The following is a 43,617-nucleotide window of genomic DNA, read 5'->3' on the forward strand; positions in this document are numbered from 1 at the left end:
TAAAGGGAGGTGTATCCGAGTGACAAAACTGGTGTCCTCTTTTCGACCCGATGATTTTTTTACAGCACAGCAACAAATCCGATTACAGGAACAAAAAGTGCAGTTTCATGAAGCCGTTGAAAGGAGCGAAGCCCTTTCTTTTATTCAACAGCAAGAATTGGAAAATTTAGTAGAAGCTGAGGCGCGAGGCGGCTATTTCTCGTTCTGCTAAAATTCTGTTCTTATTATAGGCAGCCTCAAAAATCTAAAAATCGAACTAACCCATCTCAAGAAATAACAATGGCAGAACTTACCATTCAAATTTCCGACGAACTAGCCAGCCGCTTAGAACCTCTGCGAGAGCGTCTTCCCCAATTGTTAGCACAACTGCTTGAAACCACAGACCGGGGCGCAGAAGTCCCAATTACAGACACAAGCTCTGTCTATGTGTAGCGGACTGCAAACATAAACGCTCCGACCTGCAAACAAAGAGCTTTCGGGACAGAATTATTTGCAAATAGAAAGATAACTTGAGCCAGAATTAAGTGCAACTGAGACAGAATTATTTGCAACCAGACAGCAAACATAAACTTGGGACAGAATTATTTGCAACTAGCAGTAAAGAAAATCTTCCTTTTCTTTCCCCTCAAAGCTTGTGTTTTAGCTAACCTAAATTCAAGCTTCTGTGGTTAAAAAACTCAGTAAATTAATCAAAGTTAGGAGATCATGGTAGTTGACGAGTTTCTTAACGCACTTAGTCGATCAATATGTTTATTGGCTATGCCCGTGTCTCGACGGATGACCAAAACCTAAATCTTCAAAGAGATGCTCTTTTAAGTGCAGGCTGTACCAAAATCTATGAAGATCGTTTAAGCGGAGTCAAGGTGGCAAGACCTGGCTTACAACAAGCCCTCTCGGTAGCCCGATCTGGGGATGTTTTAGTAATCTGGCGTTTAGATCGTTTGGGACGATCATTAAAAGACTTGATCCAAACAATGGAAACCCTAGAAGAACGAGGGATCGAGTTACACAGTCTAAGCGAATCAATTACTACAACCACTTCAGGGGGACGTTTGATCTTTCATCTGTTTGGGGCATTGGCAGAATTCGAGCGTAATCTCATCAAAGAGCGCACGAGTGCCGGCTTAAAAGCAGCCAGAGCTAGAGGGCGTAAAGGAGGCAGACCAAAAGCCCTAGAACCCAATAAACGGAAATTGGCGGTCAAACTTTATAAAGAAGGACAACATACCATTTCTGAGATTTGTCAGATGATGGGCATTTCTAAACCCACTCTCTACAGTTACGTAGCGGAGGCATCCCTAACCTAAGTGAAGCGTAAACAAATACCCCCTGAAGCTTTAGTCGTTTTAAAACAGCGTTTGGAGATGCTGCCACCTCGTTGTCACGAACGGCGGGTATTAATGGAGGAAACAGCCACTCTATACGGCATTTCAATCGACACTTTATACCGAGCATTACGTTTGTTATCTCGACCGAAGTCGGCACATCGGGCAGACCGAGGGAAACCCAGAAAACTTTCAACCCCAGAAATGGAGCATTATTGTGAGGTAATAGCAGCGTTTAAAATTCGTACCTCAAACAAAAAAGGCCGACATTTGTCGACAGCACGAGCAATCGAGTTACTTGAAGAATATGGACTCTTAACGCCTCAAGGATTTGTTCAACCCCCAAAAGGTCTATTAAATAAAAGCACTGTCAATTATTATTTAAAAGCATGGGGATATGAGCATCAGTATCTAATTCAACAGCCCCCCTGTGTTAGATTTCAAGCCGAATATAGTAACGATTGCTGGCAATTTGACCTGAGTCCCTCAGATTTAAAACACATTTCTCATCCATCATGGGTTGAGCCAGGTAGAGGAAATCCTCAGTTAATGATTTACAGTATTGTTGATGATCGTAGTGGAGTTTGTTATCAGGAATATCGCTGTGTCTATGGTGAAGATGTAGAAGCGGCTTTACGCTTTTTATTTAATGCTATGAGTGCTAAAGGAATCGAAGAATTTCCCTTTCAAGGCATTCCACAAATGCTCTACATGGATAATGGTCCAATCGCCAAAAGTCGAATTTTTCAAAATGTTATGGAGTGCTTAGGAATCTCTGTAAAAACTCATGTTCCCAATGGCAAAGATGGAAGGCGAATGACGGCTAGGGCAAAAGGAAAGGTAGAAAGACCTTTTCGTACCGTCAAAGAAGCTCACGAAACGCTCTATCATTTTCATCAACCGGAAACTGAGACTGAAGCTAATCAATGGTTAATAAAATATTTGTTACATTACAACAACCAGTTACATCGGGAAGGAAATCTTTCACGATTAGAAGACTGGATGCGCCATTTACCCGCTACAGGAATCCGTCAAATGTGTAGCTGGGAACGATTTTGTACTTTTGCTCGTGAACCCGAACGTCGAAAAGTCGATGGGTCGGCTAGAGTTTCAGTCGATGGAGTAGCTTATGAAGTCGAACCGTCCTTGGCGGGAGAAACCGTAACTTTGTGGTGGGGTTTATTTGATAATGAATTATATGTCGAAAAAGATGAACAACGTTTTGGTCCATTTCATCCTATTGATGGGCCAATCCCCTTACATCGTTACCGTAAATTTAAAACAAGTAAGCGTCAAGAACGAACTGAACGGATTGAAGCGTTAGCCAAGCAAATTGAGTTGCCTTTAGAAGCATTAAAAAAACATAGTTCCCTGACTCTAGTCAACTTTGAATCACCATTACCAACTTTAATTCCTTTTCAAGATCCAGACCCTTTTCAAGAATTTACTTACCCGACAATTTTGAGTGCCAAACGAGCAATTGCTGACTATTTAGGGCAACCTTTGGCTAAACTAGGAGATGAGCAAAAAGCTTTTATTGAAGGGCTTTTAGAGAAGACTTTGAACAAAAAGCAGATCACTGAGCAGGTACGGGCTTACTTTTATCCTCATCAAAAAGGAGAACCTCATGCTCATTGAAGTGATGGAACACTATAGCTTAGTACGAGAATTCCGTCGCGCTGGTTATTATGAAACAGTCCATCAACAACAGCTTTTTAAAGAGATTAAAGCGGCAATCGCTTCGGGGCGGTTGGTAGCACTGACAGGTGTCGTGGGTTGTGGCAAAACTGTTACTTTACGTAGATTACAAGCCGCATTGATTAAAGAAGGGAAAATTCTGGTTTCTAAATCTCTCTCAGTAGACAAAAATCGAGCGACTTTGACAACTTTAATTTCGGCTCTTTTTTACGATCTTAGTGCCGATAAAACTGTTAAAATTCCTTCTCAAGGAGAAAAAAGAGAACGAGAACTCCGAGAATTAATCCGTAAAGGCAAAAAACCGGTAGCTTTATTTGTCGATGAAGCCCATGATTTACATAGTAAAACTTTAACGGGACTGAAACGTTTAATTGAAGTCGTCGAAGATGGGGGAGGCATTCTCTCAGTAGTATTAGCTGGACATCCGAAGTTAAAAAATGATTTACGTCGTCCAACAATGGAAGAAATTGGCTATCGAGCGGCGGTTTTTTCTTTGGATGGTTTAATAGGCTCTCAACGGGAATATATCGAATGGTTAGTCAAAGTTTGTACACCAGAAAAAACACAATTACAAGATATTTTACTTCCAGAGGCGATTGATTTATTAGCATCTCGACTAAGAACTCCTCTACAAATCGAGCAGCATTTATCATTAGCTTTTGAGGAAGCTTATCAAATGGGAGAAAAAACCGTTTCTGTTGATATTATCGAGTCAGTTCTTTCAAAACAAATTGATGATTTAGAACCGACATTAACTCGACATGGTTACAACGTAAAAAGCTTGGCAGAACAGTTTAATACTAAGCCGGCTGAAATTCGTTCTTTATTCGGTGGACAACTTGATGCAGTGCGGGCACAGGAGTTACGCGAACAAATGTTAGCAGCCGGTTTACCCATTTAATTAATGACCGAGCGACGGGCACTTCCGTTACAGCAGTAGTTACTGTAGTAGCGACTTGGGCAAGATCTGAAGGCGGCCAATTTTTAGTTGTATTTAATTCTGGCTCAGATTTATGTTTGCTGTCTGGTTGCAGTTAATCTTGTCTCAGTTGCAGTTAATTCTGTCCCAACTCACTTTTTCAGTTGCAAATAATTCTGGCTCAGAAGACTCTTGTTTGCAGGTCGGAGCGTTTATGTTTGCAGTCCGCTACATCTATGCTGAAGTTTTGGACTTTCTTCTTCATAGTCCTACCAAAAATGAAATTATCGCCTTTAAAGTTTCCCCACAAGCTCAAGAACGTTTAAGAACATTACTGGAAAAAAACCGAGAATCTGCACTTACCCCCTTAGAAACGGCGGAGTTAGATACATATCAACAGCTAGAACATTTGATGATATTACTCAAAGCACACGCAGTCAACGCCATCAACTAAATGTCTTCAAATGAGTGCAGAACTCCGCTCTTTTGTGATTGAACGTGCCCAAGGTCAATGTGAATACTGCCTGATTCATCAAGATTTTTCCATCTATAGCCATGAAGTTGACCATATTATTGCCATTAAACATGGCGGTCAAACTACGCCCCTTAATCTTTGCCTCTCCTGCTTGTCTTGTAACCGTCACAAAGGCTCCGATTTGGCCACAATAGATCTCAACACTGGTGAAATTATTCCCTTATTTAACCCCCGTCGCCAAAAATGGACAGAACATTTCACTCTCAATAATCCCTATATTGACGGGCTTACTCCAATTGGCATTGCCACAGCGCGGTTATTAAAGTTCAACGCGCCCAACCGGCTCATTGAACGGCAAATTTTGCGCTTCGCAAGGACACTATCGTCTTTGATTTTATCTCATAAATTTTTTTTCCAATAACGTTATTGGAAACTTTAATCGGTTGCTGACTTTTTTCAGAACGCCCCTTTATTTTTCGTTCTCACGCGCTGGTAGAAATCCTCCATCACCTCAATAAAAGAAGTGTCTTTTTTCCAAAACGGCGGAAACTCACCTCCTTTTTTGACGACAATGGCGCTCACGCCTCCAGTGCTTGCTGAAGGGACGGTTTGGGGTAAGCGCTTTTCACCATGCCAAAAGTCTTTTGGTGAACATGGTAATGATGCCTTTACTTTTCTTGGTTGGGTATAGTAAGAATCTACAGCTTCAAGCTCAATTTCTTGTTCATTCATCGCATCGGAGAGAATTTTTCCTAGAGGAGTTTTTGCGAGTTCCTGTTGCAGTTGGGAGCGTGAAATTCCTCTCAGTTCAAATAGTAAAAAAGGATCTTGGTCTAATTCGGATGCTACTAAATAATAGACTCCGGCGATATGTTTACAGGGATTTTCCCAATCGGGACAAGAACAATTAGTTTTAAAGTCTTTACTACTGTAGGGAAGTAAATGCAGCTTATATTTAGAAAATGCTTCTTCAATGTTATCAGGGACTTCATTCATGAGCAGCTTAGAAACCCAGCTTGCCTTTGAGCCGATATAGCTCAGGGCTTTTGACCAATCCGTTGCAGAAATCGGCTTAATTTCAATGTTTATATTGTATAAAGGTTCTTTATAAACGCCGAAATAGGGATTGATTGACCCCCTCACTAAGGCTGTAATTTTCCCGTTTTCAATATAATATTCCTTGATTTTGCCATTTCGGGCATAGGAACGTCCCCGTCCCAACCTCGCTGTCTCTGTAAACTCTTCTAAGGCTTCGATGAATCGTTTTCCCCACCAAGTTTAACTAAATTCTGCCATGTTTTACCTCACAAAAATAATGTATCTTACCCTTAAGCCTCACGCATTCCTCTAATTTTATCCTTGAGCAGATTAATAACAACTTCGACCTCATTCCCTTCGCCTCGGTCAAGCTGTTCTAGTCCAACTGTTACTTTTTGGCGGGTTTCTTCTACCCATTGTTCATAGTGCTTATCTTGTTCTTCAAGCAGTCGAAAAGCTTCAATAATCACTTCATCAATGCTCTTATATTTACCGCTCTTTAACTTTTCTTGAATAAATTGTTCTTGTTCTGGCTTGAGTATGATGTCCATATCATCACCTTTTTCTAATTATTTTTTGGTGAGTTATTCGAGTTTACATAATGGCTTGTTTATTTAAAGCAATTAACTTTTTAAAACTCTCATTATCTAATTCCGTCAACCAAGATTCATCAGACCCAACAATAGAACTGGCCACCTTTTTTTTATCTTCAATCATCTGGTCAATTCGTTCTTCTAAAGTCCCTAAAGTGACGAATTTGTGGACGAAAACATTTTTCTGCTGACCAATCCGAAACGCCCGGTCTGTCGCTTGGTCTTCAACGGCGGGATTCCACCAACGGTCAAAATGAAAGACGTGATTGGCTTTTGTTAAGGTAATTCCCACCCCACCCGCTTTTAGGGAAAGAATAAACACTGACGGGTCGGTTTCTGGGTCTTGAAAAGAGGCAATCATCTGTTCGCGTTTATTTCGAGGAGTTCCACCGTGAAGATAATAAGTATTGTAGTGCCGAGTATGTTTAATATAGTGCTGTAACGCTTCGCCAATTTCCGTAAATTGGCTAAAAATTAACAGACTTTCCCCTTCGGCGATAACTTCCTCTACCATTTCACCGAGACGTTCTAATTTATGAGAGCGTTCTGGGGTAAACTCGCTATTATCCTGCAAAAATTGTCGAGGATGGTTACAAATTTGCTTGAGTTTCATTAAAGTGGATAAGATTAATCCCTTACGTTGGATTCCTTCTGTTTCTTCTATTTGTTCCATAACATCCTTCACCACCGCCTCATATAAGGAGGCTTGTTCAGCAGTTAAATTACAATACTGTTTGTGTTCAACTTTATCAGGTAAGTCTTTAATAATCTGTTTATCAGTCTTTACGCGGCGCAGGATGAAAGGTTGGACGAGTTTCTTTAAAACTGTAGCAGTAGACTGGCTATTGTCCTTTTGAATCGGTATTTCAAAAGATTTGCGAAATTGAGTTTCTTTTCCTAAATAACCTGGATTGAGAAAATTAAAAATTGACCATAAATCTAACAGTCTATTTTCTACGGGAGTTCCTGTTAAAGCAAGGCGATGACGAGACTGAAGTTTCAAAATCGCTTTAGTTTGTGCCGCTTTGGGATTTTTAATATTTTGTGCTTCATCAATGACGATTCGTTGCCAAGTAATACTCGTTAGCAGTTTTTCGTCTTTTCTGGCTAGAGTGTAAGAGGTAATCACAATATCGTGTGAAGCAAGTGCGGTTTTAAATTTTGCTTCATCAGTTAGCCGCTCTCCCCCATGATGCACCATCGTTTTTAAATGAGGCGCAAATTTTTCAATTTCTTTCTTCCAATTTCCCACAACAGAAGTCGGCGCAATCAACAGAGTGGGTAACACTTCTGCTGTAGAGTCTCTTTCTGTTATTAATCTGGCAATTACCTGTACCGTCTTTCCCAGTCCCATATCATCGGCCAGACACCCATTTAACCCAAGTTGTTCAAGATATTGAATCCAAGAGACTCCCCGTTTTTGATATTCTCGAAGAGTCCCTTGCAACTGCGTTGGATTTTCAATCTCCTCTAGTCGCGTCGGGTCCTTTAAGTTGGCCATCATGGCGGCTAAACTTTCATCCAATTCGACTTGAATGTCATCATTAACTTCACTGGCTTTTTGCATTAACTCCATCAGGGTTAGTTCTGGTTTCTCTTCGTGATGAGTTTTCCAGAACTCCAGCATAGCAACCATCTTTTTTTGGTCTAATTCTATCCACTGACCCCGAAATTTAACCAGGGGCGTTTTTGCCTTGACCAACTGTTGCCACTCTTTTTCCGTGACGGGGTGGTCGCCGATAGCGAGTTCGTATTGGTATTGAATAATGGTTTCTAGTTGAAAATAACCTTTGCCGGCTGAAGTTGGGGCAGATTTAGAAGGAGAAGCTTTGAGGCGAATTTTCGCTCGTTGACGGCCTTCCGGTGTCCACCATGCCGGAATAATAACTTTATAACCTGCATCTTCTAGAACCCAAGCACTCTCGGACAGAAAGGCAAAAGCTTCTTCTAAAGTTAAAGAGAAGCCGATAGGTTTATCGGTTTCTAACCCTTTCCAAATTAGGGGATAAATTCGGGCAGCATAGCCTAAATTTAACAGTAAATCTTTTTCAAAATCTTGACCAAATTGTTTTTTAATGGTTTGTTGAGTTTTTTGATTAAGATGCCAATAATCGTCTAATTCGAGTTTTAAGGAAGGGTCTTGTTTTAAAGAGACAAAAAAATTAATATGCCAATTATCCGGATAATTTTCTTCGGCTTCCATTAGTTGAAAACAGAGGTAAAAAGATGAATCTTTCTGAGCATAAAGAAGTTTTTGTTTCCAAGGAAGCCATTGGCGATATTCTTCTAAGGCGGTATGATCTTTCCAAGGTTGGTGGGAGGGAAGAAAATTAATGCAGCCGTCGAGAAGTTGACTTTCTGTTAGCTTTTTTTGAAAAGTGGCGGGAAAAGCGGTATTGGTTATAATTTCATTGAGTAAACATTCGGAGAAATGACGCAGCAAAGTTTCTTTGTCGTAAAATTCGATCGCATCCGTCAAATTATCATAGCCTGAAACACAGGCAAGGGGCATATAATCAATATACTGTTTAATATTAGTTTCGTAAGCGGGAGAGATAATTTCCCAACTCGGATAAATTTCAAATAAATTTGTTGTCTTTTTACTTTTTCCCTTTGGAGTTGATAATTCTCGATATTTTAGGGACGGAATATATTGGTCTTTAAGGATAACTTGCTTGAAAGATTGAGTGTAGTGATACCAGAAGAGTAAATCAGCCCCAAATTGAAACTCAAAGGCGTTAGTGAGGCAGAGAAAATGAAGGTCATTAAGAAGTTTAATAATTGGTGAGACCTGATAACAGTTAATTGCCCAGGTTTTCCAGGAACAATCAGGGGATAATTCGGTTTCAGCTTCAAGATAACGAGTTAATTCAAGGGAAGGAAGAGGAGCGTCCCCTCTGCTAGGGAGGATAAAATATTTAGTAAAAAATTTCTGATAAATTTTGCTGTTTAAAGCTTCTTTTAGTCCTAAGTCATTAACTAAAAAAGCGGAGAGTTCATCGGAGTCCAACTGGAATGGATGGCGGTTTTCTGATTCATTTTTCCGTCTTTTTTTAGGAGAAGTCGTTTCTCCCCAGAGATAAAATTCCCCTAGTTGAATAAACTCGTTGTTTGTTCTAGGAATCCAAGTCCCGTGAAGAATTTTCATAGGCTACAAATCTTCAGATAATAAGCGATTGATACGGTATTCTAAATCTTCAATAGAATCTTCCGGCAAAATTTTTTTTACCTTAGCATTATATAATCTAGCTTCGTTGCACAGAAGTTCATAGCTTAATTCTAAAGAGATAAGAACATCCGTCCAAAACTGTTTCCGTTGTTCGGGACTGTGGAGTGGCCCATCACGACCGTTTTGAAAACGCTCCGGGTCAATAATGAATAAGTCAATGGAATCTAGTCCAAGCACCGCCGCTTTTTCTGCTTTTTCTGCTCTTAATTCCCAATTATCAAACCAATGCTCTCCAAAATCGTTATCAAGAAGAAAATATCTACCTATCCAAACCACAGGATTCCATTCATTTAAACCAAGTGTATTCGCTATTTTTTGGTATTCACTTGTAACAGTAAAAGCATCTAACTCTTCAATATAATTAAAAATTTTTACTGTTCGACGAGATGAATTCATGGAAATTTTTCCTCAAAAGTAATCACGGCAATGGCCGAATCTCCCCAAATTGCTGAATGTGAGCCACCAGTTTCTTAAGATATCCTTCCTCCTGAAGGAGGCGTTTCGTATTTCCCACCAAAATAAATAACTCTTCTGCCCGACTCACCGCAGTATTGAGTAAATTGGGACGACGATTAATAAAGAGTAAGCTATCAGTATCCCGACACTGCCGAGTTGAGAAGATTATAACCGGTTTTTGTCCCCCTTGGAACTTATGCACCGTCCCAATGCTGGCTCTATCGAGATCTGTGTAAACTTCTCTTACACGCTTTCTAGTTGCATCAGCCTGAGCGCGATAGGGAGAAATCACCCCAATCTCATCTGTAGAGTAACCTGCATTCAGAAGATGCTCAAGTAAACGTTCTACTGCATCCACTTCTTCTGGATTAACATGGTCAGCAATTGTCCCATCAACTGGGTAAGCAATCAAATTAGTTCCAAGTCGAGATTCTTTAAAAGGGGTTTTGATTATTAGCTTATAACCGCTAATTCGCTCACAAAAAGAAATAATCGGAGCAACACATCGATAATGTTCATTGAGTATAATTCCGTTGCCAATATCCCCTAATTGGTCAGATGCACCGGCAGCCCGGTGATAAGCGGTGGCGGTATAAATAGCCGTAGGACTGTAACGAAAATAGTCAGCATCCGTTAACCCTTGCTCTGTAAATGCCTGTTCATGATACTGCTCGATAGTCGATTGGCTAAAGGGAACAATCGGCTCTAATTGTAGCGGATCTCCTACGATTACAGCCCGTTTACTACGAACTAATACCGGTAGGGGTTGATGGGGTGGAATCATCCCCGCTTCATCAATAACACTAACGTCGATACAACCTTTTTTTAGGTAAGGAAATAGATTTCTTACCGAATGAAGGGTACTAGCAAATACAGGAAACAGTAAACTAACATCTGCAAGAATTGAAGAATAATTAGCGGTAAATCGACACCAAGCATCATGATTTTTTTCTGAATTAATGACATCAATATAAATCTCAATAGAACGAATTACCTCATCGGATCTCCGCAGTGCTTCCTGTTGTAAATACTGCCAAGATAAAAGAAACAACTCTTGTTGTTGTTGATGATATTCCACTGGGTTACGGGTGAAAAAATCTTCGGTTGGATAAGCGGCTAATCTTTGTTCAATGAGTGAAGATGAGTTTTTTAACTGATTAATTTGTCTTTTAATTGAATTGATTTGACCGGTGTTAGAATCTTCGGTTCTTTGCTCATCTAATTGCCACCGCCGGGCTGTGGTTAATTGGTTTGCCACCTGTGAGTAAGATGCTTCGGTTGATTCACGAGTTAGGGGAAGTTGAAAAGGAAAAGGTGTAGCTAGAGTGGCGGTTAGCGGCGCATGAATTTCTTTGTGCAGACGCTTTAAAATGTGACGAGAACTAGAGTGAGTAATATCTAACCAAAGTTTCTTTAGCGAGTACCATAAACGCTCCCACCAAGACCGAGAGTTTTGTAATAATGGCTCCAAATCAACTGGGGGAAAAGACTTTACGGCTCGTTCAAGGGCAGCTTTTATCTGCTCATAAGCTAATATCGGATATTGCTGATAGTTAGATTCAGGGGAAGTAATAGGCTGTTGTTCTAGTATTGATAGACGCTCTTGTAAAGACTCAATTTCTCTATTTAACTGTTCTTTTTGTTGTAAATCCTTTTCCCGTTGATGCGCTCTTTCAATGTCTATTTGGGGTTGAGACTGAAGTGAAGTAGAGATCTTTTCTATTTCCCTAGAAATTTGTTGCCATAACGTTTCGTTAAATGTCTCAGTTTCTAACCAATTTTTTGCTCTTAGTAGTTTAGGGATAACCTGTTTGTCGATAAAATCTTTCCGTCCCCCTTCTAAATAGAAGAAGTTGTCTCCTAACTCGGTTGCTAGTTTTTCGATTACATTAGTAACTGCTCGGTTGTTGGTACTTGTTACTAAAGTCAGATTACTTTCATCAATTCCCGTTGTGATTAATTGATGGGCACGTTTAACAAGAGAAATGGCAATAATATGTACCAATAATGAGGTTTTCCCATTTCCAGGGGGGCCGATAACCGCCGTAAGGAATGAGACATAGAAGTGTTTGAGGGCATCCGCTTGGGACTTATTAGGAAGAGAGCCAGGAAAAGCCCCTAGAAACAATACGTCATGGCGAGGGGATTGAGGTGAACCAAAGAAATATTCATAAGCCGGATGACCAGGAATTGCCCAGTCCCAAAATTGCTGTTGGCTTAGATAGCGGAGGTCTTTTTTAAGGTTGTGGGTATAAGAAACGTAGTCAAAACGCAGCAGGTAGGGAATAGGTTTATAGGATAAATTCTGTTCGGGTTGTTTTAACAAGTCTAAAAAGTCTTGTAGGGTAGAAAAATTAAATTTAAAGGTTTCAGAGAGAAAAGTTCTAAGTCCTTCCTGGATGACTAAGTTTTCGGCTTCTTCTTCGTCTAAAGAATAGAGTTCTATTAAGTTAGGGATAACTGGTTGAAACAAAAACCCCTCTGTTAAATCCCATCCTCGACTGCGGTATTTGCCACTAAATATACTTGAGATGTCGACAGTGAACAGGGGAAAAAAGCTTCTTTCTCCTGCTCGTACCCGATAAATTTGAGGAAAGGAAACGGCAATTTTAAAATCTTCTAGTTGTTTGCTTTCTTCTAGGGTAGAGTAAGTTTTTTTAAATTGTTGAAAAAGAGGTTGTGGTATGAGTAATTGGTTGCCTACCAGTTGAATATTTTCGTCCCAAATTTTTCGGTTATCGTCTTTTCCCACCTCTACCGACGCATTACTTAAATTTTCTAAGTAGAGGTAGTGTTCCCAGGCTTTGATTATTTTTCTAATTTTAGTTAAATCAGACATTAGTGCTTGTTACTCCTCACCCTACGCGACGAGCGCTTCAACCATCACTTTATCTATGGCGACTTTTTTTCAGCTTAGACACTCATCAAGCACAGCAACGAGAAATCTTAATTATTTCTTTTTATTTTAGGTCTCATTAATTAAAGCTTCCAGTTGGTTTAACAGCTTTTCAAGTTTTTTGCGTTTAGTGTTATCTTCCCAAAGTCGAGTTTTTTTGACTTTTTGATAAGCTTCTTTGAGACGGTCTGATATTTCTGTTGTCGTTGATTGGGGTTTGGAAGAAAGGGCGATGATTTTTTCTTTGATTTGGCTAAGGGAAAGTTCTTGCTCTATTGCCTCCGTTAGTAGCTCTCTTCGTTTGTCATCATCTTTGACACCGGCGATCGCTTTGGCTTTGGTATAGGCTATTTGTCCCTTTCTTAAGGCTTCTGTGATGTCTTCAGGGAGGTTGAGTAAGGGCAATCTATTGTTAACAAAGGATTCCCAAGTCATTAATCCTAAGTCATTAAAGACGGATTCAATAACCGTTAACGGGGAATTAGACTCACTTTTCTTGGCTTCTTCCTCTTTTCCAATAACGTTATTGTCTGGTGTGATTTCATCATCTTCGCTCTTTCCAATAACGTTATTGTCTGTCTCCCCAAGTTCCTCTTCACTCCTAACATTAACCGGATTCGTAGCTGGCGTTTCTTCCTCAATCTCTTTTCCAATAACGTTATTGTCTCTTGAAGTCGCAATATTTTTTTGTTCTTTTTGCAGTCGATGGAGTAGAGGAGACACTTCCGTAATGGCTACCCCTAATTTAAGAGCTAAGAGTTGTAGGATGCCTTCGGTTTCTTCAACCGGGTTGAGGTCTTCTCTTTGTAAATTTTCTATGAGTGCTAGTTGCCATGCTGCTTCATCTGTTAGTTCTTTCACGACTACTGGCACTTCGGTTAACCCCGCCTGATGAGCCGCTCTCAAGCGCCGTTCCCCGGCTACCAATTCATAGCCACCTGTTTCAAGGGGTCGAACTAATAAAGGTTGAAGGATTCCATGCTCAGAAATTGAGTCAGCTAACCCTTTTAAAGATTGAGGGTCGAAGTAATGTCTGGGCTGCGTCGGGGGGAGATGAATGTCAGACAACTTAATCAATGATTTAGGGGCTGATGTTGTCTGGTCTTCTGAAGTCTCTAACCAACTGGGCGAAGGGGTGGTGAGTTTGCCGGCAAAGGGTTTTTTTTGTTTGCTTGGACTCATGTTAAAGTTTCTAACGATTGCGCGATTTGCTCTAATAACGGAAGGGCGGGATGTTTGGGGTCATAAACCGCAAGGGGGGCACGGTCTTCAGAGGCATCCACGAAGGCGGTAGCACGAGGAATAGGAGGAAAAATTTTGCCCCAGGAGGAGAGTTGTGTTTGGATAGCTCCCAATGCTCTCACATCAGCCGAGTTGCTTTTAGCATAGCGAGTGGGGACAAATCCGGCTATGTTGAGTTTTTTGTTGGCTTTTCTCACTGAGTTTAGGGTTTGTAGGAGTTCGTCAGTTCCCTCAAAGGCTTTGAGATGAGTTTCTATGGGGACAAGGACGTGAGTGGCGGCCACTAAACTTATATAGGAGAGTAACCCTAAACTGGGGGGACAGTCAATAAGAATGAAGTCGTATTCTTCTAGGACGGGTTCGATGGCTTCTTTTAAGCGAAAGTCCCGTAGGGGAGTGTTAACTAACTGCATTTCAGCCCCAGAAAGAAGACGATTGGCGGGGGCTAAGTCCATGCTATGTATATCTGTATGAATGGGTAAGGGAAGTTCTTCTATGATGGCATCGGCAACAGTTTTGTCGAGTTCTTTAGGAATTAACCCCATGAATTTTGTTAGGGATGCTTGTGGGTCCATGTCGATGAGTAGGACACGGTGTTTTCTTTTGGCGAGATGATAGCCCAAGTTCTGGGTGAGGGTAGTTTGTTAACCTAAGCCAAAAAGTCGCCTCTTTGACTCGGCTTCAGAACCGTGCATGAAAATTTCTTTTCACACGGCTCCTCTGCTAGGTGGCTCTTGATATGAGTACCTCGTCATCGGTGTATATTATCGTGGCAGTGTCCATGTAAAACGGTGAGATTGGTTAGTCTGTTGTTATTCCTGTTCTCATCTATATGATGAATTTCTAGGATATCTTCGAGACTGAAGTACAGTTGGCATTTACTACATTTCCCTTTTTGGGTCTTCAGTAGTTTTGTTATTGGGCTTCTTATATTGGGGTATTTCCCTAGTCGGGTACTCCAATATATCCAATCTCCGTCATAGGGGCTTCTGTCTCCTTTCACGTTGATGTGTCTGTTAATGGGAGTTTGGCGATGTTCTGTTAGGGATAGTTCCCCATCGTTAAAGTCCCATTTCTTACCTTTATGTCGTTCATCAACGTGCCAGTATTTGTTGTAGACCCATTTGTCAGGTTTCATGGGGTGTCTTCGTAAACACCATCTTCTAAGTTTTATCCATAGCCAGTGGTCAATATCGGAGAAAGTTTCTTTTGAGTTGACTGAACTGTAGTAATTTGCCCATCCTCTAATAATTGGGTTTAGTTCCCTGATTAGTCGAGATTGTGGGGCTGTCTTCAATCCATCTATGACTTGACTTAGTTTTCGCTTATGTTGCTTGATTGCTTCGGCACTTGGCTTTATTAGGACTACATAGGGAACTATTTGTGTCCAACGGTGTCCTCCTTGGTTACATCCACCAGATTTATATCTGCGGTCTCTTATCCCCGCAGGGTAGTGTCTAATGTGGAAGCCGAGGAAGTTAAACCCCGCTTGTTTTCCTTCATGTGAGTTAAAGGTGTGTACAATTTGGGTTTTGTTGGGGTTGAGTTCCAATCCCATATTTGAAAGCCATTTTTCGGCTAGAGCCTTGATTCTTAGTAATTCATTTAGGTCTCTATGGAGGATGAGGAAGTCGTCTGCATATCTAACAACCGTTAGTTTCCAATTGGTTACTTTTTTGTTGATATACGCGGTTTTTGGTACGTGACTGGTGAGGTATTCTTCTAATCCGTGTAAAGCTATGTTAGCTAGTAGCGGTGAGATCACCCCTCCTTGTGGTGTACCCTCTTCGCTTGGGAAGAGTTTATTCCCATCCATAATTCCTGCTTTTAGCCAAGCTTTTATTTGTCTTCTCATTTTAGGGAAAGTGTTGAGCTTGGTTAAAAGTGCCGAGTGGTTGATTTTATCGAAGCATTTGCTGATATCCGCGTCTAGAACGTATTTGTCTAGTCTTTGGATGTCAATTTTTATGTAAGCAATAGCGTCATGGGCTGACCTACTGGGTCTAAAACCATATGAGTGTGGCTCGAATCGAGCCTCCCATTCTGGTTCTAGAGCTAGTTTTACTAGGGCTTGTTTGGCTCTTTCTGTCATAGTCGGGATTCCGAGTGGGCGTAACTCCTTTTTGTTGGGTTTAGGAATATAAACCCTTCTGATTGGAGTCGATTTGTCGGAAAGGTTGAGGTTTTCGGCTAGAACTAGCCGTTGTTTCGGGGTGAGGGATTTAACTCCGTCTATCCCCGCAGTACGTTTTCCTCTGTTATCTTGTGTTACCCGACGAACTGCTAAGAGTTTGGCTGCTAGTGATTTCATCAGAAGCCTTTGTAACTTGCGGACAAGTACGACATTTCCACTTTGACCGGCTCGATAGATACGTTTTTGGAGTTTGAAAACTTGTACCTCTAGCTTGCGCCAAGGGATCGTTTCCCATTCATACTTCAGTTTGTTAGCTGAGTCCATGACATTAGTCTCTTACTAGAGTTTCTATCTTCCACATAACAGTGTTTCTGTCAGCTTATCCTAGACGTTACTCTAGGCGTTGGCTTTTGAAACAATCCTTCCCGTTAAGTCCATGCGCCTGACTGACTACTTAGAAAATCGACCTTTCTAAGAGATACTTAACGGGTTACTTCGTTCCTAATTCTCGTTTGGCGATGGGGTTAGACTCCTACTATTCTCCGAGCCTTTGTTGGGTGATTAGAGGTTATAGCCAAATAACCTCTACTAACGGCTGTGTCTTTTGACTCTTGCCCGTGAAATCGGGTAGGCAAGTTGGCGGTTACGAAGATTCAAACATAGGTTTGCTTGCGCTAGTCATACCCATCTAGCTTGCGGGAGTACCTTACCGATTTTCAGGCTTGACCCGCTTTACATCCCGCGTCAGATTGTGGTTTGTCATGTCACCTTCTGGGGATATTGCTGTCCTCTATCACCTAGAGGGTAGGGAATTGAATGGTCGTTCCTGCTAGTGGTTTGACCTTTCTCGCCCTACATCGAGAATTAAGTTGTCAAGGTTCGGTTAGTTGTTCCGTTTTACCTTGCCTCTCGTCCCCCTTGGATTTGGAGCCTCAGACGGCTGAAACTTTTGTTTTCCAAGGTTTAGAGAGAACGAATCGCACTGGCGACTCCCCCAGCTTGGTTGAATAGGGCGATGATGCGGCAGGACGAAGTTGAAGTAGACACAGGATCTCTAGTAGACACGCTCGTTGTCTATAAACATGGCAGTCTCTTATTAAATTATTTTAATAAAATTCTTGTCGTTTTCAGGTTGCAAAGTGTTATCCTAATACTGAGATTTAAAAACCACGCCACTAGGTTTAAGCATACTCCAATTGTAGAGACTATACTTCTAAATAAAAGCACCTATACCGCAAGGAAAGTTGCCTACCCATGAGTGATAAGAATAGTCAGCTACTACCACTTACGGAAGGGAATCTCGCCCTTCAACATTTTACAGATCGGCATGAGTTGACGAAACTATTTGTCAAATACTTAAACGAAGAGCCGCCACTCAACAAATTTCTTTTTTTTTACGGAGACGGTGGCAATGGTAAATCACTGTTACTGAAATTCTTACAAGAAAAATGCTGTAAGTGTTTTGAAAAAGACGTATGGGAATCTTTAAAAAAAAAATCTAATGCCGAAATTTCTAATTTTATCCAACAAGCAACAGACTGGGAATCCGAAAATGTGCCAATAGTTAAACTAGATTTTGCTCAACAACCCATTGATGAGGAAAGGCCACAAGATCCCTTTTACGGCTTGCTTACGCTGCACAGGCGCTTAGTCATAGCCGCTTCCCAGTTAAACTACAAACTTTATTTCCCTCTGTATGAATATGCTTGTGTCTGGTACTGGAAACAGAAAGGAAAGTTGACAGATGAGTTGATAAAAAACTTTTTCCCCACGCCAGAACTTTATTTGATTGGCGAGTTATTTGGACTTGTTGAAAATTTTATACCATCTCCTTTCAACAGCTTGCCAACACTTGCTGGTAACGTTTTAGACTTAGTTGCTAAATATCTGGGAAAAGACCTGACACTGGCTTTCAAAAGAAGAGGTCTCAAGAAAGAAAAATTTGAGGCTATCACTCAACTCGACCCTGATAAGGAATTAATCGATGTCCTCCCCCAATTGTGGGCAGAAGATTTGAATCGGACTATGTACCAACCTAACGCTCCAAAACGGACTGTACTTTTCTTTGATACCCATGAGGCTTTTTGGGGAGATTGGCGCAATCGCGGGAAAGCGCGGTTTTTCCAGCAAGATGAATGGCTACGATGCCTGTTAACTCATCTAGATTTATCAGCAGGAATTGTGGTGGCTGTGGCGGGAAGAGAACTCCCGACTTGGGTAGAGGCAGCCCGGTGGCCGATTCCTCAAGAAAAGTTAGATACTCAGCTTGTCTGGCACTTGAAAGTTGAGGATGCCCGGCAATATTTGCAAGGAGTTGGGATTGAAGAGGCGAATCTGCATGATCTGCTAATTGCCTATGCGAGTGTAGAGTCTGAACAGGTTCATCCCTTACTAATTGGCCTATGTGCTGATGCCGTTTTGGCTGCCCGCGAAAAAGGAGAAACGCCGACCCTAGATACATTACCGAACTGCTCTCAGATAGAGCAGAAGTTCAAGGAACTGATAGAAAGGTTATTGTACTACGTAGACGATGAAATCAGAGATTCAGTTGAAGCCCTCAGTGCTTGTCGCGCATTTAACAAGGAACTTTATATGGCTTTAGGTCAATCTCTTAATTTTAGTACAAGCAACGCCTCTTTTGGTTGTTTGACTCGTTTTTCTTTCGTGTGGAAAGCAGAGCAGCGTGGGCAAAATTGGTACCGTATCCATCCTCTAATACGCCGTCTTAATCTGAAGTCTTCTCAAGAAATCACCAAATATGCTCATTCTTTTTTGGAGCAATACTATCGAAAACAGGGCAATATCCCTGAAGCTATTTATCATGCCTTCTGCCAAAATTGGGAGCGGGGGGTCAAAGAATGGTTAACCGTTTTTAATCGAGCAAAACAAGGGAGAAATTTGGAAAAATGCAGAATACTACTGGAAATCAGGAAAGAACTGGATTTTTACTCGGTCAAGTAGCTCAAGCGGTAGGGGATTACTGGATGCTTTTGGAACGCTATGAAGAAGCTAGAGAAGAGTATCAGGAAGCGATCACCTATTACAACCAAGTTCAGCCCTACTCCTCGGAATTTGTGCCAGCCCAGAAAAATAAGACTTTCCTTAACCAAAAGATCGAGAGAATGTCTTCAGAAACAGGGCTGATAGAAAAACCGCCTAGCCAGATTATCACCAATTTAAGACAATGGCTACAGCAGAACTTTACAGAAGCAGCAAAAGCTGGTTGGCTAACCCTCGAATCAGTTTTAAGCGATCGCCAACTAGCTCTGGCTTACAGTTTCAGGAAAGAGGGCTTGTTGCAAGAACGGGTTAAGAAAATTAACTTAACCCCTGACGGGAAAGTCATTGCGCTTCTGGTAGTAGTTGCCCCTCAAGAAGCGCAGAAAGTTTTAATCCGGGTGCAAGTTCATGCGACAGGAGAAGAACCTTACCTGCCCCCCTCTCTCATTCTCAGACTGCTATCGGATTCAGGCGAAATCCTCCAAGAAGTTCAATCCCGGAGTCAAGATAGTTATATAAAGCTTAAAAGTTTTAAGCTGATCGGGGAAGTATATTTTACTATAGAGATATACTTAGATCAAATCCAAATTACAGAAAAATTTGGGCTTGAATAGGGCAAACTATTTAGAAGAAACGGAGTGATTGATCATGAGCAAAGTCGTGGTAATCAGTCTAGGAAAGCGGGATTTAGGAGCGGGATTTTCTTCAGTTACAGCCCAAATATGGTCTGATGACAATTCCAAACCGGAAAAATTTACGGGAAAACTGAGTGCAGATAGAGATATGGCCTTCCTTTTCCGGCAGTGGCAGCAACTCTACGAAGCCTGCTACAAGCGGCTGAGGCTGCGCGGAAGTTCCGCCATTGAGATAGAAGAAGAAGAGGCGACTGGGTTTTCCGAAGCGGAGTTTAATGATTTATCTGGGCAGCTACAGAAGCAAATCAATGCCTGGCTGGAAAGCAACGAATTTCGCCGCATTGACCAACAACTACGCTCTCATTTAGATCCTGCCAAGGAAGTGCAGGTGATCGTGGAAACTGATGACGATCTAGCCCAACGTCTACCGTGGCAACTGTGGGACTTTTTCCGTGACTTCCGCCAAGCCGAATTTGCCCTCAGCCCTCTTGACTACATCCGTCCCGACAAATCTCCCCCTACTATTCCCCGAACCCACATCAGAATCCTAGCTATTTTAGGAGATGGATCAGGAATTGACATTCAAGCAGACCGAAAGCTTTTAGAAAACCTTCCCGATGCGGAAACAATTTTTTTAGTAGAACCTGATCGCCAGGAATTAGACCGATGGCTGTGGGACGATCAGGGGTGGGATATTCTCTTTTTTGCTGGCCACAGCCAAACGGAAGGGGACAAGGGACGCATCTACATTAACCCAACCGAAAGCCTAACCATCTCCCAGTTGACTAACGCCCTCAGCAAAGCCATTGAACTGGGATTACATTTGGCTATTTTCAATTCTTGCGATGGCATAGGACTGGCCCGGGAACTAGCGGATCTCTACATTCCCCAGATGGTGATCATGCGAGAACCAGTGCCTGACAGAGTAGCTGAGGAATTTTTAAAGCACTTTCTGACGGCTTTTTCTTCTGGCAAGTCCCTATACACTTCAGTCCGCGAAGCGCGGGAAAGGCTACAAGGACTGGAAGGGGACTTTCCCTGTGCCAGTTGGCTGCCAGTCATTTGCCAAAATCCAGCAGAAACTCCCAAAACTTGGCAAGAACTTCTGGAAACACAGCAAGCTCAACAGTCCATGCCCACTCGACCCTACCAAGGGCTGTTTGCTTTCCAAGAAGAAGACGCGCAGCTATTCTTTGGGCGCGAGACCTTCACTGAACAATTGGTAGCAGCAGTACAAGACAAGCCTCTAGTCGGCGTAATTGGGGCATCTGGCAGTGGAAAATCCTCCGTTGTCTTCGCGGGACTGATTCCCCGTTTGCGGGAAGCGGGAAACTGGCAAATCATTGACATCCGCACGGGAGACCGCCCCTTCCACAATTTAGCTACCGCCCTCGTCCCCCTTTTGGACCCCAACATCGGCCGGACTGAGCGGCTTCTCAGGATAAAACAACTGGCTGCTGAGATGCGTAAAGAACAGGGGTTGTTGCGTGAATTAATAGCAGAAATCCTCTCTGAAACACCCGATACCCGCCTCCTCTTAACCATCGATCAATTTGAGGAATTGTACACCCTATGCCGGGACGCAGAAGAACGCCAGTGCTTCCTAGACCGGTTGCTAGATACCGTTAAAGAGGCACCTAGATTCACCCTAGTTCTTACCCTGCGGGCAGACTTTTACGGACAAGTCCTTTCCTCTCGTCCCTTTGCCGACGCACTTCAAAATGCAGACATCAAACTCGGTCCAATGACCCGCCAGGAACTCGAAGATGCGATTGTCAAACCCGCCGAGCTATTTGATGTACAGATGGAACCTGGTCTGACGAGGCGAATTCTCGATGAAGTCGAAGAAGAACCCGGCAGCCTGCCCTTACTGGAATTTGCCCTCACCCAACTTTGGGAAAAACGCAGTGAAGGTTTGCTCACCCACGCGGCCTACAGCGAAATTGGTGGGATTAAGGTAGCACTAGCCCGCTATGCCGATGAAGTTTTTGAACAACTAACCCCTGAAGAACAGCAGCAAGCCCAATCAATTTTTATCCAACTCGTGCGTCCAGGGGAAGGGACAGAAGACACCCGCCGCGTCGCAACTCGCGCTGATATTGGCGAAAGCAACTGGGGTCTAGTCAAACGACTAGCAGATGCCCGCCTAGTGGTCACCGGGCGTCAAGAAAAAACCGTGGTCGACCAGAATCAAGCCACGGCAGAGGTAGTAACCAAGATAGAAGCGGAAGAAACGGTAGAGGTCGTTCACGAAGCACTGATTCGTGAGTGGGAGTGCCTCCGCAATTGGATGAATGCTAACCGCGATTTTCGCGTCTGGCAAGACCGGCTCAAGGAAGAAAGGCGACAGTGGGAAAACACTGGGCGAGATGAAGGAGCTTTGCTGCGAGGGGTTCCGTTGGCCACGGCGGAAGATTGGCTGCATAAGCGCCAGTCGGATTTGAGTCCAGATGAGCGGGAGTACATCCAGAAAAGTATCGACCTGCGAGAGCAATTGAAGACCGAACAAGAGCGCTCTCAAGCTGAACGACTCCGCCTCCAACGACGAGCTATTTCTTGGCTGGCAGGGGGATTAGCTGTTTCTGTTGTGCTAGGGGGGGTAGCCGTGCTGCAAGGGTTGAGGGCGGAATTTCAAAAGAAACAGGCACAAAACAGTGAAGTTAAAGCACTCAATGCTTCTTCACAAGAACTTTTGTCTTCTGATCAGAAATTTGATGCCCTGCTGGAAAGCTTAAGAGGTGTGACCCGCCTGACACAAGGAGCGAAGGCAAACGACCAGACTCAGACCCAGTTAGCCACCCTACTCCAGGAGGCAGTCAACTCGACGCGAGAGCGCAATCGCTTAGAAGGGCATGAAGGCCCGATTTACAATGTAAGTTTCAGTCCAGACGGAGAAATGTTAGCCTCAGCCAGTGGCGATGGAACTGTCAAACTCTGGCACCATGACGGAACTTTAGTAACAACCCTAAAGGGACATGAAGGAACAGTCCGCGACGTGAACTTCAGCCCCGATGGACAAAAAATTGTCACAACTGGTGATGATGGGACAGTTCGCCTTTGGGATTTATCAGGCAAGCAATTGAATCAATGGAGTGGGGAAGAATACACAGGTATAGGTATTCGTTTAGGAGACAAACCAGATACCGAAGGGAAAAATACATTTACCTTAATTATTTTGGAAGTATCAAAAAATAAACCAGCCCAGAAAGCAGGACTTCAAAAAGACGATCTTATTTTGTCCATCAATGGCCAGAAAACCACTGGTTTAGAAAGTGTAGAGCGTGCAGCAGAAATTATTAAGAGTGAATTGCAGGGTAAGCCGGGTAGAGAGGTTACACTGCGAATTTATCGTCCAGATACTGGTGAGCAAGATATCAAAATAAAAACAGAAACTATAAAATCCCGACTATACAAGGCAATTTTCAGCCCCGATGGGAAAACCCTAGCGACAACTGATGGAAATAGTGTGAAACTTTGGGATCTTGACGGCAATTTGCTCAAAACTTTAGAAAAAAATGTTCTGCCGATAAAGGATATAAGTTTCAGCCCCGATGGGAAATTGATTGCCTCAGCTAGTGGCGATGGTTTCAAGCTTTGGAAACCCGATGGAACTCTCGTCAAAAGTATCAAAAATGCGGACTTAACATCTATAAGTTTCAGCCCCGATGGGTCTGGCATAGTTATAGGAGATGCTCAAGGATATGTCAAACTCTGGTCAAGGGATGGAGAATGGCTCCGAACCATAACAAAGGAAAATTTCACTGTTCGGGATGTAGCTTTCAGTCCAGATAGTAGTAAAATAGTTGCAACTTTTAATAACGGACTTACAGGACTCTGGTCAACGGATGGAAATTTAATTGATGTTTTACAAGGACATCAAAATATAGCCTCAAGTGTCAGTTTTAGCCCTGATGGAAAGACGATTGCTACAGCTAGTTTCGACAGAACAGTAAGACTGTGGAATGCTGAGAATATTTCAGTTACTTCCTTGGAAGGTCATTCCAGTGGGGCATACGGTGTCAACTTTAGCCCCGATGGGAAAACTATCGTTTCAGTAGGTGGAGACTCTCAAATCCAACTCTGGAGTTCCAATGAAACCTTACTAAAGGAATCTTGGGATGGGAAAGAAACCGAATGGGGTGTAACCTTTAGTCCGGACGGCCAATTAATTGCCACGTTTGGTAGGGGGAAAGTCATCAAGCTTTGGAAAAATGATGGTACATTATACGCTACTTTAAAAGGACACCGAGAATTTGTCAATAGAGTAAGTTTTAGCCCAAACGGCGAAATGATCGTTTCTGGAAGTGATGACAAAACTGTCAGACTTTGGAAGCGTGACGGCTCTTTGATCAAAATATTAGAAGATAATTCTCAAGATGAAAAGAGTGATTTTACCAAAAGTGTCAGTTTTAGTCCGGATGGGAAGATAATTGCAACAGCGAGTGGCGAAATAGTCAAACTCTGGAATCAAGATGGAATTTTATTGAAAACCCTACAAGATCACAGAAATACAGTTTTTAGCGTTAGTTTTAGTCCCGATGGGAAAAAGATCGCCACAGCTAGTTTTGACAAGACGGTAAATATCTACAATTTTGAAGGAACGCTGATTGCAACTCTTCAAGGACATCAAGCAGAAGTTTATGATGTCAAGTTCAATCCAGACGGGAAACGAATTGCTACAGCCAGCGCAGATGATACCGTCAGGATCTGGAATTTAGATGGCAAATTACTTACCACTCTTAAAGGACATAATAATGATGTCTATAATTTAAGCTTCAGTCCAGATGGCAAAACCCTAGCATCTGCTGGCGGAGATGGAAAAATAATTCTCTGGGATTTAGATTTGGATCTAGAAAAAATTCGAGTGAAAGCTTGTCACCTAGTACGAGACTACCTGAAGAATAATCCCAAAGTTGAAAAAGGAGATCGCAGCCTTTGCGATGGAGTTGAAAGGGATTGGAGAGCAGAAGGTGAAGAACTAGCGCAAGCAGGCGATATTGACGGCGCTATAGAGATGTTCCAAAAGGCAAAACAGTCTGACTCAACCTTAAAAATTAATCCAGAGAAGAAAGCCAAAGAGTTAGCGGCTTTAGCTCTGGTTGAGAAGGGAGAAAGGCTTGTCATCCAAGGTAAAGTTAATGAAGCTATTGATGCCTATAAAGAGGCACAAAACACCTACCAAGAACTACAAATATCCGCTGATTCTTGGAATGTACTTTGTTGGCGTGGTAGCAAGTATGGATATGCTGCACAAGTGATGTATGCCTGTGAAAATACATTAGAAAAAGCTAATTCTGAATTGAAAAATTATTATCGAGATAGTCGCGGTTTTGCCAGACTCTTGATAGGAGACAAAGCAGGTGCAGTAGAAGATTTTCAGGCATTCGTTGCCTGGTGGGATGATATCAAGAGTCAGTGGACTGATGAACAAGATAAAAAAAGAAAGCAAAGAATGAGCCAGCGACGACAACGTTGGGTTAAAGAAATCAAAGCAGGCAAAAACTTTTCTCCTGAAGAAATTAAGAAAGAGATGGAACTATTGTGGAGAGAGGAATAAGTGTAGTGGCTTGCCAACAAAAATGCTTCGGCTCACATTAACTGTAAACAAAAAAAGTCCAATGAGCAATCAACTACCTTATCTCCCTGCTCTTGTATGGTACATTCAGCCTATCGATCGCCCGTTTTTTCGCTTCTTCTCCTCTTCTATCATACTTAGACGTAGTAGAAGGAGAAGCATGGCCGGCCAATTGAGATACCGTCACTAAATCTACCCCCGCATCTAAAAGGTCACTAATAAAAGTCCTTCTTAAATCATGGGGAGAAAACGAGGCTATTCCTGCCTGTTGCCCTCTTTTTTGTAAAGCGGACATTACCGCTTGTTCGCTCATTCGTCTAGGGATAATTCGTCGAGCTTTGTTGAGCGGATATAATAACGGTCCTGGTTCATACCCCCTCACTTTCAACCAATCTTGTACTGCTTCCACCCCCCAAACGGGTAAATAATTACTTCGGTCTTTTTTTCCCTTAGCTCCTCGAATCGTCAGCCCCCTAGTACGAGCATTAAAATCAGATAAGTCGAGATTAACCACTTCAGAACGTCGCAACCCCACCATTAGAATACTTAACAGGGCTGCATCTCGAATTCCGGTGTTGGTTGAATCTGAAATACAAACGGACATTAGGGCGGTTATTTCTTCTTTTTGAAGCGCTCGTCCCCGCAGTAAAGACGTTCCTCGCACTGAGGCGATATCTACGGCTCTATCATAATCTTCTGCGCTCATCAAGCCTAAGCGTCGAGCTTCTTTTAAGGTTCGTCGCAGGGCACAGAGCATTTTGTTGGCCATCGCGGGGCTGTATTTTTCCATCAATACCGAGCGAACGGCGGCGGTATGAGTATATCTTAAAGCCGCCCAGTTTAGGGTCATTGCGTCACAAGTCCCATCGGTTAGCAACCCGGAGATTACATTTAGTGCTTCTCTCATGGTGCGCCGGCTTCCTACTCCTAGCGAGGCTAAATATACCGCCGCCGGGTGCATTGTTAAGGGCAGAGGTTCATCTAAGACCAAATTTGATGGCTCTGGTATTGATGTGAGGGCGTTACTGGACACGAAAGGCGGTTTTTTCCTTTAACTCTATTATTATCATCTTAAAATGGTTCTGACAGTTAGTTAAAAAGGTTTGCGAGAATGACACTTCTCAACACCTATTCGAGAATAGGTTTGACCTATTTCAAGAGAATCAAGCATCAATCAATCCCTTAACACTTGATAACGGCAAAAACAACAACAAAGGATGCTCCTTTGTCCCCTCAAACCCAAAGCGCTCATAATAGCCCTTAACCTCATTACTTTTCGCATCCACAAACAACCCAATCACTCCCGCATTCTCCGCAATCACTAGAGCCTTTTTCATCGCTTCTACCAATAAAATAGACCCAATGCCTTGTTTTTGATGGTCATTAGACACCGCCAGCCTTGCTAACTTTACCCCTGGCACAATCGCGGGATATTTCTTAGCCCAACGAGGCGGCAGACTCTCAACCTGTACCTCACACAAGGTCAAAGTAAAAAAGCCTATAATCACTGACGGTTGCTCACTATCTACCAAAACAAAGGTACGAGATAACCCTTTCTGGATGTGCTGTCGTGCCGTGCGCTGTAAAAACTGATTGAGGGCGATTTCTCCACAGTCAAAACCTTCCCTATTATGCTCCTTACTGAGTAGTTCAATCCGTTTCACTGAAAAAAGCCCGATGACGTTGGATAGCTGCCCTTAAATGGTCATTAGGCGCAGGCGGATTCTCAATTAAGCTAAAAATCTTATCCGCATCAAAAGAAGATAAGTAAATCACCTGTTGCTGCTTAATAATTTCTTGGGCTTCCTTAACCGCCGCCGCCACCATAAATTGATTTAACGTTGCCCCCGTCAAATCCGCCGCCTTCTGTAACGTCTCTTTAACCGATGCAGGAAGTCTAGCGGTCACACGGGAATCTTTAGGAGAGGTACTAGCCATCTTACATTACTCCTCATTTTCCTTCACTCTAACAAAGCTGGTGTCATTTTGTCACCAAAAAAAGGGGAACGAGGCAGAACTGGCGAAGATACTGTTGGCGAAGGTGTGCAGCTCGTTCTTTTTTTGGGCGGATGGGAAAGAAATGTTTACTTTAAGCCTTCTTTTAGAACTGTCTTTAATTGATTATTGTTAAATTCAGATTTCAATCAATTCTTGACTTGGTGCGTTTATGTTATAAGTGAAATAATAGTAACCCCTTTCACAAGCATAATTATAAAGAGTGACCCTAACCTTAACACCAGATATGAATATAAAGCCAGAAGACTTCGATCCGCCACTCAAGCGGAAAGAACCTGCTGTCCCCGGCTATTGGACGGTAGAAGAACTGGCTACTGAGTTAGGGGTATCAACGCGCTACGTTCATTATTTAATTAAAGGTGACCCGAAAAAGGGGGTTCGCATTCGTCTAAAAGCTTACAATGCGGGTAACTCCCTTCTCGTCTCAGATCTAGATGCGTTCAAATATTTATGGGAAGTCCGTCAATCTAAGAAAAAGTCTTAATTATTATTAACATTTATCCTTCATCTGATTGAAGGAAAGGGAGTAAACTATAACCATACACTAAAAAATCCCCCGCCAAGCTCCAACTTCAAGGGGACTTCTTAGTTGTATTACTCAACAAGGTAAAACCGCCTTGTTGGGTCGGTTCACCTTGACTAAATTACTTTCATGATTAATCACTATTCTACACTAACCCCTTGCCTCGATGCAAATTCCTCTACCCAAACAACCTTAAAATTCCGTGACATCCAGTCAGAAAAAAACACCTCCCCTCGCCAACAAGTAATTAACTGGCTGATTAAAAATAACTTACCCGCTTTACCCGTAGCACCGGCGCAAGATCCTTATCAACACCACAAGGAAATTAAACAATCTTCCTCTTGCTTCGCTCACTGTCCCTTAGACAAACTCAAACCCGTTCCCCTGTTCACCGGCAAAAACCCCAGTTACCTCGATGAAAAAGGAAAACCTCATCTTGTTAACCACCGTCAATACCAAAATCAATTACCCTCTGCTATTGACCTCAAAAAATGGTTTGCTCACCCTGACAATGGAATAGGGACTCTAGGCGGCCATAATGGGGTTCACTGGATAGATTTAGATCTTCATCAGTTCCCAAACCAAGCCGAATGCGAACAAGCGTTTTGGTCAATTCTAGAACGCCAACCCGCCCTACAAAACACCTTATTAGAAATTACCCAAAGCGACGGTTACAGAATTGGAGTAAGAGTTAAGAAAAACCCTGGATTTACCAACTTTTCTCTGACTCAAGGCGGCACTCATGTAGGCGAATGTTTAGGAGAAGGCCGCTTTACCGTATTAAGCCCTACTATTGGTCCATCGGGCAAGCCCTACCGTAACCTTAACTTGCCAGATAAATTGGTTGAGATTGATGAAATAGACTTTATTTATTCCACCAAGAAAGATAATACTTCTTCCCTTGCCGAATCTTCTCCAAAACTCCTTTTTAGCCCTCAATCAACTTCTAACAATATTCCTGGCTCAATTCCCTTAGAAATGTTAGCTCATAATGGAGTTCAACAGATTATCAACGGCGTTGATTTATATGATGACCGTTCTCACTCTTTAACCGCCACCATCAAAGAACTATTCGGGTGGGAAAATTGGTGTAACACTAACGGCATAGCCTACCGGGGGACGGCATTAGAACTGATCCAATATGCAGGAGAGCGGTTAGGAATTGACGCAGACCGCATTGAACGCATTATTAAAAGCGTTGACAATCCTGCCCTGTGTACCAGTGCTGCCTATCATAAAGGCGGGGATTCTAGTTGCTGGTTAAAAATTTCTAAACTCGATAAACCCACCTTTGAAGCCAAGTGTCCGGCAGACATTTCTCAACAAATTAAAGCCGAGCAAAAAAACTGGGCAAAACAACATTCTTCCAATGGAAACGGCAATTATTCCCCCCCTGGTAATGGAGGCGACTCCGGGGGAAATGATGACAATCATAACCGTCTTTCATACTGGAAAAATGCCCCCACATCATGGGCAGGAGAAATCGGTTATTGGAAAGAAAAGAAAAAACCCATAAAAGACATAAACGGCACAATTGTAGGAGAACAATCCGAGAGCGAATTTATCCCTAAATGTAATTTTGATTTCCAAATAGAACGGGAATTAACCGACTCAGAAGGAGGCGGAATTCTCATTCAAATTAAACGAGTTTTTGACAAGTTACAAAAAAGCTTACTAATCCGTAACGCAGATACTTTAACCGCCAAAGACTTCAATAACGCTCTTGTCAAACTGTACGGAAATGGCATTACCAACAACCTATCAACGGCAGAATTAAACAGCTTCATCCACAACCTACGCGCTTATTACCATTATCGAGGAGGCAAAACCTATCAACTGGCCGAGCGAATTGGACAACAGGATAACGGGACTTACGTATTCTCTAACTGCCAGTTCGATAAAAAAGGAAATCCCCTCTCGGAAGAGGTTTCAGGAATTATCTTTAACTCTAACCTCGGACTAGAAGATAAAATCCCCTCTCCCACTATATTACCTCCAGATCCGTCCGCTTTACCCCGCTTAGTCAACGCCATGATTAAATTTCATGGAAGAAGTCAAATTATCCCCGCCATGTTCCACTTAGGCTATGTGGCCGCCGGGATACACTATCAAGAAATCATGAAGAGTGAGGGAAGATTCCCCATTCTCAACGCCTACGGGGATGCCGGTTCTCTCAAAACCGTATCAGCCGAAAACGCCTTATCGCTGGTAGGGTGGGTCAACGGAAACGGAACCTTTGTCAGAATAACCGAAAGCGCCTGTTATGAACGACTAAAATTAACCGGTTCTCTACCTCTGCTGTTCGATGACCCGGACAAGTCCGATTGGCTCAACGATCTGATCCAACGGATCTATAATGGTCGTGCCCGTGAAGTTCGGGGAAATATGCAAGTTCCTCACTCGCCGGTTATTGTTACCAGTAACTTCTTAATCGGTGATAATAAACCCGCCTGTCTGTCGAGAATCATTCCTTTATATCATGAATTCAATGGAGACGGAGATCCGTCCGCCTGGGATGAATTAGAACAAGCGAGAAATAATGCCAGTGGTTGTCTTTCTCAATTAATCGCCCTTGGCTATCAGAGGGACTCTATTCGTTCTCTAACTCATTCCCTCAGACAATATTTACCGGCAGCCCATCAACGGGTGGCCGACGGTTTAGGTCTTCTTACTTACTACACAATGGAAGTGGCAAAATTATCTGGCTTTGACCCCCAGGCTATTTATGATTATACGGTCAATCAATTGTGTAAGACGGCAAATCAAACCCACTCAGCCATTGACTCCTTTACAGACTTCATGGAAAAACTGATCGCTTTACGAGGTCAATCCGTTGTTGGGGAATGGGATAACCGCATCGTAGAAACGCGAGAAGGATTTAAGGGATTAGCGGTTAATATGTCATCAGCTTGGTTAGCCATAGAGAAAACCTACAAGCCGCCTTACTCCCGTAAACTCATTGAAACTCAAATTTCAAAAAACGGCGGAATTCTCAACACAGTACAAAAATTCCCCGAATCGGCTGATGAATATAAAGCTTATAAACGCAGCTTGGTTAATGGTCATCTTGATAGTGACAGCTATGTAGCCCCATCAGAGCCAGAACAAAAACCCCGTCGCTGTCATATTATCCCACTACAACTGATTAATGAGTATATTTCTTGCTTTACAGACGACGATCTCCCTCCTGGTGGGGATGATAATCTTTGCGGTGGTAATAGTCCAGGGGGTGGGGGTAATAGTCCAGATAATGATCCTCTCCCTAATTTGCCCAAAGATGAACTTGCTTCAGATAGTCAAGTTACATCAGTTACATCCGGTTACATCCAGTTACATCAAAAATGTAACTCCTCAAATCCTTTCATTGAAAGCGATTCACCCTATAATGAATCTCCTAGTTACATAAAAATCGAAGATCATCTAGAAACTCTTGCAGATCCTGAACCGGTCAATGTGGAACAAAATTACTCCCCCACATCAGGACAAATGTTCTTAACTGAGACTCACTCTGAAATAGAACCCATCACCGGGGATACGGATTCTCCTAAAAATGTAACTAGCCCCCCAGAAAATGACTTAAAGCCAGAACCCATAAGCAATACAGAAGTTACATTTAATCAGAAAACACCTGTAACTGGATGTAACTCGACTGTAACTGAACCATTAGAAGAGACTATAAACAATGAGGGTGAACAGGAAGTAACAGAAACACGCTTCCCTGAACAAAAGACTAATGAGCTTGACACAGATGAACCATTAGAATTTGACCAGATCTGCTTTAACATCAATCTTGAAATGACGCGACTGGGTTGGTCATCATCCGATGGAATAACTTATTTACAGCAGACTTACGGCAAAAAATCGCGTCATAGTTTGAATGACGGGCAGCTAATCGAATTTTGGCAAGCTTTATCCCGCCTTACTCCCGTTGACGATGACTCTTTACTTCCCGGAGATCTCATCAAACATAAAGTTTGTGGGTTTGGAACGGTAAAAATGGTTAAAAACGGACAATTTTTAGCACAATGGAACAATCCACAGATTAAGAAGAATGAGTGCCCAATATACACACTTTATATAGATAAGGTATGGCGAAAATTGCCAATTTCCCTTTAACTACAAGAGTTTACCTTATATATATGGAGTAGAATGGAATGACTAACCCCACTACTGAATTTGACACTCCTTGGAAAGATGTTTTAGAAACTTACTTTGAGGACTTTATCGCTTTCTTTTTTCCCCAAGCTCACTCACAAATAGATTGGAGTAAAGGGTTTGAGTTTCTTGATAAAGAACTCCAACAAGTTGTTAGAGATGCAGAACTTGGGTTACGTCTAGTCGACAAACTCGTCAAAATTTATCGTCTAGGGGGCGAACAAGCTTGGGTATTAGTCCACGTTGAAGTGCAAAGTCAGCAAGAAACTGAGTTTGCCGAGCGGATGTTTATTTATAACTACCGTATTTATGACCGTTACAGGCGTTCTGTCGCCAGTTTTGCCGTACTCGGAGATGAGAGTAACACATGGCGACCAAATCAATTTGGCTATAACCTATTTGGCTGTGATGTAAGTTTCAGTTTTCCTTTCGTTAAATTGCTAGACTATCATCGATCTTGGTCAGAGTTAGAATCAAATCGTAATCCCTTTGCTACCGTCGTCATGGCTCATTTAAAAGCCTTGGAGACGAAAAAAGATAGAAGAAAACGCCAAGAATGGAAGCTAATTTTAACCAGACGGTTATACGAAATTGGCTACAATAGGCAAGAGATCATCAACCTGTTTCAGTTTATTGATTGGATGATGACCTTACCATCTGAATTAGAACAAGAATTTCAACTTCAATTAAGTCAATACGAGGAGGAAAGAAAGATGCCTTACATTACCAGTGTTGAGCGAATGGGAATTAAAAAAGGGATTCTCCAAAAAGGACGAGAAGATGTTATCGAAGTTCTTCAAATTCGGTTTAGTAATGTTCCTTCCCCTTTAGTTGAGATGATTAATCAAATTGAAGATGCTTCTCGGCTAACAACTTTACATAGACAAGCTATTACGATTGGTTCACTTGCTGAATTTCAAAATTTCCTTGAGCAACTAGAAGCTTATAAAAATGATTAATAATCAATAATGTCTTCGGCTAAAAATTCTTGTTAATCAGTATAAAAGTTGGTAAAAGCGTCGAGCCAAAATTCTTAATGAACCCGATAATTAACTTCTGTATCAAAAAAAAGTTTCAAGGAAACCCTTGTACATCCGCTTTTAATACAATCGCTTCGTTTCTAATTCTGGGGGTCTCCCCCAGACCCCCATGCAGGATTTTCGGCTCGGTGGCTGATGAAAATTTTAAGCTTCGGCATAAATCGTCTACACGCTCACCGAGTCCGACCGCTACGCTAAATCCTGCTGTTTTTGGATAGGGGATAGTCAAGCTTTCTGTTGGACAATCCAGGAGTGTCGGTTTTTTGGTAACAAGGGAACGAAAACCGACGCGCTTAACTGAAAATGGCTCCTGTGTTGCTCATGCCTAAAAAATATTTAATTATCTATTAGTGATGACGATGATTGCCAATGAACCGGATGAGCGTAATCGAATTCTTCTCCGGTTGCTTTATGCAGGGGGTTTGAGGGAATGTATCAGCTAAAAAAAATCCTGACAAACCCTGACAAAGCTTGACATTTTCCGTAGATTAACCCCCTTGATGTAATGAATTTACATCACCTCGTAGGTTGCTCTAATAATTTAATATTTTTTTACTTTTAATAACGAAACTAACAATTATAATAAAAAAATACCATTAAAAAATTAAAATGTATTTAGGATTTAAGACCCAGTTAAAAGTAACGAATTCAGATACCAAGACCTTGCTTGCTAAACACGCAGGTGTAGCGCGTCATGCTTGGAACTGGGGTCTAGCTTTGACTAAGGAAATCCTAGATAATAACAAGAATAACCCAGAAGCTCATATTAAATTTCCTACGTCAATTGACCTTCATAAATGGTTAGTTGCTCTGGTTAAACCGGAGTATTCCTGGTACTATGAAGTATCAAAGTGCGCTCCTCAGTACGCTCTGAAATACCTTAGAGAAGCTTGGGGTAGATGTTTTACTTTGAAGGGAGGTTCACCGAAGTTTAAGAAGAAAAATAGAGACGATTCTTTTACTTTAGACGGAGCGATAACCGTTGACAATTTCCAAATAAAAGTTCCTAGAATAGGCTGGTTAAAAACTTATGAAAGGCTGCCCCAAGGTGTTAAACCTTCTTCAGTAACTATAAGTAGAAAGGCCGATAAGTGGTTTATTTCTTTTAAGGTGGAAATAGAACCGAAGCCAACCGAGAAAAACTTTGATGTACTTGGGGTTGACTTAGGTATCGCCAGCCTAGCCACTTGCTCCAACGGACAGGTTTTTTCAGGAGTAAAAGCCTATAAAAAATTGGAGAAAAAGCTAACCAAGTTACAATACCACAACCGTAACAAAACTCTCTTATCAGCTAACTGGTATAAATCTCAAAACCGTATAGCCCTTTTACACCTAAGAATAGCTAACACCAGAAAAGATTACATCCATAAAATGACAACCTCCATAGCTAAAAACCACAGCAAAGTTGTCATAGAAGATCTAAACGTAAAAGGGATGTTAAAATGCGGTAAACTAGCCAAGGCTATTAGTGATGGAGCTTTCGCTGAAATTAAAAGACAGCTAGTTTATAAATGTGAGCTTTACGGCTCAGAATTAATACTAGCTGATAGATGGTTTCCGTCGAGCAAAACTTGCTGTGTTTGTGGCAGTAAAAAAGAAAGTTTAAGCCTCTGTGAACGAGTATTTGATTGTCAAGAATGTCACAACAAAATAGACCGTGATTTAAACGCAGCCATTAATCTGAGGCAGTGCGGTCTTGGGGTCTCCCCAAGTAGAGCAACTGCCGTAGCCAAACTAGGGCAAGCTGTGCCCGAAGTAACGCCTGTGGACAAGAAGACTCCGAAGTCCTTGGTAGAAGCAGGAATTAGAACCTTGTCATAATTTGTCAGGATTCTAAAAAGCGGAGGAAAGACGCGGACGGTTTTATTACCCTCTGGGGTTTGGCAAGAACTTTGTCAGATTCGAGGAAAAAGTCGCGGCGCTGACCCTGTGTTTCCCTCTCGAATGGGGGGAGGGCATCTTGACCGTACTCAGGTTTATCGTATTGTTAAAGCGGCGGCTTCAAGGGCAGGAATAGAGGGAAATGTTAGCCCCCACTGGCTCAGACACGCCCATGCTTCCCATAGTTTAGACCGAGGTGCGCCCCTCCATTTGGTACAGGCGACGTTGGGACATTCTTCGGTGGCGACGACTGAGCGCTATTTACACGCTAGACCGAATGATAGTTCGGCGATGTATTTGCCTGATTCAAATAGTAAGTAGTTGCCCCTCTACATCAAGACAGTCAGAGATTATATCCGTCCACTGACTCCTGTTTCATTGAGGCGGAAGAAAAAGAATTTCCCCTGTGGATATTTTTCCCGTGCCTTTTGGTAAGCAACCAGTTCATCTTCATCAAGAAAATAATCTTCGCTATCGGGTTCTATTATTAGAAACCAGTTCGAGTGATTATCGATTAAGGAGTCCCGTAGTCGTTCAAAAACTTGATAAGAACGGCGATCTAAGTTTTTTATGTCGCTGATGTTATTTTTTTCCCCTGTGGGACTTGACAAACGACGTGGCTTTCTTATAGAGAAGATTTTGGTCATAAATTGCGATCTCACCCGACAGAAGATTCTTTGCTGCTTTCCTTAACATCTAAAACAGACAGCTTTTGTCTCACCCGTTTTAACTTTTGTTTAAGAAGTTCCTGCTCAAACTGGGCACTAATTTCTTCTAATTGTAAATTAACTTCATGTAGTTCTAAGCGGGTGCGACGAAGATTAGCTAATAAACGTTTTGAAGTATCAGGATCTGGAATACGAGGTAGTTTATTCATAATAGATTCCATTCGTTTTTTTTGTGGTTTTATTTATTTAAAGGTCTGGCTCTACTCCTAATGCTTTTAACTGTGCCGCTAGTTGTTCGGCTGTCTCTTCGGGAGTGAGGACAAGTTTACCTTCTGCTGTGAAATATCGAAGCTGTTGTTGGTAAATTCCTAAATACAACCCTAAGCTTTCACTCCACATTTGACCTGACTCATTATTGATAATTTCTTCATATTTTCCTTGACTCAGCCTAAACCCCGCTAACTCTAAAGTCTCTGGAGAAAACCCAAAGTATTCGGGTGTACGAAATCGATTTTGATATAAATCTTTTTTAACAGTTTTATCAATTTCTGCTGTAGACTCCGAGAGTAATTCGATGATTAAATCGGGATACTTACCTTCTTCCTCCCAAGTTACCCAGGATTTGCGCGGACGCTTTTGGGTTTGCTTAATTAAGAAAAAATCAGGTCCTCGAAAATCTTTATTTTTCAGTTGTTGGCGATTAAAGTATATGGTGAGATTAGCTCCTATAAAAAAATCATTTTTATCACGCCAGAGCCATTCTAAACAAGAAACTAATAAAGCTAACTGAACATAATGTAAACTACTTTCCATTTCGGGTTCGTCACTTTCAACTTGAGTGGCATCGGGCATCAATTCGGCTAATTGTTGGGCGGTTATAGACATAAGCTATTTTTCTATGAAATTTTGTATTTATGCTTATTTTCCAATTTTAATTCACATACTCTGTATATTGATAAGGTGTGGCGAGGACTGACTTGATGTAGGTAAAATATAATATATACCGATGTTTTGTCACAAACGCGATGAGCAATTATCAGGCAACTTCCCTGTCAAAAGAGACTCAAGTGTTACAAATACTTCGTTTAGAGGGAATAGTCCGGGCAAAAGAGTTTAGAGAACGAGGAATTCATCAAGAATATCTCCGTCGCCTCTTAAACCTTGGTTTAATTACACGCTCAGGACGAGGTATTTACACCCTCAGTAATGCTGATTTAACTTCTAATCAGAGTCTTTTTGAAGCCTGTGTGCGTGTACCTCATGGAATCGTTTGTCTGCTATCTGCCCTTCGCTTCCATAACCTAACAACTCAAGCCCCCTTTGAAATTTGGATGGCTATCGACAACAAAGCACGTCTCCCTAAAGATGAACTACTTCTTCTGCATATCGTTTATATGTCAGGACAAGCTTTAACAGCAGGGGTCGAAGAACATTTTATCGTAGGGCAACAATTGCGGGTGTATAACATCCCTAAAACAGTTGTCGACTGCTTCAAGTACCGTAACAAAATTGGCCTGGACGTAGCCTTAGAAGCCCTGCGAGAAACTTGGACGCAGCGTCGATGCACAATGGATGAACTTTGGCACTATGCTAAACTCTGTCGGATGGCTAATGTTATGCGCCCCTATTTAGAATCATTAATCTAGCCGCAACTGATAAAACTATGGATGATGACACAGATAATTTAACAAAATTGTCGGAAGAAGTCCCCACCTATAAATTCTAAAAAAATACCCACATTTTAGGTGGGGATGAATTCCGACCAAAAATATTGGCCGCGAAGCACCATATATCTTAGATTTGTGCTACAATCTTATTGTAAATTTTATATTCCAGTAATGCAAAGAAAAGTTGTCAAAATTAGACTTTACCCAACTAATGAACAGCAGCACCAACTGGCTAAAACCTTTGGTGCTGCCCGTTGGTGGTGGAACTTTGCGCTCAACAAAAGCATTGAGGAATATGAAAAGACAGGTAAGGGGTTGGGGCAATCGGCACTAAATGTTTTATTGCCTAAGCTCAAAAAAGACGAGGATACAGAATGGCTAAAAGATTGCTACAGCCAAGTTTTACAGGCAACGACACTTAACTTAACGGTTGCTTACAAAAACTTCTTTGCTAAGAGAGCGGGATTTCCTCGTTTCAAGTCAAAGAAAAATAAGCAGTCAATTCAGTATCCCCAAAATATCAAAGTTTTAGAGTCGGCTATAGTTGTTCCAAAAATAGGTGAGATAAAAGCCAAAATCCACCGACCAATTGATGGAATTATTAAGACTGTAACTATTAGCAGAAATCCATCAGGTAAATATTTTGCTTCTATCCTTTTTGAAACAGAAGGAGATGACCCAAAGATTTCTACTGAGGGAAATATAATAGGGATTGATTTAGGATTGACCCATTTTGCTATTGTTAACAATGGCTCTAAAACTTCTAAATTTGATAATCCTAAGCATTTAGCTAAACACGAAAGAAATCTAAAACGGAAACAAAAGAAATTATCTAGAAAACAAAAAGATAGTCTTTCGAGGGCAAAATATAGAAAATTTGTAGCTAAAATTCACGAACGAGTAAGCAATAGTCGGCAGGATTTTCTACATAAGTTATCTCATAAACTCGTTGACGAGAATCAAGTCATCGTAGTAGAAAATCTTCATGTCAAAGGCATGGTTCGGAATTCCAAATTAGCCAAAGCAATATCTGATGTAGGATGGGGAACGTTTGTCAATTTTCTTGACTATAAACTTCAGAAAAAAGGAGGTAAATTAGTTGAAATTGATAGATGGTTTCCTAGTTCTAAACTCTGTTCTAACTGTTTCTATCAAGTAGAAGAAATGCCCCTAGATGTTAGGGAGTGGACTTGCCCAAACTGTAACACAAAGCATGATAGAGATGGGAACGCTGCATACAATATAAGAGCAGAGGGCATCAGATTATTATGGGCGGATGGTGCAGCCGTCCCTGCCGTAGGAGGGGAAGTAAGACCAACGCGAGGACGCAAGTCTAAGCTGAGGCATTCCCCCTTGAGTACGGAAGCCCCAACTATAGCGTCAGCTTAGTTGGGGTAGTTCACTGATGAGTCTTTTTTTAGATACTTTAATGACAGAAGCCATAAAAGACCCATCTTCTCTTGTTCCCTATACAGAAGAAATGAGCCAAGAAATGGATGAGTTATTAGAAGATGTATCTCCCCACAAGTTGCGGGGAAGGAGGAATTAAATGCCAGTTTACAAACGTCATGCAAAAATAAATTCGTTCGGTCAATTAATTATTACAGAGCCTATCAACCTCCCCCCTGGTGAGGTTGAAGTCATCATCTTACAGCCAGTTACAATTAAAATTGATTCTCCATCTGAAGCTACTGCGTCGCCTCATGAAATTCTGCCCAAAAAATTGAAGTCTGGGGTCAAATCTCTGAAAGAATTATTAGAAAATGCTCCTCCTATTCCCCCTGACTTTGACCCATCTCAAGCTAGATGGGAAGCTTTAAAGGAAAAATACGACTTGTGAAAATTCTGTTAGATACCAACATTATTATAGACGTTGCTTTATCTCGTCAGCCTTTTTTTGAGGCTTCGCAACAAGTTTTGTTATTGGTCGAGCAAAACCGAATATATGGTTATATCTCCGCCTCAACTGTAGGGGATCTTTACTACATTATTCGTCGGGCAAGAGGACGAGAATGGACGATAGAATTTTTAAATTGGCTAGTGACATTCTGCCAAATTGCTACTGTCAATGAAGCCGTCATAGAAATGGCTCTCAATCTTAACTTTTTTGATTTTGAAGATGCCATTCAATACAGTACGGCTGTCATTAATCAATTAGACGCTATTGTTACTCGGAATCCGCAGGATTTTCCGGTAACTTCCCCTCGAATCATAACACCAGTAAGGCTAGTTCAAGAACTTACAGATTCAGGGAAGGCTTGAGAAGTCATCTCAGTCGCAACGTTCAGGGAGGTGGATACTTTTTCCACGAACTTCTCTAATCCACTTAGGAAAGGTTTTTCCTAAAACCGTAATCTCAAATCTAGGATTTTTTCTTGGCTGCTTGGCTTTTAGCCGTTCCTGTTGATTCGGTCTTGGAAGGTAATTCAGGAATCGGAGAATCCTTGATATCTTTCTTCTTAGCCATCAAATGATATTTCTTTAAAGTTGACCCCTTACACTTAATTCCCTGTTCATTAAAAACAATCGCAATTTCGTCATAACTATATCCCTTACTCAGGGCAGCATCAATCCGCATCGATTGACGTTCAACCACCGAGCGCAGAAATCCCGCCGTCTGAGTTTTTGGCTGAAGTTTATCCAACCGTTTTTGTAAAGCCAGTTCTAACGAAGAAACATCAGTATCCATTTATGTCAGTAAGATCTAATTAATCATATTTCCTCTTTTAAAGCAGTGTAACAGATCACAGAACGGTCTGGACGTACCGCCGTAGGCGGTTTATACTTCAACTCCTCCCTTGTCCCCCTAATCCTGGCTAAAAAATTCACACCTAACGTACTTTTTCAAAGTACAATAAAATCAACCCATTAATCAAATTAAAAATGGTCGCTACCGTAGGTCGATGCTATACCAATCCAAAAGACTACGCCCAGGAGAACTATTACTCAACGGGCGACGGATTGACCAACTCAGAATGGCTAGGGAAAGCCGCATCTGAACAAGGATTAAAGGGACAAATTCAAGAACAACATTTTCACAATGCCTACCAAGCATTAGACCCCAACGGCGACCCGTTACGAAGACAGCAGAACTACCGTAAACCGGTTCAACGACATAACCGCCCAGGAACGGATGTCACCCTTTCCGCCCCCAAAAGCATCAGCGTCGCCGCCCTCGTTATGGGAGATAATCAAATACTGGAAGCCCACAAAGCTGCCGTCCGCGCCACAATGGAATATGTCGAAAAAAACTGCATTTTTTACCAAACCAAACAGAAGGGAAAAAAGCTACTTTTACAAAGCAAAACTGCCCAAATAGCCGTCTTCCACCACGACGATAACAGGAACAAAGACCCTCAACTTCATAGCCACTGTGTTATCCTCAATCAAACCCTCTGCCCTGACGGAAAATGGAGAGCCGTAGCCAACGAACAACTCTACACTCAAATCAAAACTATTGGTGCTTACTATGCCCATGAACTTGCTCGTCAACTGGAACAAATCGGCTGTAAAATTCAATGGACAGATGACCATATTTTTGAACTGGCTGGAGTGGATAAAGAAAAACTCGACGCTATTTTCTCCACTCGTAGTAACCAAATTGAAGCTGAATTAGAAAAACTGGGACTAACCCGAAAAACCGCTACTGCTATCCAAAAACAAACCGTCTGTTTGAAGACTCGTAAAGAGAAAAAACATCACCATCAACCCGAAGACAGAGAACGACAATTACTTGAATGGAAGCAAAGAGCAACCCAAGCCGGTATAAAAATAAATAGAGAACACAGAACCCAACTAGAAAAAGCTTATAACCAACCCTCTCATCCAGGGAGTATCCAAAAACTGCTCACCGAAGCTTGTAATATTCTTACAGAACGGCAAACTGCCTTTATTAGGCATGAATTACTCAAAGAATGCTTAAGACAAAGCCAGGGCAAATATGACCCAAATTTACTACTAGCCCACATTAATCAAAAAGAAGAACTTGTCCCGACTACTGACGGAAGATTAACCACAAAAAGCCAACTAAGTAGAGAACGAAACATTATTCAATGGGCCAATACGGGGAAAAATAGCCGTATTCCCCTAGCAAGCCAAGAGCAAGCACAAATCATTGCCCAACAGAGAGGTCTAAATTCTGGACAAACCACTGCCCTCATCCACATAGTAACTAGCCCCGATGCAGTGGTATTAGTCCAAGGAAACGCCGGTGTCGGTAAAACCTATACGATGAACGCTTTAAAGCAAACTTTATGTAATCAACCCATTCGAGGGTTAGCTCCCTCGGCTGCTGCTGCGGATGTCCTACAAACGGAAAGTGGTATTTCTTCTCAAACTTTAGCAAGTTATCTACTGACAAAAAATGAACGACTCCCCCAAAATGAAATTCTTCTAGTAGATGAAGCCGGGATGCTCTCATCAGTACAGATGGAACAGCTTCTAAATAAGGCCCAGGCTACTAATAGCCGGGTTATTTTAGTTGGGGATACTAAACAACTCTCTGCTGTTGAAGCCGGCGCACCCTTTAAACTCCTTCAAGAGCATTCTCTACCTACAGCCATTATTGACCAGAACCTTAGACAACGTGACCCCTCTCTCAAACAAGTGGTTGATTTGATGGCCACTCATGACAGAGATGAATCTAGTATCAATCAAGCTTACTCTTGTTTATACCATCAAGGGAAAGTTAAACAAATCGCGGCTGAAACAGAACGAGTTGAAGCGATCGCTTGCGATTATCTCAGCCGCCCTACTGAAGTCAGAAATAAAACCCTAATTATAGCTGGAACTAATGCCGACAAACAAACCCTTACCACAGCAATTCGTCAGGGGTTAATGAATGAAGGAGTCTTAGAGAGTGAAAGTCGCCTTATTCAAACCCTCAAACGTAAAGACCTTGATAAATTTGCTATTACCAAGGCGCATCATTATCAAAGAGGGGATGTCATTAAATTTCAAATCGATAATGCTCAATTTAGCAGAGACTTTTACTACCGCGTCTCTGATGTGGACTCCATAACGAACACAGTAACCCTAATTGACTCTAATGGCATTGATTATACCCTTCCCCTAGACAAATACAAACAACGAGAAGTCTATCAAGTTCAACAATTAGAAATTCGCCCAGGTGAGCAGATGCGCTTTACTAAAAACATCTCTGTCCACGATTATAAACAGTTAAACGGGCAACGGTTCACCGTAGTTGGATTTACAGAAGATGGCCAGATTTCTCTTCTAACTAAAGGGAAAACCATTGCTGTATCTCCATCGAGCTTATTACATAGTGATTATCGCTATGTAGACACAGTACATAGCAGCCAAGGACAAACGGCTGATTATTGTATTTACTGTGCTTCAGCCGCAAAAAGTCTTTCTATTGGACGAGAAAGTTTTTATGTTGCCGCTAGTCGAGCTAAACAGGAATTTGTCGTTTATACAGCTAATGCTACTGATTTAGGGGTGACAGTACAGATTAGCCGAGCTAACGAGAATGCTTCAGATTTAGTTTCCCCTTCAAAAGATATGGAGCCAAAATCTCCCCCTGCTGGTGAGCCTCTTGCCACACCATCAATAACTCATCTGAGTACATCTAAAGCTGACTCTACTGAAAAAGCCTCCTCTCTCTACCAACTAAGTCAACTGAGTGATGCCGAACTCGTCTCAGTAGCTCGTTCTGTGCAGCAATGGCTACAAAACAAGCCAACGGAACCTTCTTTAAATAAAGGGAAAGCTTTAAAGAGTGAAATTGAAGAATTACAACGTCATAAAACCAAGTTAAGCAAACAACTCGTAACCCAAAAACAGGAGTTGAATCAGTTAGGGCAACCTCGCTCTCTGTTCAATCCTTTTGGGGTCAGTGGTGAAATAATTGAGAACAAACAAGCTGAAATTCAGTTAACTTCATCACTACTACGTGATATTGAGTCTCAAAGAAAGAAAACGACAAATAGTTTTACTCAGTGGCAATCTGAGGCCAGAGCTTTTTTAGATTGGGAAGAAAACCCAAAAACCAAGAAAATCAAGCAATTAGCGGAAGAATTAGAATCACCTCTCATAAGAGAACGAATTGCTCGAATTACTGAAGAATATACCCTGTATGGAGCGGCTAAAACGATTCTTAATAAGGAAGGGAAAAGATTAGGAAATGGATTTTATTTTTTTGGTAATATTTACAGAATCCAGCAGCAAGAGACAACCTTGACAATCTTTCATAAGGACTATAATGAACCCTTGTTTGTCGCTACTGATAATAGGGCAAACGGAGGAATTATTGAAGTAAGTCAGTGTAATTTAACCGAAGAGGATAAGGAAAATATTCAGGGTGCGGCTAAATATTTAGAAAAACAAAAAACCCAAAGTAAAGGTTTTAGTCGTTAAAAAAAAATTTCGATGAATGGAAAAGCCGTTATATGATGCAAGACTTTCAACTAAACTAGAGTCAGAGCAAATTT

At 41.8% G+C, this 43,617-nt stretch carries 34 protein-coding genes and 2 pseudogenes; 21 read left to right on the top strand and 15 right to left on the bottom strand.

Annotation, left to right across the window (positions count from 1 at the left end; genetic code table 11):
• Nucleotides 1-19: 19 nt before the first annotated feature.
• The 7 genes from CYAN7822_RS34030 (at nt 20) to CYAN7822_RS34060 (ending at nt 4,838) form a co-directional block, all read left to right on the top strand.
• The gene (locus CYAN7822_RS34030) at nt 20-211 is read left to right on the top strand and encodes a hypothetical protein (RefSeq protein ID WP_013325773.1); all 192 of its coding nucleotides are present in this window, start codon (nt 20-22) and stop codon (nt 209-211) included.
• Nucleotides 212-279: 68 nt separating this feature from the next.
• On the top strand, nt 280-432 hold the full coding sequence (locus tag CYAN7822_RS38380) for a hypothetical protein (RefSeq protein WP_013325774.1): 153 nt from the start codon (nt 280-282) through the stop codon (nt 430-432).
• A 314-nt stretch (nt 433-746) separates the two neighbouring features.
• Nucleotides 747-1,307, top strand: coding sequence for a recombinase family protein (locus tag CYAN7822_RS34040; protein ID WP_013325775.1), 561 nt, complete (start codon nt 747-749; stop codon nt 1,305-1,307).
• 15 nt (nt 1,308-1,322) lie between these two features.
• Complete coding sequence (locus CYAN7822_RS34045; RefSeq protein WP_157872053.1) at nt 1,323-2,963, top strand: DDE-type integrase/transposase/recombinase; 1,641 nt, start codon at nt 1,323-1,325, stop codon at nt 2,961-2,963.
• On the top strand, nt 2,953-3,924 hold the full coding sequence (locus tag CYAN7822_RS34050) for an ExeA family protein (protein WP_013325777.1): 972 nt from the start codon (nt 2,953-2,955) through the stop codon (nt 3,922-3,924). Before CYAN7822_RS34045 ends, CYAN7822_RS34050 begins: the two co-directional genes overlap by 11 nt.
• A 112-nt stretch (nt 3,925-4,036) precedes the next feature.
• Entirely contained in the window at nt 4,037-4,396 is a 360-nt protein-coding gene (locus CYAN7822_RS34055) for a hypothetical protein (RefSeq protein ID WP_013325778.1), read from the top strand.
• A 10-nt stretch (nt 4,397-4,406) separates the two neighbouring features.
• Nucleotides 4,407-4,838 (top strand): HNH endonuclease, encoded by a 432-nt coding sequence (locus tag CYAN7822_RS34060; protein WP_013325779.1) that lies wholly within the window; start codon nt 4,407-4,409, stop codon nt 4,836-4,838.
• A gap of 35 nt (nt 4,839-4,873) precedes the next feature.
• Here the strand turns inward: CYAN7822_RS34060 and CYAN7822_RS34065 are convergent, their stop codons facing one another.
• The 8 genes and pseudogenes from CYAN7822_RS34065 to ltrA form a co-directional block, all read right to left on the bottom strand.
• Nucleotides 4,874-5,638: an SWIM zinc finger family protein gene (locus CYAN7822_RS34065; protein ID WP_425365363.1), complete on the bottom strand. Its 765-nt coding sequence runs from the start codon at nt 5,636-5,638 to the stop codon at nt 4,874-4,876.
• A gap of 107 nt (nt 5,639-5,745) precedes the next feature.
• A complete protein-coding gene (locus CYAN7822_RS34070) occupies nt 5,746-6,006 on the bottom strand; it encodes a ribbon-helix-helix domain-containing protein (RefSeq protein WP_013325780.1) in 261 nt (86 codons plus the stop codon).
• A 43-nt stretch (nt 6,007-6,049) separates the two neighbouring features.
• Complete coding sequence (locus CYAN7822_RS34075) at nt 6,050-9,196, bottom strand: DEAD/DEAH box helicase (protein ID WP_013325781.1); 3,147 nt, start codon at nt 9,194-9,196, stop codon at nt 6,050-6,052.
• Nucleotides 9,197-9,199: 3 nt separating this feature from the next.
• A complete protein-coding gene (locus CYAN7822_RS34080; protein ID WP_013325782.1) occupies nt 9,200-9,673 on the bottom strand; it encodes a hypothetical protein in 474 nt (157 codons plus the stop codon).
• Between the two features lie 22 nt (nt 9,674-9,695).
• Nucleotides 9,696-12,572 (bottom strand): DEAD/DEAH box helicase, encoded by a 2,877-nt coding sequence (locus CYAN7822_RS34085; RefSeq protein ID WP_013325783.1) that lies wholly within the window; start codon nt 12,570-12,572, stop codon nt 9,696-9,698.
• A gap of 126 nt (nt 12,573-12,698) precedes the next feature.
• Entirely contained in the window at nt 12,699-13,811 is a 1,113-nt protein-coding gene (locus CYAN7822_RS34090) for a ParB/RepB/Spo0J family partition protein (protein WP_013325784.1), read from the bottom strand.
• A pseudogene (locus CYAN7822_RS34095) lies at nt 13,808-14,515 on the bottom strand (ParA family protein); the annotation flags it as partial. The pseudogene CYAN7822_RS34095 and the gene CYAN7822_RS34090, both read right to left, overlap by 4 nt.
• A gap of 107 nt (nt 14,516-14,622) precedes the next feature.
• Nucleotides 14,623-16,329 carry a group II intron reverse transcriptase/maturase gene (gene ltrA, locus CYAN7822_RS34100; protein ID WP_049802798.1) on the bottom strand — a complete coding sequence of 569 codons (1,707 nt, stop codon included), beginning with the start codon at nt 16,327-16,329 and terminating at the stop codon, nt 14,623-14,625.
• Nucleotides 16,330-17,259: 930 nt separating this feature from the next.
• Between ltrA and CYAN7822_RS34115 the strand changes: the two genes are divergently transcribed.
• The 3 genes from CYAN7822_RS34115 to CYAN7822_RS34125 are packed head-to-tail and all read left to right on the top strand — an operon-like array spanning nt 17,260 to nt 25,197.
• Nucleotides 17,260-18,966, top strand: coding sequence for a hypothetical protein (locus CYAN7822_RS34115; protein ID WP_013325786.1), 1,707 nt, complete (start codon nt 17,260-17,262; stop codon nt 18,964-18,966).
• Nucleotides 18,912-19,619, top strand: coding sequence for a DUF1822 family protein (locus CYAN7822_RS35240; protein WP_013325787.1), 708 nt, complete (start codon nt 18,912-18,914; stop codon nt 19,617-19,619). Before CYAN7822_RS34115 ends, CYAN7822_RS35240 begins: the two co-directional genes overlap by 55 nt.
• Nucleotides 19,620-19,653: 34 nt before the next feature.
• The gene (locus CYAN7822_RS34125; RefSeq protein WP_013325788.1) at nt 19,654-25,197 is read left to right on the top strand and encodes an nSTAND1 domain-containing NTPase; all 5,544 of its coding nucleotides are present in this window, start codon (nt 19,654-19,656) and stop codon (nt 25,195-25,197) included.
• A 73-nt stretch (nt 25,198-25,270) separates the two neighbouring features.
• Here the strand turns inward: CYAN7822_RS34125 and CYAN7822_RS34130 are convergent, their stop codons facing one another.
• The 3 genes from CYAN7822_RS34130 to CYAN7822_RS34140 all read right to left on the bottom strand — a co-directional run bounded on the left by CYAN7822_RS34130 (nt 25,271) and on the right by CYAN7822_RS34140 (nt 27,153).
• Complete coding sequence (locus CYAN7822_RS34130) at nt 25,271-26,248, bottom strand: tyrosine-type recombinase/integrase (protein WP_013325789.1); 978 nt, start codon at nt 26,246-26,248, stop codon at nt 25,271-25,273.
• 130 nt (nt 26,249-26,378) lie between these two features.
• A complete protein-coding gene (locus CYAN7822_RS34135; protein ID WP_013325790.1) occupies nt 26,379-26,879 on the bottom strand; it encodes a GNAT family N-acetyltransferase in 501 nt (166 codons plus the stop codon).
• Nucleotides 26,866-27,153, bottom strand: coding sequence for a type II toxin-antitoxin system TacA family antitoxin (locus CYAN7822_RS34140; protein ID WP_013325791.1), 288 nt, complete (start codon nt 27,151-27,153; stop codon nt 26,866-26,868). Before CYAN7822_RS34140 ends, CYAN7822_RS34135 begins: the two co-directional genes overlap by 14 nt.
• A 304-nt stretch (nt 27,154-27,457) precedes the next feature.
• Between CYAN7822_RS34140 and CYAN7822_RS34145 the strand changes: the two genes are divergently transcribed.
• From CYAN7822_RS34145 to CYAN7822_RS34165, 5 genes and pseudogenes are all read left to right on the top strand, one after another.
• A complete protein-coding gene (locus CYAN7822_RS34145) occupies nt 27,458-27,715 on the top strand; it encodes a MerR family transcriptional regulator (protein WP_041934469.1) in 258 nt (85 codons plus the stop codon).
• Nucleotides 27,716-27,883: 168 nt separating this feature from the next.
• The gene (locus tag CYAN7822_RS34150) at nt 27,884-31,870 is read left to right on the top strand and encodes a bifunctional DNA primase/polymerase (RefSeq protein ID WP_013325793.1); all 3,987 of its coding nucleotides are present in this window, start codon (nt 27,884-27,886) and stop codon (nt 31,868-31,870) included.
• A gap of 38 nt (nt 31,871-31,908) precedes the next feature.
• Complete coding sequence (locus CYAN7822_RS34155; RefSeq protein ID WP_013325794.1) at nt 31,909-32,868, top strand: RpnC/YadD family protein; 960 nt, start codon at nt 31,909-31,911, stop codon at nt 32,866-32,868.
• Nucleotides 32,869-33,558: 690 nt separating this feature from the next.
• Nucleotides 33,559-34,770, top strand: coding sequence for an RNA-guided endonuclease InsQ/TnpB family protein (locus CYAN7822_RS34160; protein ID WP_013325795.1), 1,212 nt, complete (start codon nt 33,559-33,561; stop codon nt 34,768-34,770).
• Nucleotides 34,771-34,779: 9 nt separating this feature from the next.
• Nucleotides 34,780-35,151, top strand: a pseudogene (locus tag CYAN7822_RS34165) (tyrosine-type recombinase/integrase); the annotation flags it as partial.
• A gap of 29 nt (nt 35,152-35,180) precedes the next feature.
• Here CYAN7822_RS34165 and CYAN7822_RS34170 read toward each other — a convergent pair.
• The 3 genes from CYAN7822_RS34170 to CYAN7822_RS34180 are packed head-to-tail and all read right to left on the bottom strand — an operon-like array spanning nt 35,181 to nt 36,383.
• Nucleotides 35,181-35,477 carry a hypothetical protein gene (locus tag CYAN7822_RS34170; RefSeq protein WP_013325796.1) on the bottom strand — a complete coding sequence of 99 codons (297 nt, stop codon included), beginning with the start codon at nt 35,475-35,477 and terminating at the stop codon, nt 35,181-35,183.
• 11 nt (nt 35,478-35,488) lie between these two features.
• Entirely contained in the window at nt 35,489-35,707 is a 219-nt protein-coding gene (locus CYAN7822_RS34175) for a hypothetical protein (protein ID WP_013325797.1), read from the bottom strand.
• Between the two features lie 37 nt (nt 35,708-35,744).
• Nucleotides 35,745-36,383, bottom strand: coding sequence for a Uma2 family endonuclease (locus tag CYAN7822_RS34180; protein WP_013325798.1), 639 nt, complete (start codon nt 36,381-36,383; stop codon nt 35,745-35,747).
• A 140-nt stretch (nt 36,384-36,523) separates the two neighbouring features.
• Here CYAN7822_RS34180 and CYAN7822_RS34185 point away from each other — a divergent pair, with 140 nt between their 5' ends.
• From CYAN7822_RS34185 to CYAN7822_RS34200, 5 genes are all read left to right on the top strand, one after another.
• The gene (locus CYAN7822_RS34185; RefSeq protein ID WP_013325799.1) at nt 36,524-37,144 is read left to right on the top strand and encodes a type IV toxin-antitoxin system AbiEi family antitoxin domain-containing protein; all 621 of its coding nucleotides are present in this window, start codon (nt 36,524-36,526) and stop codon (nt 37,142-37,144) included.
• Between the two features lie 192 nt (nt 37,145-37,336).
• On the top strand, nt 37,337-38,554 hold the full coding sequence (locus CYAN7822_RS34190) for an RNA-guided endonuclease InsQ/TnpB family protein (protein ID WP_013325800.1): 1,218 nt from the start codon (nt 37,337-37,339) through the stop codon (nt 38,552-38,554).
• 16 nt (nt 38,555-38,570) lie between these two features.
• Nucleotides 38,571-38,714 carry a hypothetical protein gene (locus tag CYAN7822_RS38830; RefSeq protein ID WP_013325801.1) on the top strand — a complete coding sequence of 48 codons (144 nt, stop codon included), beginning with the start codon at nt 38,571-38,573 and terminating at the stop codon, nt 38,712-38,714.
• Nucleotides 38,715-39,005, top strand: coding sequence for a hypothetical protein (locus CYAN7822_RS34195; protein WP_013325802.1), 291 nt, complete (start codon nt 38,715-38,717; stop codon nt 39,003-39,005).
• The gene (locus tag CYAN7822_RS34200; protein ID WP_013325803.1) at nt 39,002-39,427 is read left to right on the top strand and encodes a type II toxin-antitoxin system VapC family toxin; all 426 of its coding nucleotides are present in this window, start codon (nt 39,002-39,004) and stop codon (nt 39,425-39,427) included. Before CYAN7822_RS34195 ends, CYAN7822_RS34200 begins: the two co-directional genes overlap by 4 nt.
• Nucleotides 39,428-39,527: 100 nt before the next feature.
• Here the strand turns inward: CYAN7822_RS34200 and CYAN7822_RS34205 are convergent, their stop codons facing one another.
• Nucleotides 39,528-39,854 (bottom strand): hypothetical protein, encoded by a 327-nt coding sequence (locus tag CYAN7822_RS34205; protein WP_013325804.1) that lies wholly within the window; start codon nt 39,852-39,854, stop codon nt 39,528-39,530.
• 194 nt (nt 39,855-40,048) lie between these two features.
• Between CYAN7822_RS34205 and mobF the strand changes: the two genes are divergently transcribed.
• A complete protein-coding gene (gene mobF, locus CYAN7822_RS34210; RefSeq protein ID WP_013325805.1) occupies nt 40,049-43,543 on the top strand; it encodes a MobF family relaxase in 3,495 nt (1,164 codons plus the stop codon).
• The last annotated feature ends 74 nt before the right edge of the window (nt 43,544-43,617 follow it).

Origin of the sequence: Gloeothece verrucosa PCC 7822 (assembly GCF_000147335.1) — a bacterium.
Taxonomy (GTDB): Bacteria; Cyanobacteriota; Cyanobacteriia; order Cyanobacteriales; family Microcystaceae; genus Gloeothece; species Gloeothece verrucosa.

Excerpts from the sequence above, each read along its gene's own strand:
- CYAN7822_RS34055 (WP_013325778.1), top strand. The coding sequence starts at position 4,037 with ATGTTTGCTGTCTGGTTGCAGTTAATCTTGTCTCAGTTGCAGTTAATT.
- CYAN7822_RS34090 (WP_013325784.1), bottom strand. The coding sequence starts at position 13,811 with ATGAGTCCAAGCAAACAAAAAAAACCCTTTGCCGGCAAACTCACCACC.
- CYAN7822_RS38830 (WP_013325801.1), top strand. The coding sequence starts at position 38,571 with ATGAGTCTTTTTTTAGATACTTTAATGACAGAAGCCATAAAAGACCCA.
- CYAN7822_RS34185 (WP_013325799.1), top strand. The coding sequence starts at position 36,524 with ATGAGCAATTATCAGGCAACTTCCCTGTCAAAAGAGACTCAAGTGTTA.
- mobF (WP_013325805.1), top strand. The coding sequence starts at position 40,049 with ATGGTCGCTACCGTAGGTCGATGCTATACCAATCCAAAAGACTACGCC.
- CYAN7822_RS34190 (WP_013325800.1), top strand. The coding sequence starts at position 37,337 with ATGCAAAGAAAAGTTGTCAAAATTAGACTTTACCCAACTAATGAACAG.
- CYAN7822_RS34115 (WP_013325786.1), top strand. The coding sequence starts at position 17,260 with ATGAGTGATAAGAATAGTCAGCTACTACCACTTACGGAAGGGAATCTC.
- CYAN7822_RS34050 (WP_013325777.1), top strand. The coding sequence starts at position 2,953 with ATGCTCATTGAAGTGATGGAACACTATAGCTTAGTACGAGAATTCCGT.
- CYAN7822_RS34195 (WP_013325802.1), top strand. The coding sequence starts at position 38,715 with ATGCCAGTTTACAAACGTCATGCAAAAATAAATTCGTTCGGTCAATTA.
- CYAN7822_RS34175 (WP_013325797.1), bottom strand. The coding sequence starts at position 35,707 with ATGAATAAACTACCTCGTATTCCAGATCCTGATACTTCAAAACGTTTA.
- CYAN7822_RS34170 (WP_013325796.1), bottom strand. The coding sequence starts at position 35,477 with ATGACCAAAATCTTCTCTATAAGAAAGCCACGTCGTTTGTCAAGTCCC.
- CYAN7822_RS34080 (WP_013325782.1), bottom strand. The coding sequence starts at position 9,673 with ATGAATTCATCTCGTCGAACAGTAAAAATTTTTAATTATATTGAAGAG.
- CYAN7822_RS34070 (WP_013325780.1), bottom strand. The coding sequence starts at position 6,006 with ATGGACATCATACTCAAGCCAGAACAAGAACAATTTATTCAAGAAAAG.
- CYAN7822_RS34040 (WP_013325775.1), top strand. The coding sequence starts at position 747 with ATGTTTATTGGCTATGCCCGTGTCTCGACGGATGACCAAAACCTAAAT.
- ltrA (WP_049802798.1), bottom strand. The coding sequence starts at position 16,329 with ATGGACTCAGCTAACAAACTGAAGTATGAATGGGAAACGATCCCTTGG.
- CYAN7822_RS34085 (WP_013325783.1), bottom strand. The coding sequence starts at position 12,572 with ATGTCTGATTTAACTAAAATTAGAAAAATAATCAAAGCCTGGGAACAC.
- CYAN7822_RS34140 (WP_013325791.1), bottom strand. The coding sequence starts at position 27,153 with ATGGCTAGTACCTCTCCTAAAGATTCCCGTGTGACCGCTAGACTTCCT.
- CYAN7822_RS34060 (WP_013325779.1), top strand. The coding sequence starts at position 4,407 with ATGAGTGCAGAACTCCGCTCTTTTGTGATTGAACGTGCCCAAGGTCAA.
- CYAN7822_RS34180 (WP_013325798.1), bottom strand. The coding sequence starts at position 36,383 with ATGTCTATAACCGCCCAACAATTAGCCGAATTGATGCCCGATGCCACT.
- CYAN7822_RS34205 (WP_013325804.1), bottom strand. The coding sequence starts at position 39,854 with ATGGATACTGATGTTTCTTCGTTAGAACTGGCTTTACAAAAACGGTTG.
- CYAN7822_RS34125 (WP_013325788.1), top strand. The coding sequence starts at position 19,654 with ATGAGCAAAGTCGTGGTAATCAGTCTAGGAAAGCGGGATTTAGGAGCG.
- CYAN7822_RS35240 (WP_013325787.1), top strand. The coding sequence starts at position 18,912 with ATGCAGAATACTACTGGAAATCAGGAAAGAACTGGATTTTTACTCGGT.
- CYAN7822_RS34155 (WP_013325794.1), top strand. The coding sequence starts at position 31,909 with ATGACTAACCCCACTACTGAATTTGACACTCCTTGGAAAGATGTTTTA.
- CYAN7822_RS34160 (WP_013325795.1), top strand. The coding sequence starts at position 33,559 with ATGTATTTAGGATTTAAGACCCAGTTAAAAGTAACGAATTCAGATACC.
- CYAN7822_RS34150 (WP_013325793.1), top strand. The coding sequence starts at position 27,884 with ATGATTAATCACTATTCTACACTAACCCCTTGCCTCGATGCAAATTCC.
- CYAN7822_RS38380 (WP_013325774.1), top strand. The coding sequence starts at position 280 with ATGGCAGAACTTACCATTCAAATTTCCGACGAACTAGCCAGCCGCTTA.
- CYAN7822_RS34075 (WP_013325781.1), bottom strand. The coding sequence starts at position 9,196 with ATGAAAATTCTTCACGGGACTTGGATTCCTAGAACAAACAACGAGTTT.
- CYAN7822_RS34145 (WP_041934469.1), top strand. The coding sequence starts at position 27,458 with ATGAATATAAAGCCAGAAGACTTCGATCCGCCACTCAAGCGGAAAGAA.